53 protein-coding genes (1 of these 53 running past the window's edge) are annotated in these 57,671 nt (G+C 60.7%); 18 read left to right on the top strand and 35 right to left on the bottom strand.

Annotated features, from left to right (window positions below):
• Positions 1 to 1,350, top strand: partial view of a bifunctional proline dehydrogenase/L-glutamate gamma-semialdehyde dehydrogenase PutA gene (gene putA / locus F0A16_RS20210; RefSeq protein WP_149437645.1) — the end only. The gene continues 1,842 nt to the left of window position 1, outside the view; the window shows 1,350 of its 3,192 coding nt (coding positions 1,843-3,192); its start codon lies beyond the left edge, outside the window; its stop codon occupies positions 1,348 to 1,350.
• Between the two features lie 220 nt (positions 1,351 to 1,570).
• Positions 1,571 to 3,061 carry a sodium/proline symporter PutP gene (gene putP, locus F0A16_RS20205; RefSeq protein WP_149437643.1) on the top strand — a complete coding sequence of 497 codons (1,491 nt, stop codon included), beginning with the start codon at positions 1,571 to 1,573 and terminating at the stop codon, positions 3,059 to 3,061.
• A 143-nt stretch (positions 3,062 to 3,204) separates the two neighbouring features.
• Here the strand turns inward: putP and F0A16_RS20200 are convergent, their stop codons facing one another.
• Both F0A16_RS20200 and F0A16_RS20195 read right to left on the bottom strand, forming a co-directional pair.
• Positions 3,205 to 3,597 carry a GtrA family protein gene (locus tag F0A16_RS20200; protein WP_149437641.1) on the bottom strand — a complete coding sequence of 131 codons (393 nt, stop codon included), beginning with the start codon at positions 3,595 to 3,597 and terminating at the stop codon, positions 3,205 to 3,207.
• Positions 3,594 to 4,583: a glycosyltransferase family 2 protein gene (locus F0A16_RS20195; protein WP_149437639.1), complete on the bottom strand. Its 990-nt coding sequence runs from the start codon at positions 4,581 to 4,583 to the stop codon at positions 3,594 to 3,596. The genes F0A16_RS20200 and F0A16_RS20195 overlap by 4 nt, the downstream gene beginning before the upstream one ends.
• A 252-nt stretch (positions 4,584 to 4,835) precedes the next feature.
• Here F0A16_RS20195 and F0A16_RS20190 point away from each other — a divergent pair, with 252 nt between their 5' ends.
• Positions 4,836 to 5,390, top strand: coding sequence for an OmpW/AlkL family protein (locus F0A16_RS20190; protein ID WP_149437637.1), 555 nt, complete (start codon positions 4,836 to 4,838; stop codon positions 5,388 to 5,390).
• Between the two features lie 88 nt (positions 5,391 to 5,478).
• On the opposite strand, the gene F0A16_RS20185 is transcribed toward F0A16_RS20190, so the two are convergent.
• Entirely contained in the window at positions 5,479 to 5,805 is a 327-nt protein-coding gene (locus tag F0A16_RS20185; RefSeq protein WP_149437635.1) for a YqcC family protein, read from the bottom strand.
• A gap of 205 nt (positions 5,806 to 6,010) precedes the next feature.
• On the opposite strand from F0A16_RS20185, the gene F0A16_RS20180 reads away from it, so the two are divergent.
• The 4 genes from F0A16_RS20180 to F0A16_RS20165 all read left to right on the top strand — a co-directional run bounded on the left by F0A16_RS20180 (position 6,011) and on the right by F0A16_RS20165 (position 8,977).
• Positions 6,011 to 7,024, top strand: a complete 1,014-nt coding sequence (locus tag F0A16_RS20180) for a DUF3549 family protein (RefSeq protein WP_149437633.1) — start codon at positions 6,011 to 6,013, stop codon at positions 7,022 to 7,024.
• Between the two features lie 4 nt (positions 7,025 to 7,028).
• Entirely contained in the window at positions 7,029 to 7,466 is a 438-nt protein-coding gene (locus tag F0A16_RS20175) for an ATP-dependent zinc protease family protein (RefSeq protein ID WP_149437631.1), read from the top strand.
• A gap of 50 nt (positions 7,467 to 7,516) precedes the next feature.
• Entirely contained in the window at positions 7,517 to 8,425 is a 909-nt protein-coding gene (gene rimK / locus F0A16_RS20170; protein WP_149437629.1) for a 30S ribosomal protein S6--L-glutamate ligase, read from the top strand.
• Positions 8,426 to 8,536: 111 nt separating this feature from the next.
• Positions 8,537 to 8,977 (top strand): ferritin family protein, encoded by a 441-nt coding sequence (locus tag F0A16_RS20165; protein ID WP_149437627.1) that lies wholly within the window; start codon positions 8,537 to 8,539, stop codon positions 8,975 to 8,977.
• 28 nt (positions 8,978 to 9,005) lie between these two features.
• On the opposite strand, the gene F0A16_RS20160 is transcribed toward F0A16_RS20165, so the two are convergent.
• The 7 genes from F0A16_RS20160 to F0A16_RS20130 form a co-directional block, all read right to left on the bottom strand.
• Positions 9,006 to 9,662: a SanA/YdcF family protein gene (locus tag F0A16_RS20160; protein ID WP_149437626.1), complete on the bottom strand. Its 657-nt coding sequence runs from the start codon at positions 9,660 to 9,662 to the stop codon at positions 9,006 to 9,008.
• Between the two features lie 159 nt (positions 9,663 to 9,821).
• Positions 9,822 to 10,385 (bottom strand): putative Fe-S cluster assembly protein SufT, encoded by a 564-nt coding sequence (gene sufT / locus F0A16_RS20155; RefSeq protein WP_420853090.1) that lies wholly within the window; start codon positions 10,383 to 10,385, stop codon positions 9,822 to 9,824.
• Between the two features lie 52 nt (positions 10,386 to 10,437).
• Positions 10,438 to 11,679 carry a cysteine desulfurase gene (locus F0A16_RS20150; RefSeq protein ID WP_149437622.1) on the bottom strand — a complete coding sequence of 414 codons (1,242 nt, stop codon included), beginning with the start codon at positions 11,677 to 11,679 and terminating at the stop codon, positions 10,438 to 10,440.
• Between the two features lies 1 nt (position 11,680).
• Positions 11,681 to 13,018 carry a Fe-S cluster assembly protein SufD gene (gene sufD / locus F0A16_RS20145; protein WP_149437621.1) on the bottom strand — a complete coding sequence of 446 codons (1,338 nt, stop codon included), beginning with the start codon at positions 13,016 to 13,018 and terminating at the stop codon, positions 11,681 to 11,683.
• Positions 13,015 to 13,767 (bottom strand): Fe-S cluster assembly ATPase SufC, encoded by a 753-nt coding sequence (gene sufC, locus F0A16_RS20140; RefSeq protein ID WP_149437619.1) that lies wholly within the window; start codon positions 13,765 to 13,767, stop codon positions 13,015 to 13,017. Before sufC ends, sufD begins: the two co-directional genes overlap by 4 nt.
• A gap of 74 nt (positions 13,768 to 13,841) precedes the next feature.
• A complete protein-coding gene (gene sufB, locus F0A16_RS20135) occupies positions 13,842 to 15,284 on the bottom strand; it encodes a Fe-S cluster assembly protein SufB (RefSeq protein ID WP_149437617.1) in 1,443 nt (480 codons plus the stop codon).
• 108 nt (positions 15,285 to 15,392) lie between these two features.
• On the bottom strand, positions 15,393 to 15,872 hold the full coding sequence (locus F0A16_RS20130; protein WP_149437615.1) for an SUF system Fe-S cluster assembly regulator: 480 nt from the start codon (positions 15,870 to 15,872) through the stop codon (positions 15,393 to 15,395).
• A gap of 650 nt (positions 15,873 to 16,522) precedes the next feature.
• Between F0A16_RS20130 and F0A16_RS20125 the strand changes: the two genes are divergently transcribed.
• The 6 genes from F0A16_RS20125 to F0A16_RS20100 all read left to right on the top strand — a co-directional run bounded on the left by F0A16_RS20125 (position 16,523) and on the right by F0A16_RS20100 (position 26,690).
• Positions 16,523 to 17,935, top strand: coding sequence for a UDP-glucose dehydrogenase family protein (locus F0A16_RS20125; protein WP_149437613.1), 1,413 nt, complete (start codon positions 16,523 to 16,525; stop codon positions 17,933 to 17,935).
• A 159-nt stretch (positions 17,936 to 18,094) separates the two neighbouring features.
• Positions 18,095 to 20,047 (top strand): glycosyltransferase, encoded by a 1,953-nt coding sequence (locus F0A16_RS20120; RefSeq protein ID WP_149437611.1) that lies wholly within the window; start codon positions 18,095 to 18,097, stop codon positions 20,045 to 20,047.
• A 27-nt stretch (positions 20,048 to 20,074) separates the two neighbouring features.
• Positions 20,075 to 21,526 (top strand): PilZ domain-containing protein, encoded by a 1,452-nt coding sequence (locus F0A16_RS20115; RefSeq protein ID WP_149437609.1) that lies wholly within the window; start codon positions 20,075 to 20,077, stop codon positions 21,524 to 21,526.
• A gap of 82 nt (positions 21,527 to 21,608) precedes the next feature.
• Complete coding sequence (locus F0A16_RS20110) at positions 21,609 to 22,511, top strand: polysaccharide lyase (RefSeq protein ID WP_149437607.1); 903 nt, start codon at positions 21,609 to 21,611, stop codon at positions 22,509 to 22,511.
• Positions 22,512 to 22,539: 28 nt separating this feature from the next.
• Positions 22,540 to 23,832, top strand: a complete 1,293-nt coding sequence (locus F0A16_RS20105; RefSeq protein WP_149437605.1) for an alginate lyase family protein — start codon at positions 22,540 to 22,542, stop codon at positions 23,830 to 23,832.
• A 104-nt stretch (positions 23,833 to 23,936) separates the two neighbouring features.
• Positions 23,937 to 26,690, top strand: a complete 2,754-nt coding sequence (locus tag F0A16_RS20100) for a tetratricopeptide repeat protein (RefSeq protein WP_149437603.1) — start codon at positions 23,937 to 23,939, stop codon at positions 26,688 to 26,690.
• A gap of 114 nt (positions 26,691 to 26,804) precedes the next feature.
• Here the strand turns inward: F0A16_RS20100 and F0A16_RS20095 are convergent, their stop codons facing one another.
• The 11 genes from F0A16_RS20095 to F0A16_RS20045 all read right to left on the bottom strand — a co-directional run bounded on the left by F0A16_RS20095 (position 26,805) and on the right by F0A16_RS20045 (position 40,358).
• Positions 26,805 to 28,097, bottom strand: a complete 1,293-nt coding sequence (locus F0A16_RS20095) for an adenylosuccinate synthase (protein ID WP_149437601.1) — start codon at positions 28,095 to 28,097, stop codon at positions 26,805 to 26,807.
• An 88-nt stretch (positions 28,098 to 28,185) separates the two neighbouring features.
• Positions 28,186 to 29,367: an ATP phosphoribosyltransferase regulatory subunit gene (locus F0A16_RS20090; RefSeq protein WP_149437598.1), complete on the bottom strand. Its 1,182-nt coding sequence runs from the start codon at positions 29,365 to 29,367 to the stop codon at positions 28,186 to 28,188.
• 279 nt (positions 29,368 to 29,646) lie between these two features.
• A complete protein-coding gene (gene hflC, locus F0A16_RS20085; RefSeq protein ID WP_149437596.1) occupies positions 29,647 to 30,612 on the bottom strand; it encodes a protease modulator HflC in 966 nt (321 codons plus the stop codon).
• Complete coding sequence (gene hflK / locus F0A16_RS20080) at positions 30,612 to 31,841, bottom strand: FtsH protease activity modulator HflK (protein ID WP_149437594.1); 1,230 nt, start codon at positions 31,839 to 31,841, stop codon at positions 30,612 to 30,614. The genes hflC and hflK overlap by 1 nt, the downstream gene beginning before the upstream one ends.
• A 193-nt stretch (positions 31,842 to 32,034) precedes the next feature.
• A complete protein-coding gene (gene hflX / locus F0A16_RS20075) occupies positions 32,035 to 33,357 on the bottom strand; it encodes a ribosome rescue GTPase HflX (protein WP_149437592.1) in 1,323 nt (440 codons plus the stop codon).
• A 14-nt stretch (positions 33,358 to 33,371) separates the two neighbouring features.
• Positions 33,372 to 33,623: an RNA chaperone Hfq gene (gene hfq / locus F0A16_RS20070; protein WP_110600638.1), complete on the bottom strand. Its 252-nt coding sequence runs from the start codon at positions 33,621 to 33,623 to the stop codon at positions 33,372 to 33,374.
• Positions 33,624 to 33,750: 127 nt separating this feature from the next.
• The gene (gene miaA, locus F0A16_RS20065; RefSeq protein ID WP_149437590.1) at positions 33,751 to 34,704 is read right to left on the bottom strand and encodes a tRNA (adenosine(37)-N6)-dimethylallyltransferase MiaA; all 954 of its coding nucleotides are present in this window, start codon (positions 34,702 to 34,704) and stop codon (positions 33,751 to 33,753) included.
• Positions 34,705 to 34,735: 31 nt separating this feature from the next.
• On the bottom strand, positions 34,736 to 36,718 hold the full coding sequence (gene mutL / locus F0A16_RS20060; RefSeq protein ID WP_149437588.1) for a DNA mismatch repair endonuclease MutL: 1,983 nt from the start codon (positions 36,716 to 36,718) through the stop codon (positions 34,736 to 34,738).
• 37 nt (positions 36,719 to 36,755) lie between these two features.
• Complete coding sequence (locus tag F0A16_RS20055; protein ID WP_149437658.1) at positions 36,756 to 38,183, bottom strand: N-acetylmuramoyl-L-alanine amidase; 1,428 nt, start codon at positions 38,181 to 38,183, stop codon at positions 36,756 to 36,758.
• A 194-nt stretch (positions 38,184 to 38,377) separates the two neighbouring features.
• Positions 38,378 to 38,857, bottom strand: a complete 480-nt coding sequence (tsaE, locus tag F0A16_RS20050; RefSeq protein WP_149437585.1) for a tRNA (adenosine(37)-N6)-threonylcarbamoyltransferase complex ATPase subunit type 1 TsaE — start codon at positions 38,855 to 38,857, stop codon at positions 38,378 to 38,380.
• Positions 38,841 to 40,358, bottom strand: coding sequence for an NAD(P)H-hydrate dehydratase (locus F0A16_RS20045; protein WP_149437583.1), 1,518 nt, complete (start codon positions 40,356 to 40,358; stop codon positions 38,841 to 38,843). Before F0A16_RS20045 ends, tsaE begins: the two co-directional genes overlap by 17 nt.
• Before the next feature lie 124 nt (positions 40,359 to 40,482).
• Here F0A16_RS20045 and queG point away from each other — a divergent pair, with 124 nt between their 5' ends.
• Complete coding sequence (gene queG / locus F0A16_RS20040) at positions 40,483 to 41,574, top strand: tRNA epoxyqueuosine(34) reductase QueG (protein ID WP_149437581.1); 1,092 nt, start codon at positions 40,483 to 40,485, stop codon at positions 41,572 to 41,574.
• 35 nt (positions 41,575 to 41,609) lie between these two features.
• Here queG and orn read toward each other — a convergent pair whose 3' ends face one another.
• Positions 41,610 to 42,179 (bottom strand): oligoribonuclease, encoded by a 570-nt coding sequence (gene orn, locus F0A16_RS20035; RefSeq protein ID WP_149437579.1) that lies wholly within the window; start codon positions 42,177 to 42,179, stop codon positions 41,610 to 41,612.
• A 170-nt stretch (positions 42,180 to 42,349) separates the two neighbouring features.
• On the opposite strand from orn, the gene rsgA reads away from it, so the two are divergent.
• On the top strand, positions 42,350 to 43,393 hold the full coding sequence (gene rsgA, locus F0A16_RS20030; RefSeq protein WP_149437577.1) for a small ribosomal subunit biogenesis GTPase RsgA: 1,044 nt from the start codon (positions 42,350 to 42,352) through the stop codon (positions 43,391 to 43,393).
• Between the two features lie 463 nt (positions 43,394 to 43,856).
• On the opposite strand, the gene F0A16_RS20025 is transcribed toward rsgA, so the two are convergent.
• Complete coding sequence (locus tag F0A16_RS20025) at positions 43,857 to 45,173, bottom strand: NCS2 family permease (protein WP_149437656.1); 1,317 nt, start codon at positions 45,171 to 45,173, stop codon at positions 43,857 to 43,859.
• 282 nt (positions 45,174 to 45,455) lie between these two features.
• Here F0A16_RS20025 and F0A16_RS20020 point away from each other — a divergent pair, with 282 nt between their 5' ends.
• Both F0A16_RS20020 and asd read left to right on the top strand, forming a co-directional pair.
• Positions 45,456 to 46,286, top strand: a complete 831-nt coding sequence (locus tag F0A16_RS20020) for a sulfurtransferase (RefSeq protein WP_149437574.1) — start codon at positions 45,456 to 45,458, stop codon at positions 46,284 to 46,286.
• A gap of 131 nt (positions 46,287 to 46,417) precedes the next feature.
• On the top strand, positions 46,418 to 47,263 hold the full coding sequence (asd, locus tag F0A16_RS20015) for an archaetidylserine decarboxylase (protein ID WP_420853089.1): 846 nt from the start codon (positions 46,418 to 46,420) through the stop codon (positions 47,261 to 47,263).
• A gap of 18 nt (positions 47,264 to 47,281) precedes the next feature.
• Here asd and F0A16_RS20010 read toward each other — a convergent pair whose 3' ends face one another.
• The gene (locus F0A16_RS20010) at positions 47,282 to 47,881 is read right to left on the bottom strand and encodes a TetR/AcrR family transcriptional regulator (RefSeq protein WP_187776090.1); all 600 of its coding nucleotides are present in this window, start codon (positions 47,879 to 47,881) and stop codon (positions 47,282 to 47,284) included.
• Positions 47,882 to 48,080: 199 nt separating this feature from the next.
• On the opposite strand from F0A16_RS20010, the gene F0A16_RS22060 reads away from it, so the two are divergent.
• Positions 48,081 to 48,338, top strand: coding sequence for a hypothetical protein (locus F0A16_RS22060; protein WP_239023909.1), 258 nt, complete (start codon positions 48,081 to 48,083; stop codon positions 48,336 to 48,338).
• Positions 48,339 to 48,433: 95 nt separating this feature from the next.
• Here F0A16_RS22060 and F0A16_RS20000 read toward each other — a convergent pair whose 3' ends face one another.
• The 11 genes from F0A16_RS20000 to F0A16_RS19950 form a co-directional block, all read right to left on the bottom strand.
• The gene (locus F0A16_RS20000) at positions 48,434 to 48,835 is read right to left on the bottom strand and encodes a TetR-like C-terminal domain-containing protein (protein WP_149437568.1); all 402 of its coding nucleotides are present in this window, start codon (positions 48,833 to 48,835) and stop codon (positions 48,434 to 48,436) included.
• 721 nt (positions 48,836 to 49,556) lie between these two features.
• On the bottom strand, positions 49,557 to 50,516 hold the full coding sequence (locus tag F0A16_RS19995; RefSeq protein WP_149437566.1) for an SDR family NAD(P)-dependent oxidoreductase: 960 nt from the start codon (positions 50,514 to 50,516) through the stop codon (positions 49,557 to 49,559).
• Positions 50,517 to 50,531: 15 nt separating this feature from the next.
• Positions 50,532 to 51,506: an aldo/keto reductase gene (locus F0A16_RS19990; RefSeq protein WP_149437564.1), complete on the bottom strand. Its 975-nt coding sequence runs from the start codon at positions 51,504 to 51,506 to the stop codon at positions 50,532 to 50,534.
• Between the two features lie 11 nt (positions 51,507 to 51,517).
• Positions 51,518 to 52,063 carry a carboxymuconolactone decarboxylase family protein gene (locus F0A16_RS19985; protein WP_149437562.1) on the bottom strand — a complete coding sequence of 182 codons (546 nt, stop codon included), beginning with the start codon at positions 52,061 to 52,063 and terminating at the stop codon, positions 51,518 to 51,520.
• Positions 52,064 to 52,066: 3 nt separating this feature from the next.
• Complete coding sequence (locus tag F0A16_RS19980) at positions 52,067 to 53,611, bottom strand: FAD-dependent oxidoreductase (protein WP_149437561.1); 1,545 nt, start codon at positions 53,609 to 53,611, stop codon at positions 52,067 to 52,069.
• Positions 53,592 to 55,052 carry an MFS transporter gene (locus F0A16_RS19975; protein ID WP_149437560.1) on the bottom strand — a complete coding sequence of 487 codons (1,461 nt, stop codon included), beginning with the start codon at positions 55,050 to 55,052 and terminating at the stop codon, positions 53,592 to 53,594. The genes F0A16_RS19980 and F0A16_RS19975 overlap by 20 nt, the downstream gene beginning before the upstream one ends.
• Positions 55,053 to 55,071: 19 nt before the next feature.
• Entirely contained in the window at positions 55,072 to 55,350 is a 279-nt protein-coding gene (locus F0A16_RS19970) for a putative quinol monooxygenase (RefSeq protein ID WP_149437559.1), read from the bottom strand.
• 8 nt (positions 55,351 to 55,358) lie between these two features.
• A complete protein-coding gene (locus F0A16_RS19965; RefSeq protein ID WP_149437558.1) occupies positions 55,359 to 55,931 on the bottom strand; it encodes a histidine phosphatase family protein in 573 nt (190 codons plus the stop codon).
• Positions 55,928 to 56,173, bottom strand: a complete 246-nt coding sequence (locus F0A16_RS19960) for an acyl carrier protein (RefSeq protein WP_149437557.1) — start codon at positions 56,171 to 56,173, stop codon at positions 55,928 to 55,930. The genes F0A16_RS19965 and F0A16_RS19960 overlap by 4 nt, the downstream gene beginning before the upstream one ends.
• Before the next feature lie 18 nt (positions 56,174 to 56,191).
• On the bottom strand, positions 56,192 to 57,196 hold the full coding sequence (locus F0A16_RS19955; protein WP_149437556.1) for a beta-ketoacyl-ACP synthase III: 1,005 nt from the start codon (positions 57,194 to 57,196) through the stop codon (positions 56,192 to 56,194).
• Positions 57,197 to 57,203: 7 nt separating this feature from the next.
• Positions 57,204 to 57,563 (bottom strand): AvrD family protein, encoded by a 360-nt coding sequence (locus tag F0A16_RS19950; RefSeq protein WP_149437554.1) that lies wholly within the window; start codon positions 57,561 to 57,563, stop codon positions 57,204 to 57,206.
• Between the last annotated feature and the right edge of the window lie 108 nt (positions 57,564 to 57,671).

Raw genomic sequence — 57,671 nt, 5'->3', positions numbered from 1 at the left:
CAAGCCTTCCCCCGCTGGAGCGAGACGCCGGTCGACGAGCGCGCGGCCATTCTCGAGCGTCACGCGGACCTGATGGAGACCCATCTGGCGGAGTTGATGACGCTCTGCTCACGCGAGGGCGGCAAGCTGCTGACCGATGGGGTCGACGAGATTCGCGAGGCGGTGGACTTCTGTCGCTACTATGCCGCCCGCGCCCGCGAGCTGTTCGCCGAGCCGACCGTGCTGCCGGGGCCGACCGGAGAGTCCAACGAACTGATGATGAGCGGTAAGGGCGTGTTCGCCGCGATCAGCCCGTGGAACTTCCCGGTCGCCATTTTCACCGGACAGCTGGTCGCGGCAGCGGTCGCCGGCAACAGCGTGCTGGCCAAACCCGCCGAACAGACCTCGCTGGTCGCCAACCGCGTGATCGAACTGCTGTACGAGGCCGGAATGCCGAGGGATGTGGTGCAGCTTCTGCCCGGCGATGGCCCTACCGTGGGCAGCGTACTGAGCAGCGACCCGCGGATTACCGGTGTGGTCTTCACCGGCTCCACCGATACCGCACAGGTCATCAACCGGGCACTAGCCGCCAGGGCAAACGCCGCGCTGCCCACGTTGATCGCCGAGACAGGCGGCATGAATGCGATGATCGTCGACTCCACCGCCCTGCCCGAGCAGGTCGTCGCGGATGTCGTCCACTCGGCTTTCCAGAGTGCCGGCCAGCGCTGTTCCGCCCTTCGCGTTCTCTATCTGCAGGAAGACATCGCCGACCGCGTCATCGAGATCCTGCGCGGCGCCATGGAGGAACTACGGATTGGCGACCCTCGGGACCTCGGCACCGACGTCGGCCCGGTCATCGACGAAGAGGCCCGCAAGGGCCTGCTCGCGCACGTCGAGAAGATGCAGGCCGAGGGGCGCCTGCTGGCCGAGGCCAGACTCGACCCGGCACAGACCGACAACGGCACCTTCGTCGCCCCCATGGCCTTCGCCATCGACGGCATCGAATCGATGCAAGCCGAGCAGTTCGGCCCCCTGTTGCACATCGCCCGTTATCGTGCCGATCAGCTCGAGGAGGTCATCGATGCCATCAATGCCAAGGGCTACGGCCTGACGTTCGGCGTCCACAGCCGCAACGAGAACTTCACCAACCATGTCGCCAGTCGTATCCGCGTCGGCAACGTCTACGTCAATCGCGACATCATCGGCGCCGTCGTCGGAGTGCAGCCATTCGGCGGGCAGGGTTTCTCCGGCACCGGCCCGAAAGCGGGCGGGCCGCACTATCTGTTGCGCTTCGCCACCGAGAAGACGCGCACCATCAACACGGCCGCGCTGGGCGGGAATGCTTCGCTGCTCGCGATGGGAGACGAGTGATTGCCACTCGTCATCAACAACAACAAGCTGAAGGAAGCTCTGCATGATCGAAAACAACACCAACAGTGGGTTAACGCGCAAACGCTCTCCAGTCGCGATGCGCCCCGCCAGGGCTCCGGCCTGCGTATCCCAGGCCGGTCGGCGGCATCGCATCGGGTCTGGTGACTATCTAACAACCACCTAATAACTCTCTAATAATTAAGAGAAAGGAGACGTCTTTATGGCTATTGGTGTCTGGATAAGCCTTATCGCTTACTTCGTGCTCATGATCGCCATCGGCCTCTATGCCATGCGCACATCCACATCCACATCCGAGGATTACATGCTGGGGGGGAGAACGCTCAGCCCGCAGGTCGCGGCCTTGTCGGCCGGCGCTTCGGACATGAGCGGCTGGTTGCTGCTGGGTCTGCCCGGGGCGATGTTCGTCTCCGGCCTCGGATCGGCATGGATCGGGATCGGCCTGTTCGTGGGGGCATTCTTCAACTGGCTTCTGGTCGCACCACGCCTTCGTGAACAGACGGTTCACTATGGCAATGCGATCACCATTCCGGAGTTCCTGGCCAACCGTTTTCCCACCCGAGCGATGTCGCTGAGGACGGTATCCGCCGTCGTCATCGTCGTCTTCTTCGCGGTTTATACGGCATCGGGCCTGGTGGCAGGCGGCAAATTGTTCGAAAGCGCGTTTTCCGGGGTGATCAACATTGGAGGTCTCAGCGATTACGCCGCGGGCGTTGTCATCACCTTGGGGGTAGTACTCGTCTACACGGTCGTCGGCGGCTTCCTGGCGGTGAGCATGACGGACTTTGTGCAAGGCTGCATCATGATGCTCGCGTTGGTGATCATGCCGGCGGTCGTCATCTTCGGGGAAGGCGGCGGCGGCTTCTCCCAGGCATCACAAACCCTGAACGAGGTCGATCCCACGCTGCTGTCCTGGACGGACGGCCTGACCTTCATCGGCTGGCTCTCGGCGGTAACCTGGGGGCTGGGCTATTTCGGGCAGCCGCACATCATCGTGCGCTTCATGGCCATTCGATCGTTGAAGGATGTTCCCGTGGCCCGCAACATCGGCATGAGCTGGATGCTGATCTCACTGATCGGTGCGATCTCCCTGGGTATATTCGGTCGCGCCTACGCGATCCGCAACGGCCTGGAAGTTCAGGATCCGGAAACGATCTTCATCATCCTGGCCAATCTGCTGTTCCATCCGCTGATCACCGGCTTCCTTTACGCGGCCCTGCTCGCGGCGATCATGAGTACCATCTCCAGTCAGCTTCTGGTGGCGTCTTCCTCGCTGACCGAGGACTTCTATCGCCTGTTCCTGCGCAAGCAGGCGACGGAGAAGGAGACCGTGGGCGTAGGTCGACTCAGCGTCGTGCTGGTGGGATTGGTCGCGGCCGTCATCGCTTCCGACCCCAACTCTCAGGTGCTGGGGCTGGTCAGCAATGCCTGGGCGGGCTTCGGCGCGGCATTCGGCCCGCTGATCATCCTGTCGCTGATGTGGTCGCGCACCAACGGCGCCGGCGCCATCGCGGGGATGGTGGTAGGCGCCCTCACCGTCATCGTGTGGATTTCACTGGGCTGGAACGGCGAGTTCATGGGCGGTCCCGGCGTCTACGAGATCATCCCCGGCTTCATCGCGTCCTTCATCGCGATTCTGGTAGTGAGCAACATGACCAACGATGCCGGAGAGTATCGGCAGATTTCCCGTTAACCAGCGGGCATGACATGCTCAAGGGGCTCCCGCGGGAGCCCTTTTCGTGCCTGTTGCTACACGAGCAATCACAAGCGGCAGGGTAAGCCGAACCGGTGTCGATCCTGTCCCTATCGTCGCCTGCAGCCACTTCGTATCGGATCTCAGCGGTTATGGTCGCGAAAGGCCCACAGGCGTGAGCCGATGTAGGTAATCACTGGAACGGTGAGCGTCGCGATGCCGATGGCCCAGAACCCCGAAATTCGGGTCGAAGCCAACAGCATGGCCAGGACACCGTTGTTGAGAGCCAACCCCGATAGCGCCAGCGCGAAGAAGCGCCTGGCCTTTCCCCGACGCCGAAACGTCAAGCGTCTGTGACCAATCAGTGAGATCTGGAAGGCGACCAGGAAGCCGCACAGATTGACCAGAAATTCCGACAGCGCCGGCCACAGGGCACTGAGGACGGCTGCAACCGACAAGTGCGCTGCCGTCGCGAGACTTCCCACCAGCCCGAACCGTACGGCGGTCTTCGCTTCGCGCGTGAGCCGACGCTTCACGAGGCGTCGGACACGTCGTCGACCAAGCCTTCCTGGCCGGTCACCAAACTGTCCTCAGCGACCAGATAGAGCGGTCGTTGCTTGGTTTCGATGAAAAGACGCCCGACGTACTCCCCCAGAATGCCGACGGACAACAACTGCATGCCGCCGAAGAACAGGATCGCGGTCATCAGCGAGGCGTAACCTGGCAAGTCATTGCCCACCACGATCACGCGTCCGACGAGGAGTAGGATATAAAGAAAGGCGAGCCCTGCGATGACGGCGCCGAAGTACATCCAGATACGCAGTGGCCAGGTAGAAAAGCTGACGAACCCGTCTATGGCGAAATTCCACAACTTCCAGAAATTGAACTTGCTCTCCCCGCTTTCCCGAGCCGGCCGATCGTAGGAGACACCGATGGAGCGGTATCCCGGCCAGCTGAACAGACCTTTCATGAACCGGTTGCGCTCGGGCAACCGCTTGATGGCTTCCACCACGCGACGATCCATCAGCCGGAAATCCCCCGCGTTACTGGGAATGTGCGTTTCGGCCAGACGGTTGAAAAAGCGATAAAAAAGGCCGGCATAGGCCCGCTTAGCCTGGGTATCTTCCTCTCGGGAGCCACGAATGCCGTAAATCATGTCGTAGCCCTCTTCCTGCCACAGACGAATGAATTCCAGAATCACCGCAGGGGGGTCCTGAAGATCGACATCCATTGGCACGACGGCATCTCCGCGGGCGTGATCGAGGCCAGCGGTCATGGCAGCTTCCTTGCCGAAATTTCGCGTCAAGGACAGCACCCGAACCCGAGGGTCGCTGGAGGCGCTCCCGCGGAGCCTCTCGAGCGTTCCATCGGTAGAACCGTCGTCGACGAACAGTATCTCCAGTGCCGGTAGCTTTTCACCGAGTTCCCGGTCCACTGCCTGCAGAAACCGGTCGATCGCGGCTTCCTCGTTCATGACCGGAACCACGATCGACAACATCCAATCCTTTCGGCGTCTATTCATGGGTGCTCCTCTCGTGATCGATTCGTCGACTCGTCTCGTATTGGCAACGTCAGCCATCAGCGACTAGGGTAATCCTAGAGGTAGAAAGACGGCTGCGCACAGGTAGGTGCATAAGCTGCAGGAATGTAAAAAAACGCTGTTTCAAAATTTTACTGGACATAAAAAACACCGTTTCCTATCATGACGACGTTGTCTCATAGAATGTGAAGGCCGGTAACACGGCTTCATGATGAAAGAAAGGGAGTACTTATCATGACCAAGACCAAACTGTTTTCTGCAATGGTGATTGCCGGCGCTTGCGCATTCGGAACTCAAGCCGCTTTTGCCTATGGCGCTGGTGATTTCTACGGTCGTCTGGGTGTTGCCAAGACCGATACCGACGATGGTTATGCTGGCGACAACGACAAAGGTGCCTATCTGGGCCTGGGTTACATGGTTCACGACAAGATCGGCGTCGAGCTGAGCTCCATGACCGAGACCAAGGTCCACGCCGAAGGCGGCACCTTCAAGCAGGTCCCGATCAACCTGATGGCGCAATACTATCCGCTGGGTGGTCTCGATTCCCGCGTTCAGCCGTACGCTGGCGTCGGTGTCAACTACACCACGTTCTCTGACGAGAGCGGCGTCGGCAGCGTCGACGACTCCTGGGGTGCAGCGGGCCAGTTGGGTGTCGATCTGAACGTGACCGACAACTTCGGCTTCAACGCCTTCGCCCAGTACACCGATGTCAGCGCCGACATCAGTGGCGGTCGTGACATCGATCTCGACCCGGTCACCGTCGGTGCCGGTGTCACCGCTCGCTTCTAAGCGAACGGCAGTCGATATCGAAAACCGGGCCTGAGGGCCCGGTTTTTTTGTGCTTCGGATTCGGCGAATGGAGCTCGACCGTGACCGGTCACGCCTGGGTGACGATACGATCGACAGTGGCAAGTTCACGGACCACCGGATCTCTTCTCGAGGCAGGCTCGTCCTTGAGCCAAACCTCCATTGCTGGCGCCACGGCGCAAGTCGCGGGCAATGTGGCACGGGCATCGACCAGAGCCTGAAGACGAGCGATGAAGACATAACGCAGCCATTGCGGCATCGACATGGTATCGACACAAAATGGCTGCTGGCTCTCGAACGCCGACGGTTGCGGTCGCGATGCCTCCCACAGACCGACGTTTATCAGCGTCGCTTCCAATTCACGCAAGGCGTGAGCCAATCTGTCGTGCGAGGTCATTCTTCCTCCTGAAATGGTGGGTGTGGAATCTTTTCCGGTTGCTCACAAAAAACCTGAAGGAGCCTGTGGATAAACTTGGGACACCTACCCCGATGTGGCGTAATGCATGTCTCAGAGCAGGTTGATCAATTTTTGGCCAGGATCTATCCAGCACCATCGCGGCAAGTTACAGTGCGCGCCTCGATGGAGACGACGACCACCTATCATGCAAACGCTCAGCGATTTCTTCACGGGCAGCGGCGCGGAGGTCGCGTTATCGACCCTGGGCCGTCGCGTCACCCCTATGAAGCAGACCACTTTCGCCGCATTCGAACGGGAGCAGGCGCCCTGGCCACTACCCTGGAACGGCCGTGCCCAGCTGGCTTGTGCGTTAAGCTGGCCAGCGCTCGAAGCGGATCCAGCGATCTGGTTCCTCTCCCTACCACTGGATGAGCAGGGTCAACTGGTGCCCGCGCCACGCGATGAGTTTCTCGACCGTCTGCTGCAGACTCTGGGCACACGCGCGGCGTCTGCGAGCGATGATCTGGCGCCGGACAATCTGATGCAGAACAACCCGCTGGCCTTCGAACCGGAGCTACACCAGAGGGCGCTGCTGCATGCTCGCTTGTCTCGTCATTTCGGGCAACCACCCTCCGCTTCCTCCGACATGACACGTCGCTATCTCGTCGGCGACGAGTCGCTCGACTGGCAGATGCTGGGCCTTCAGGGGCTAGCCGACCAGATCGTCGCCAAGGATCCAGCAGTAACCAGTGCGCTGGTAAAGAGATTCGACGCCATGCCGCGGGAGGTGATTCTAGCGCTGTGCTACCTGTTGGAACATGGCGACACCCCGAAAGAACTGCTGCCCAAGCTATGGAGCATGCTCAAGAGCGCTCACGAGAACCGGGACATCGAAGTCTTCTGCGCCTTGTTGAGGGCCCTGCTGGGTAGCGACGACGCCAGAGTCAGCGGCTGGCTGGAGCGAATCCTCGATGACGACGCCCTGATGGCCGCCGACTGCCTCGCCGCGATTGCCGCCCGCGGCTGGCACCATCTCGAGCACGAAGCCCGCCTGGAACGGTTTCTGGAGCGTCTGGCCGAGAGTCCGGATGCCGACTTTCGTCCCGTCGTGCGTGATTTGGCATTGATCCCTCGCCTGCGGCTGCCCATATTGATGATGTTACGTCAGGCGCCGATGGACTCCTCCCTAGGCCGGCTCGTCAGACAATGGAACGCATGATTTCATGAAAGCAATGCCCTATCAGGCCCAAGCGATCATTGGCCGACGTGAAATGGTCACGCTTCCAGACTTGCACATGACACTCTGCTGCAAGGCGGATACCGGCGCCCGTACCTCGGCGTTACATGCCGAACAGATCGAGCCCTACGAAGAGAATGGACATCCTTGGATCCGGTTCATTACCCGGTCGAGCGGGCAACCCATCGCGCACCACGAATGCCAGTTGCCGCTGCACGACCGGCGGAGAGTCAGAAGTTCCAACGGCCAGCAAGAGTGGCGCTACGTCATCCGCACCCGCCTCATCCTCGGTAGCCTGGACTTCCCTATCGAACTGACCCTGACCGATCGCAGCAACATGCGTCATCCCATGCTGCTCGGAAGACGCGCCATGCGCCGGCTCCTGGTTGCTCCGGGCGCTGCGTTCCTTCACGGTGAACCCTGACGTCTCTCTCGCCACCGCCATCACAACCCACCTCTCGGAGCCTCTCGCGCATGCATATCGGCATTTTGTCACGCAATCGCAACCTCTACTCGACGCGCCGCCTGATCGAGGCCGCCGAGCAGCGTGGCCACAGTGTCAGAGTCGTCGACACGCTGCGCTGCTACATGAATATCGCGTCGCATCGCCCTTCGATCCACTATAAGGGCGCTGAGCTCGAACCCTTCGACGCGATCGTGCCACGCATCGGCGCGTCGGTAACCTTCTACGGCTGCGCCGTACTGCGCCAGTTCGAGATGATGAGTACCTACGTACTCAACGACTCGGTCTCCATCACACGCTCCCGCGACAAGCTACGCTCGCTGCAATTGCTGTCGCGCAAGGGGCTGGGGCTCCCGGTGACCGGATTTGCCCACTCACCCGACGACATCCCTGACCTGATCACCATGGCTAAGGGCGCACCGCTGGTGATCAAGCTGCTGGAAGGGACTCAAGGGATCGGCGTAGTTCTGGCGGAAACCAATCAAGCGGCGGAATCGGTCATCCAGGCCTTCATGGGCATGAAGGCGAACATCATGGTGCAGGAGTACATCAAGGAGGCCAAGGGCGCCGATATCCGCTGCTTCGTCATCGGCGAAAAAGTCGTGGCGTCGATGAAACGCCAGGCTCCCGATGGCGAGTTTCGCTCCAACCTGCATCGTGGCGGTACTGCCAGCGTCATCCGGATCACCCCGGAAGAGCGTTCCACCGCCATTCGGGCGGCCAAGGCCATGGGGCTGGCCGTGGCGGGTGTCGACCTGCTGCGCTCCAACCACGGCCCGGTGATCATGGAGGTGAACTCCTCTCCCGGATTGCAGGGTATCGAGACGGCGACCAGCAAGGACATCGCGGGACTGATCGTCGAGCATCTGGAGAAAAATGCCAGCACGCCGCGCAAGGCGCCACCAAAGCCCAAGGGCTGAATGAGAAGAAATTAAACAAATAGCCGGAAATGCTAAATTTTTCTGCCCCCAGGGGTAGCAAAACAGTGTTTCCGGCCGCACAATTTGTGTCACCTCAGGAGGTGGCCGCACATGTTTCTCGACAATCGCCAAGTGGCGATGGACAGCGTGCTCGAAGCGCTGGCCGACAGTCTCGACTATTTTCAGGACAATCTCGATCGCCTGCGTCCGGCGCTGCGTAATGCCCTGAAACCCCATTACGAGGAACGTGGGGCTGCCATGCGCGAGCTACAGCAACTGGTGCGCGAGCATCTCGACATCCTGCCACGGGATGCCGACGTCGAGCGCGATGATTACCTCTGGCTCTGGAGTCGCATCAAGAGCTTCGTCGGTAATGACAGCGCCGTGCTGCTGGGGGAACTGCTCGAGCAGGAGCGCGTTCTGATGCAGGCGCTGGGCACGGCCTTCACCCACCCCCTGCCGGAAGCCCTCGAGCCGACACTGGAACGCTGCTGGAAAAATTGCCGCGCGCTGATCCGGGAAATCAACAAGCTTCAGCAGCGCCAGCGCTAGGCGCGGGTGAACGGCGGCCCCGCCGCATTCATGACGACAGCCGGATCGGCTCGAAGGGCCCGAGGAAGTACGGTTCGCGCCCCCACAGATAAAGATCCCCGAACGTCGCGGCACGCGCCAGCCACTCTCTCAGGCGCAGCCGCCACTCCCCTTTGATGCCATCGTCGGGCACGGCGCAGCCAGTGGACTCGATGCCCAACGCGTCGGCGATGAAAAGCGCGCGTGGTAGATGCCAATCCTGTGAAATCAGCATCAACCGGTCGGCGCCAAAAACCTCCTTGGCCCGAACGACGCTGTCGAAAGTGCTGAAGCCGGCATAGTCGAGCGTCATGTTGGCATCGTCGACGTTACGATGCCGCAGGGAACGCCACATGCTGATCGGTTCGTTATAGTAGCGCGTGCGATTGTCGCCGGAGAGAAGCAAGTGCTGAACGCGTTGCAGCCGCAGCAGCTCCGCCGAGGTTTCCACTCTGGCCTGATAGTAGGGATTGGAACCGCCCTGGCGTAGCCACTGCGCGGTACCGAAGACCAGGCCAACGGGCTGCACCGCGCACAGCGGCACCTCATGTTCGATACGCGCGTGGGTTTTCTGCAGTATCCAGAGATTGATCACCACGATACTGACGGCCAGCAACGACAGGCTGGCCAGCAGCGCCTTGAGCACGCCCTTCAGCAGCCAGAACATGGGGAGGAGCATGGTCGGTGAACGAGAAGCGGCCGCTGAAGGCCTCTATCGGAAATCCGGTGGCGCGTTGAGATGTCGATCAGCATATCGCGTTCGTTGCTCTGCCAGAAACCGGCTGTGCAAGCCGGGAACGTTCGTCAGGCTCCGTCTGTAAAGTCCCTAGAACATTCCCAGTTCAAGACGCGCCTCTTCGCTCATCATCTCACGGCTCCAGGGGGGATCGAAAACGATTTTCACGTGGACCTTGGAGAACTGCGGCGCACCCAGAATCTTGCGGCGGGCGTCTTCGGCGATGACATCGCCCATCCCGCAACCCGGCGCGGTCAGCGTCATGCGGATGGTCACCATGCACTCGCCGGTGAGCAGGCGTTCGATGCGACAGCCGTAGACCAGCCCCAGATCGACGATGTTGACCGGTATCTCCGGATCGAAGCAGGTCCGCAGTTGCGCCCAGACGAAAGCTTCCATCTCCTCTTCGCTGGCGCCCGGGTCCAGCGTGGGACGCTCGAGCGCCTCGAGACCCAGCGCATCGAGGTCATGCCCTTCGATCAGATAGAGACGCCCTTCGTGGCTGACGCTGACCGAGCTGCCCTTGGCCTGCATCACCACGACCGTGCTGTCCTCGACCAGCGCGACCGTCTTGCCGAACGGAATCGAGATGGCATCGACATCACGCTGCAGCGGCATCTCCTGGCCCTTGTAGACCTGGCTTAGGGGATCCATCGTCACTCCTGACAGAATTGCCGGCCCGAACACGCCGGGAGCCAGAGCCGGCTCACCGCAGCATACCCAGCACGCGCTGCAACGCCTCGACGAAGGCATCGACCTCTTCCGGCGTGTTGTAGACCGCCAGAGAGGCCCGACAGGTCGCCTCGACACCGAAATGATTCAACACCGGCTGGGCACAATGGTGCCCGGTGCGAATCGCCACGCCCAATTGGTCGATCAACAGCCCGATGTCCTGCGCATGCGCGCCATCGACCACGAACGAGATCACCCCCGCTTTTTGCGGCGCGGTACCGATGATTGTCAAGCCGTCGATCCGTTCGAGCTTCTGGGTGGCGTGATCCAGCAGCCACTGTTCCCAGGCCGCCAGACGTTCGATACCAAGCGCGCTGACCCAGTCGAGGGCCGCGCCCATGGCGATCACGTCGGCCACCGACGGCGTACCGGCCTCGAAGCGATGCGGGACGGCGGCGAACTCGGTACCGCGCTCGAAGGAGACGCGCGAAATCATCTCCCCGCCACCCTGCCAGGGAGGCATGGACTCGAGAATCGACGCCTTGCCATAGAGCGCGCCGGCCCCCATGGGCCCGTACACCTTGTGTCCCGAGAAAGCGTAGAAGTCGGCATCCAGGGCCTGCACGTCGACGGCCTGATGTGGCACCGCCTGGGCGCCATCGACCAGAATCAAGGCACCGTGGGCATGGGCGTCACGCGCCATCTCGGCGATGGGGTTGATCGTGCCCAGCGCGTTGGAGACATGGTTGACGCAGACCAGCCTGGTCCGCTCGCCCAGCAGCTCGCGATAGGCCTCCTGATCGAGCACGCCTCGTGCATCGACCGGGATGACCCTGATCACGATACCCAACTCGCGCTCGAGCAGTTGCCAGGGCACGATATTGGAGTGGTGCTCCATCAGCGACACCACGACCTCGTCGCCGGCACGCAGATTGGCCCGCCCCCAGCTGTTGGCCACCAGATTGATCGCTTCGGTGGTCCCTCGGGTGAAGACGATCTCGCGCGGCTCGAAGGCGTTGAGGTGCCGCTGCACCGTCGCGCGCACGCCTTCGAAGGCGGCGGTCGCCTCGTCGGCCAGGGTGTGCAGGCCGCGGTGGATATTGGCATTGTAGCGACGGTAATAGTCGCCAAGACTGTCGATGACCGCCACCGGCGTCTGGCTGGTCGCGGCGTTGTCGAGATAGATCAGGGGCTTGCCGTGGACCTCCCGCTCGAGAATCGGAAAGTCCCGGCGTACCGCCGCCAGATCCAGCGTCAGATCGGTGATCGACGTCATGTCACGCCTCCTGAATCGCCTCGGCAGTTTCGACCAGATCCGCCAGATTGAAGCGCTCCGGCAAGCGGCCGGCAACGGCCCGCTCGACGCGCTCGGCGATGACGTTGAGCCGCACCTTGTCCATCACCTCGCCCACGAAGGCAAGGGTCAGCAGCGCCCGCGCCATCGGTTCATCGATACCGCGACTGCGCAGGGCATAGACGGCATCCTCGTCGAGCTGACCGGTCGTGGCGCCGTGGGAACACTTGACGTCGTCGGCGTAGATGACCAGTTCCGGCTTGGTGTCGATCTCGGCGCGGTCGGACAGCAGCAGGTTGGCGTTGTTCTGATACGCCTCGATCTGCTGCGCGTCCTGCTTGACGAAAACCTTGCCGTTGAACACGCCATGGGCCCGGTCATCGAGAACGCCCTTGTAGTTCTCGTTGGAGAATGTCCGCGGCGAGTTGTGATTGACCAGGGTGTGATTGTCGACGTGCTGGCGTCCCTGGACGAAGAACAGCCCATTGTAGGCGGCTTCGGCACCCTCGCCATTGAGATCGGTCACCAGGTCGGTGCGTACCAGCGCCCCGCCGAGGTTGAGGTTGTACGAGTTGAAGCGGCTGTCGCGACTCTGGTCGACGTGAATGCTGGCCACGTGCAGATCCGTCAGTGCGGCTTCCTGGAGCTTGTAGTGATTGATGATGGCTCCGCGATCGAGCAGCACCTCGGTCACCACGTTGGTGAAGTTGGCGGCTTCGGGTTCACCCGAGTAGTGCTCGATGACCGTCGCTTCACTGCGGGCGCCCGCCTCGATCAGCACCCGGGGGTGGCTCATCACCGCCTGCCCGCCGGCACGGGACAGCAGCAGCACGTAGATCGGCTTGTCGACCACCACGCCGGGGGCGAGGCGCACGATGGCACCTTCGTCGGCAAAGGCGGTGTTCAATGCGGTAAACGGGGAAAAATCGACGCCGGCCAGACGCCCGAGAGCGCCCCCCACCGCTTCATGATTGGCGGAGACGGCCTGCGATAGCGCTTCCACCTGGACGCCATCGGGCAGACCCTCGAGCTCGGAGAGTTCCGCGCTGAACAGGCCGTCGACCAGCACCAGCCGGTAGGCATCGATATCCAGACGCTGCGCCTCGAAGTGGGCGCCATCGAATGTGGCGTCGGTCGCCAGCGCGAAGTCGCCTTCGGCGATACGGCGCACGTCCGTATACTTCCACGCTTCATCACGCCGCGTGGGGAAGCCCATCGCCTCGAATCGCGCAGCGCCAGCCTGACGACGTGCCGCGACCCAGCTCGGGTCGTCCGCACGACGCTGGGTCAGACGCTCGAGAAAGCGTTCCGGTGCACTCATGCAGCAGACTCCTCCAGCACCCAATCGTAACCACGGGCTTCGAGCTCCAGCGCCAGCTCCTTGTCGCCGCTCTTGACGATGCGGCCATCGACCAGGACATGGACGCGATCCGGCTCGATATGATTGAGCAGGCGCTGATAGTGGGTCACCAGCAGGATGGCGCGATCGGCGCTACGCAGCGAATTGACCCCGCTGGCCACGACCTTCATGGCGTCGATGTCGAGACCGGAATCGATTTCATCGAGCATCGCCAGTTTCGGTTGCAGCACCAGCATCTGGAGGATTTCGTTGCGCTTCTTCTCGCCGCCGGAGAAACCTTCGTTGACCGCACGCTGCAGGAAGCTCGGGTCCAGCTTCATCTCGGCGCTCTTCTCGCGCACCAGCTTCATGAACTCCGGCGCCGGAATCTCGCCCTCGCCCCGTGCGGCACGCTGCGCATTGAGCGCGGCCTTGAGCAGATAGATGTTCTTGACCCCGGGAATCTCGATCGGGTACTGAAAGCCCAGCAGCAACCCGGCACGAGCACGTTCCTCGATCTCCATCTCGAGGACGTCCTGGCCCTCGAAGAGAATGGTGCCCTGGGTCACTTCATAGCCGTCCTTGCCGGCGATCACGGCCGACAGCGTCGACTTGCCCGCACCGTTGGGCCCCATGATGGCGTGAATCTCGCCGGCGTTGATGGTCAGGTTGAGGCCCTTGAGGATCGCTTTGTCCTCGACCGTGACATGAAGATCTTTGACTTCGAGCATGTGAAACCCTTGATACGAGAGAGGCCGTCGACGCAGCCTCCCGAAATTGGATGACTTGGGCGATGGGTCGCGAATCAGCCCACCGACCCTTCCAGCGTGACATTGAGCAGTGCTTCGGCCTCGACGGCGAACTCCATCGGCAACTCCTGGAAGACGTCCTTGCAGAAGCCGTTGACGATCATGCTGACGGCATCCTCCTCGTCGATACCCCGGGCGCGACAGTAGAACAGCTGATCGTCGGCAATCTTGGAGGTGGTCGCCTCATGCTCCACGGTCGCGGTGCTGTTGCCGATCTCCTGGTAGGGGAAGGTGTGCGCACCGCACCGGTCGCCGATCAGCAGCGAATCACACTGGGTGTAGTTGCGCGCGCCCTTGGCCCGCGGCCCGATCTTGACCAGCCCGCGATAGGCCTGATCGCTGCGGCCGGCGGCGATCCCCTTGGCGACGATCGTCGAGCGGGTGTTCTCGCCGATGTGGATCATCTTGGTGCCGGTATCCGCCTGCTGGCGGCCGTTGGTCACCGCCACCGAGTAGAACTCGCCGATGCTCTCCTTGCCGCGCAGCATGCAGGAGGGATACTTCCAGGTGATCGCAGAGCCGGTCTCGACCTGGGTCCAACTGATCCGGGAGCGATCGCCGCGACAGTCGCCACGCTTAGTGACAAAGTTGTAGATACCACCCTTGCCGTCCTCGTCCCCCGGATACCAGTTCTGAACGGTGGAGTACTTGATGTAGGCATCTTCCAGCGCCACCAGCTCGACCACCGCCGCGTGCAACTGGTTCTCGTCGCGCATCGGCGCGGTACAGCCCTCGAGGTAGGAGACCTGGGCCTGCTTGTCGCAGATGATCAACGTACGTTCGAACTGCCCCGTATTGGCGGCATTGATCCGGAAATAGGTGGAGAGCTCCATCGGGCACTTCACGCCTTCCGGCACGTAGACGAAGGAGCCGTCGGTGAACACCGCGGAGTTCAATGCCGCGAAGTAGTTGTCCGCCTGCGGCACCACGGTGCCCAGGTATTGACGGACCAGTTCCGGATACTCGCGGATCGCCTCGGAAATGGAGCAGAAGATCACGCCCGCTTCGTGGAGCTTTTCCTTGAACGTCGTGGTCACGGACACGGAGTCGAACACCGCATCGACCGCGACCCCCGCCAGCGCCGCCCGTTCATGCAGCGGGATCCCCAGCTTTTCGTAGGTCTCCAGCAGCTTGGGATCGACCTCGTCCAGGCTCTGCGGGCGATCTTCCGGCTTCTTGGGCGCGCTGAAGTAGGAGATCGCCTGATAGTCGATCGGCGGGTACTCCAGGTGTGCCCAGGAGGGAGGCGTCATCTTGAGCCACTGATAGTAAGCCTCGAGGCGCCACTCCAGCATCCACTGCGGCTCGCCCTTTTTCTGGGATATGAAAGCGATCGTGCTCTCGTCCAGGCCGGGCGGCACGGTATCGCTTTCAATGTCGGTCACGAATCCCTGCTTGTATTCGCGACGGACCAACTGCTCCATCTCTTCGCTAGCCATGGTCTTCTCTCCTCTCCACCGAGAGCCTTATGACGAAGGCACAATCCCGGACGGGACCAGGAAGCAACGAACCGTCACCACCGCTGGTCCTGCCATTGCCGCGCCTTCTTAATGTTCGCGCAACGCCTCGCCTGCCGAGGGAAGCGTCACGCTTTGAATGGGTAGCTGCACCGGCAGCTTGAGCGGACTGGACTGCGCGAGGTGCGCCAAGGTGACACCGTCGAGCAGGGTGCGTATGGCCTGCGACACCCGCTGCCAGTTGCCGGCGACGCCACAGGTGTCGAGCAACTCGCAGTCGCCGTCGGCATGGCTGCATTCGGTCATGCCGATCGGCCCCTCGATCGCGGCGATGATGTCGCTGGCCGTGATGTCAGACGGTGAGCGGGACAACACGTAGCCGCCGTGGGAACCTCGGCGGGACTCGAGCAATCCGCCCTTGGACAGCATCTTGAGGGTCTTCCCCACCGTGGGATGGGGCAGTTTCACACGCGCCGCCAGTTCCGACGCGGTGTGCGCCTGATCGGGGTCACGCGCGATCTGCGCCATGATCACTGCCGCATAGTCCGTCAATTTCGATAGCTTCAGCACGCCTCGATGCCCTCTCGACCCTGACAGTCTCCATATAGGACCATTTTAGTCCTCTTTATATACGCTGTGAACCCTTACCGACGCATGGCTCGCCATTCTCCGAGCGGTTCGCCCTCTTCTTTCCGGACAACCGTCATTCAGATCCGCTCGAGGACGTCGCCGAATCTCGCAATGACATAAAAATACAAAACGAAACGCCAAGAAACCTTGTTTTCCTAAAGACACATTATGAAGCCTTTTCGATACTCAGGGCGTTTTTCGGCGAGCGTCCGCCGTTGGCATTCGGCAACAAGTGGTGTCTGCGTAAAGACACGCCCTGTGCAATGGAGCGACACGAAAATCGCACGTCCTTTTACATGAGATTTTCCTGAATTGCCTCTTCGCCACTTCGAACCTACCGTTGTCCCACCCTTTCGGAAACGCTGTTTGTCATCGGCTGTAACACCCATCGCCGATGGGACAGTACGGATGTCACGGAACACAAGGCCAAACGGTCCCCCTCATCTTCCGGACACCTGGCAAGGGAGCGCGGGGGGGGGGGTCACGGAGAGATATCAAGAATCGGCAACTCCACCTCGGTGGCGCAGTGAATGCCGACGTCCAGATCACGAAACCTGGTCACGATACGAATATCAGCAAGGAGAGCGATCATGCGGATCACCATTTTTGGAACGGGCTATGTCGGCCTGGTCACCGGGACGTGCCTCGCCGATGCCGGGCATGAAGTCATGTGCATGGACGTGGATCAGGACAAGATCAACGGCCTGAAGAACGGCGTCGTACCGATCTACGAACCGGGCCTGGAGGCGTTGATCAAGCAGAACGTGGCGGACCAACGGCTGCTGTTCACCACCGACCCGGTCGAGGCGGTCAATTTCGGGACGCTGCAGTTCATCGCCGTCGGCACGCCGCCGGACGAGGACGGTAGCGCCGATCTCAGATACGTGCTCAACGTGGCCGACACCATTGCCACCCACATGCAGGCGTACAAGCTGGTGATCGACAAGTCCACGGTACCGGTCGGTACGGCGGACCGCGTGTCGGGGACCATTGCCCGGCGGCTGCGGCAACGCGACGTGGATATTCCCTTCGACGTCTGCTCGAACCCGGAGTTTCTCAAGGAGGGCTCGGCCGTGGAGGATTTCTCCCAGGGTGCACGCATCGTGGTCGGCTGCGACTCCCCCCGCGTGGAGCCGCTGATGCGCGAGTGCTACGCGCCCTACAACCGGCGTCAGGAAAAGCTGATGTTCATGGACATCCGCAGCGCCGAGCTGACCAAGTACGCTGCCAACGCCATGCTGGCGACAAAGATCAGCTTCATGAACGAGATCTCGAATCTGGCGGAACGGCTCGGTGCGGACATCGAGAACGTGCGCCGGGGCATCGGCAGCGATCCGCGCATCGGCTACAGCTTCATTTATCCAGGCTGTGGCTATGGCGGCTCGTGTTTCCCGAAGGACGTGCAGGCATTGGCGCGCACCGCCAGCGATGTCGGCTACGAGGCCGAACTGCTCGACGCGGTCGAATCGGTCAACAACCGTCAGAAGACCCACCTGTTCACCAAGCTTTCCCAGGCGCTCGATGGGGAACTGCAGGGCAAGACCATCGCCATATGGGGGCTGGCCTTCAAGCCCAATACCGACGACATGCGCGAAGCCCCGAGCCGCAAACTGATGGAGGCGGTCTGGGCCGCCGGCGGCAAGGTTCGCGCCCACGATCCCGAGGCCATGGATGAGTGCCGACGTATTTACGGCGAACGCGACGACCTGGCACTGACCAAGCGCCGGGACGACACCCTGGAGGGCGCCGACGCCCTGGTGATCTGCACCGAATGGAAGGCCTTCCGCACGGTCGACTTCCGCCGCCTGCGGGAGCGGCTCACCACCCCGGTGATCATCGACGGACGCAACCTGTTCGATCCCGAGAGCGTGCGCGCCGCCGGCCTGCTCTATTTCGCGGTGGGTCGTGCCGACTCGCTGCTCATCGCCCAGCCTGTCGCCGTCGCTACCGCAGCGGCATCACCGGCCGAGCGAACGAGCCCGAGCGTCGCCTACACACTCTGATAACCGCCCCGTCGGCGGCTGACGTCGCCGCCCCCTCGACTCTCATGACGTTCCCGATCGGTGCCACGGCATCGATCAGGGGGACTTCGTGTCTGCGCGCCTGACGCAAGGACTCGGGTCGAGGAACGCAACCCAGGAACGACTCCAGGGGACAACCCGATGAGCCACATCCACTACACCCGAGCCAGACCCAGCAAGGCATCGGTGGCGACCGAAGCCACGGTCATGCTGCTGCTCGCCACGCTGGTCCTGCTGCTGGTAACGCATCTGCCGGACGAGGTCTTCCATCCCGGGTCGAAGAGCTTCCTCTTCGCCGTGGGCTTGATCGGCGCCTGGCGCTACTCGTGGTGGTTCGTCCAGGCGATCCGGTCGGTCTGGTACAACCGCCGCATGTTTCCACGGCTACGGGCGGAGGCCGATGCCGTCGGTGCCAACGAAACCCCGGACGCCCTCTATATCCTGTGCACATCGTTTCGGATCGATACCGAAGTGACTTTCGCCGTCTATGACGCGCTGATCCGGGATGCGGCCGACTACGGTGTGCCGACCACGCTGTTCGCCGCCATCGCCGACCGCAGCGACGTCGACATCATCGACCAGGTCATGGACGAGCATGGCTGGCCCGCCAATGTCAGCGTTCGCTACATGTTCCAGAAAGGCGACGGCAAACGCTCGGCCATGGCCGAAGTCTTGCGGGCCATCTCTCGCTGCATGCCGACGCCCCGCTCGTTGCTGGTCAGCATGGACGGCGACATCCGCATCGAACCGGGGACGCTGGAACGCTCGCTGTCGTTCTTCCTGGCCCGGGAAGACCTGGGGGCGATCACCACCAACAACAGCGCCGTCGTCATCGGCAACGACATGACCAAGGAGTGGTACGACCTGCGCTACGCCCAGCGTCATCTGGTGATGAGCTCGACCGCGGTCTCCGAACGACTGCTAGTGCTGACCGGTCGCTACAGCGCGTTTCGTGCCGACCTCGCCACCGAGCCGGAGTTCATCGAACTGGTCGAGAACGATCACGTCGAGCACTGGCGCTTCGGCAACTTCAAGTTTCTCTCCGGAGACGACAAGTCGACCTGGTTCTGGCTGCTCAAGCATCGCTGGAAGATGCTCTACCTGCCCGACGTCCATGTCACCGGTTTCGAGGAGCTGCCGGATCGCCGGCGCTTCTTCAAATCGACGCAGGACCTGATGCGTCGCTGGTTCGGCAACATGCTGCGCACCAACGGCCGGGCCATCGCCCTGGGGCCGAGTCGGATGGGGTGGTTCACCTGGTGGAGCCTGGTCGATCAGCGGCTATCGATGTGGACCACGCTGATCGGCCCGACCATCGCCATCCTGCTGACGCTGTTCGTGCGCCCCTCATTCATCTTCGCCTACCTGCTCTGGATTGTGATGACCCGCGGACTGACCAGTCTGGTGCTGGCCTGGCAGCGGGGCCGCTGGAGCGCGCTATGGGTGCCGATGCTCTACTACAACCAGCTCAGCGGGGCGGTTCTCAAGACCTACGTCAGCTTCCGCTTCAATCGACAGCGTTGGTCGCGCCAGGGCATTTCGGCGGGCGAGCCCGACGATCCACGCGCCGCGCGCCATCAGCGCCTCGGCGGCCATCTCATCCACACCCTCTACTTCGGCGCGCTGGTATTCGCACTGGCCGTCTTCGGCGGCGTCATGGCACCGGCAGATCGTCTCTCGGTCGCGGCGATGGTTGGGGCCAGGCCGGCATCGACCGACGCCGACGACAACCGCTGGCTGGCACTGGCGCTCGCCGATGTGCCGCAGGATGGCAGCGTGCAGCTGCCGCCGGGGCACTTTCGAATCGATGGCGGTTTCAACGCCGCCGTCGCTTCACTGGACAGAATCCGAGGCACCGACATCCACGGTCATGACGATCCCGACCACCCGAGCGTCCTGCAGATCGACCCAGGCCTGTCCGCTCAGATCACTTCAGGCGATACCACGCTCGCCAGCGCCGGACGGTTGCAGTGCAACGAACCGCGCCCCTGCCGACTCCGGATCGGCGGACAAGATATCCGTTTGACGGAGCTGTCGCTGTCGCTGGACGAACGCCGCGGAGAAGACAAGGTACTGGCCCAGAACCGCCAGTAAACCAGGGATTTACAAGGAGACTCATGCATGACAGATCACCACCAGGATCCGGATCAGTTGCGCCACGAGCGCCGCGACGAACGCCGCCACGTGCGGGTCGCCATGCCCTTTCACGTACGTCTGGGCGATGGTCATGTGGTCAAGGGTCATGACCTCTCGCTGGGAGGCTTTTCCGCCGAGACCTCGATGCATTTCGAGCGCGACCGCGAGATTCCCGTCGCGCTGATGCTGGCCGCCAGCGGCATCGAATTCGCGCTTCCCGCCATGGCGCGTCCGCGGCGCGAGATGGGCGAGGGTCGTCGACAGTGCATCGCCTTCGAGTTCACGCAGATGGAACCCCGCCAGCGCGACATCCTGCGTCGGGTGATTCGCGCCCAGATGAGCGGACGCCACGTCAGCCTCGACGGCCTGGTCGATCAGCAGGATTCCCAGACGCCCCGCAAACGACAGGGCAACGTGGCGACGCCGGCCACCAAGCCGAAGCGCCGCGTTCCCATGTTCCGCTATCTGGCACTGCTGGTCGCGGCGGGCGTCCTGATGGTCACCGTCGCCGCCACGGTCTATCGCAACGTCTTTCTGATCGAGCCCAGTTTCGCTGCGGTGACCGCGCCGCGCACGGACATTCTGGCGCCCGGTGCCGGCCAGTTGAAGGATCTCGATCTCAAGGCCGGCGACAGGGTCGAGCGTGATCAGCCGTTGATCGACGTCGACAACGCCGAACTGCAGAACGATCTGCTGCTCTCCCAGGCCTCGTTCGACTACAACGAGCGACTGATCGAAAACCTGCAGCAGAGTCTCGATAACGCCGGCAACAGCAAGGTCAGCGTCGCCACCTCGTCCAATCCGTCGGGCGGCGAGCTGGGCTACGAAACCCTGCCACCGGCAATCGCCAGGACCCGTGTCGAACAGTTCGAGACCGCACGCGACTACGAAAGCTCGCGCATCGACGCCTACAAGGCGCGGGTCTCGGCCAACACCATCTACAGCCCGTGTGACTGTGAGGTCGCCTGGGCGCTGAGCGCCGCCGGTGGCACCTACGTCAACGAGGGCGACCGCGTCATGACCCTGGTCAGCACCCACGACAACGACGTCATGGTCGAGGCGCTGGTGCACATGGACGACATCGGCGATATCGAGAATCACCAGCAGGCCTACATCGCCCTGCCCAACGCGTCGGAGCCCATTCCCGCTCGCGTGCGCAGCGTGGCGCTCGACGTCGAGCGCCAACCTCGCGCCGGTTTTCCGGACTGGGTCCGGCAGCAGCAGAACGTGGCCAGCGTGCTGCTGGTGCCGGAGGCGCCGCTACCGGCCAGTGCGGTCGGTACGCCGGTCGACGTGCGCTTCACCGAGGCGCCGATGCTCGATACCGCCGCCGAATGGAGCTATCAGGCCGGCCGGGCGATGTTCCAGGGAGTGCAGTCGCTCTGGGGACGCGCCGCCGACGGCATGACCCAGGGCCTGAAGAGCGCGATGAACTGATCGCATGGCAAATCGGTCATGCCACCGCCACCGATCCGACGCGATACCTATCGCAAGGCACCCATCGCCCAAGGAGACGAACATGATTCTGTCCAGACTCGAAGACCTCCAACGCCGTCTGACGACCCCGTTGAGCGCAGCCATTCTGACCGCCGGCGCGCTGACGCTGACCTCGCTGCCCGCCCTGGCGGCCAGCGACGATGCGCTCGCCAAACCGCAGGTCGGTGCCTGTTCATCGCGTTACGCACCGGTACGGACCCTGGCCCTGGATGCAGGGGCCAAGGCCGACCCGAAAACGTGGGTCGCGGACGGCCTGGGTGGCCAGCGTCGCTGGGGCGAGCAGAACCTGCAGGTCCTGGATCGCGCCGACAGCGGGCTGGACTCATCCGCCCTGCGCGTCCACTACCCCGCCGGCACCTCCTCGCCCAGCGATGCCGAAGAGGGCGGCGCCGGTTTCGTGATGCCAGTCCCCGCGCTGCGCCAGGCCGACCGGGCCTGCCTGCGCTATCGGGTTCGCTTCCCAACCGGCTTCGCTTTCGTCAAGGGCGGCAAGCTGCCGGGGCTTTACGGGGGCGACGGCCCCACCGGCGGCGACGAGGTCACCGGCAAGAACGGCTTCTCGATGCGCTTCATGTGGCGCAAGCAGGGTCAGGGCGAACTCTACGAATACATCGTCAACAAGGACGCCGACTACGGCGAATCGGTGGGCCGCGGCCTGTGGCACTTCACGCCAGGCCAGTGGGTCACCGTGGAACAGGAGATCGTGCTGAACGACCCCGATCGCCAGAACGGTGTTGCACGTGTCTGGATCGATGGCCAACCGACACTCGAGCAGCAAGGCATCGTCTATCGCACCACGGATGACGTGCACATCGACGGGCTGATGTTCTCGACCTTCTTCGGCGGCCATGGCAGCGATTGGCGCACGCCAAGGAACCAGACCGTCGATTTTGCCGACTTCACGCTGATGACCCCCAAGGCGTGATCGATCCTTCTACAGGGAGTCGACTTCCATGAACCGGATCTCAATCGCAGGCCGCTTCGGTCTGCGCCACGGCTTCGTCCTGCTGCTGGGTCTGACGGCTATCGGTCTGCCGCCGTCGACGCAAGCGGCCGAAGCGACGCCAGACAAACCCGCCCAGGCAGGCCAGGCGAGTCGGACGATGAGCTACGCCGAGCGTCAGAAGCTGGATCTGTCGAAATACACGGTCACCGATCCGGATGCCTCCTATTTCGACGTTCAGGCCCGAATGGCGCTGCTGAAGCACACCGATAACGATCTGCTGCAGTACAACCGGGATCAATTGATGCACGGTCCCAGCTGTCGTCAGGAACTCTCCAAGCCGACGCTGGACAGCGTGATCCGGATTCCCGGCTACTACCCGCAGCCCAAGGCGTGGGAGTTGGCCTCCGAGCCGCTGTTCGATTTCGAGGACACCGTCTCCAACCTGGCCGGGGCCTACGTGGCCTCCGGCGACGACTACTACGCCGACTGCCTGGTCCGGTTTCTGGACAAGTGGGCGACTCACGACGCCTTGAGCCAGTTCCACTATGACCGTCTCGAGCCCCAGGGCTGGTACTCGACGGAGTCGATGATGTTTGCCGCGGCGATGGCCTATTCGATCGTGCGTCCGGTCGTCGCGGACAAGCACCAGGAGGCGATCGAGCGTATCAATCACTGGCTCAACGCGCTGGCCCACAAGCACTCCGCCATCAAAGGCGGGGAGCCGAGCTGCTGCAACAACCACTTCTACCGCCGGGCGCTCTACGCCAGCATGATCGGCGTGCTGACGGACGACGATGAGCTGTTCCAGTTCGGCATCAGCGCGATCTACTCGGCACTCAACGACCTGACGCCCCGTGGCGCCCTGCCCCACGAGATGGCTCGCGGCCGCCGCGCCAGCCACTACCAGAATTACGCCCTGCTCTATCTGGTCAACATCATGCAGGTGGCCTACCGCCAGGGTTACGACCTGTTCGACTTCGAGTACCGCGGCCACACCCTCGACGACGCGGTCCAGTTTGCCCTGGACACGTTCGACGATCCGGCGGCGCTAGGGGATCTGGCGACCCACGCCCAGTACTACGGATTCCTCGACGACGAGCAGTATCTCGCCTGGATGGAGATCTATCTCAGTCATCGCGATGACGACCGAGTCGCCCACTACGTCAGCCAGAAGCGGCCCGTCGACAACCGCAGTGCCGGCGGCTACGTCACCTTCTATTTCATGGACCCGCAGGCCCAGCCCCGCGCACTGCCGGAACCCGAAAGAACGGAACTCGCCGCCTTCGAGCCCGACACCTGACGCCGCCGTCAATCCCCGACATCCGTATTCGAGCTCCGGACTCGACCCATGACCATTCCTGGCCCGCTTCAGGGACGAAGGCCGGACCAGAAGGAGACAAGCACATGACGATACCGACGCCCGACGCCATGCATTTCCTTTCCAAGACGCGGCGCTTCTCCGGCAGCCGCTTCATGCTGGGACTGGCATCGGTGGTGCTGCTGACCGCTTGCGCGAGCCAGCAACCCGCCCAGACCCAACCGATCGCAGCCCAGGACCGCGAGCTGTTCGCGCACCGCTACATCGAATCGATGCCCTCCACCGACTGGAATCGGGTGGAGTACATCCGCAGCCTCGAAACCCAGGGACAGAGCCTCGAGGCCATCGAACTGCTCGAGCCAATGGCGCGGACGCATCCCGAGGCCAGCTACGAACTGGCCAGAATCTATGACGACGGCGAGGGCGTTCCTCCCGATCCCTCCCTCGCCGCCCAATACTATCGCCGGGCGGTTCCCTACGCGTTCAGCGGCCTCGACAATGCCTCGTTGAAGCTGGGTCGACTCTATCGCACCGGCGACGGCGTCAAGCGCGACCCGGCACTGGCGTGGAACCTGTTTCAGCAGGCCGTGGATCACGACGGCAACCCCGGCGCGCGCATCGAACTCGCCGAGATGCAGCTCTCCGGCGAGGGGGTGCCGAAGGACATCGACGCCGCCCGCGCGCAGCTAGAGAAGGCAGCGGCGCAGAACGAGCCCCGCGCCCTCCAGACGCTGGCCGAGAACTACTCGCCCGGCGGCGCTTTCGGCAATGATCCGGGCCAGGCCCGCGCCTACGCCGAACGCTACGCCCAGGCGATGACGCCCCGTGCCGAGAGCGACGATGTCGGCGCGATGCTGGCGCTGTCGCGTCTCTATGCCGAGGACGGCCTGCTTCCCCAACCGACACGCCAGCGGCAGTGGCTGAGCCGGGCCGCCGACAGCGGCGATCCCCAGGCGCTGGCGGCCGCCGGTCACCTGCTGGTGACGCAGCGGGATCCCGCCAGCGGGCTCGAGATGCTCCGACGTGCCGCGGAGTCCGGCAATGAGGATGCCGCCTACTGGCTGGGGCAAGCCTACCTCGGCGAGGGTCGGGTCGAACCCGACCCGGAGCTGGCCGAAAAGTGGCTTGCGGACGCCGTCGGCCGCGGCCAGCCCGATGCCGCCCGCACCCTGGGCCAGGCCTACCTGACGGGCGATGTGCTGGCGGAGAACCCCCAACACGGCATTCGATTGCTGACACGGGCGGCGCAGCAGGACGACGCCTATGCGCTGGCGCTGCTGGGCAGCGCCTATCTCGACGGCGACAAGGTCCAGGCCCAACCGGGACAGGGCGTCGACTATCTCGAACGCGCCCACGAACTGGGCCACCCCTACGCCACGGCGCGCCTAGGCCAAGCCTATCTCCAAGGCGAGGGCATACCGGCCGATCCGGTGCGCGGCGTCTCGCTACTGACCGAGGCGGCCGACCAGAACCAGGGCGGTGCCGCACGCACCCTGGGGATCGCCTACCTGGACGGGAAAGGACTTCAGCACAATCCTGCCAAGGCTCGGCAGTGGCTGGGCCGAGCCATCGAGCAGGACCCCGACGACACCACCGCCAAGACCCGGCTCGGCCGGGGCATGCTCGAGGGCAAGCTATCCGGCAATGCCCGGCAAGGCGTCAAGCTGCTCAAGCAAGCCGCCAACCAGGGCGATGCCTACGCGATGGTCGTACTCGGCAGGGCCTATCGCGACGGGGTCGGCGTTCCGCCCGACCTCGATCACGCGGAACGCTGGCTCCAGCGCGCCGCTCGCGCCGGCCACCCTTCCGCCCAGCAGGCACTGGCGCGCACCTATCGTGCCAGCGGTGAGCAGGGCAATATCGACGACCTGATCCGTGCGGCGCGGATGGGGCAAGTGCCGGCCATGGCGGACCTGGGCCGGGCCTATCTCGGTGGACGGGGCGTGCGAGTCGATTACGCCAGCGCCAGGAAATGGCTGTCACGCGCCGCCGAGGAAGGCCATCCCGGTGCCACCGCCTCGCTCGGTCGTCTGTATGCCGACGGACTGGGCGTCGGGGTCGACAAGGCGCGCGCCGCCGGCTACTTCGAACGCGCGGTCGCCGCCGGCCACGTGGGGGCCGAGGCGGATCTCGGCGAGCTGCTGCTGCGCGGCGACGGCGTAGCGGCCGATCCGCAGCGCGGCGTCAGGCTGTTGGCTCGGGCCGCCAATGCCGGCCACGGCTCCGCCGGCGTGACGCTGGGCGAAGCCTACCTCAACGGCACCGGTGTCGCCGCCGACCCCGCCAAAGGCGTGCGCTACCTGGAGCGAGCGGCACAGCGCGGCGACGACAATGCCCAGCGTCTGCTGGGACAGGCCTATCTCGAGGGCAAAGGCGTCGATCAGGACCCGACGCGGGCCGTCGAGTGGCTTTCTCGCGCGGTCGACAACGGCAACGCCTCCGCTCAGGCTTCACTCGGTACGGCCTATCTGGAGGGGCAAGGTGGCATCGCCCAGGACGTGAATCGCGGCGAACGCCTGCTGACCGCCGCCGCCGAAAGCAGCCATGCCGGCGCCGAAGCGGCCCTTGGCCGAGCCTATCTCAGTGGCGACGTGCTGCCGCGCGATCCACACAAGGGCGCCAAACTGCTGGTCGAGGCCGCACGGCAGGGGCATCGGTCCGCCCGCGTGTCGCTGGCTCAGGCCTACCTCCAGGCGCGAGGCGTGGAGTTCGTCAACCAGCAACAGGCGATGATCTGGCTCGACGGGGTGATGGAGAGCGACAGCGAAACCGCCATCAGGACGCTGCAGGATCTGCTCGAGGATCCGGCTATCGCCGACGCTGCAGGCAAGCCCTCCTAGGGCGCGCGATGTGCCGGTCCGGCATCGACACCACCCCGACCCACCCCACCCAACGACGAGACCCGCTGCCAGGCAGCGGGTCTCGTCGTTGGGTGCAGCACGCAGCGCGGGCAATCAGTCGAATGGATTGCGCAGCACGATCGTCTCGTTGCGGTCGGGGCCGGTGGAGATGATATCGATCGGGGTCCCCACCTCCTTCTCGAGAAAAGCGATATACGCCCGCGCATTCACCGGCAGATCATCGACGCTGCGCGCGCCGATGGTCGACTCGTTCCAGCCCGGCAGATCGTGATAGAGCGGCTCGATCACCTCGTACCCCTCGGAGTCGACGGGATTGTCGATGGTCTCGCCATCCTTGCTGCGATAGCCGACACAGACCCGAATGTTCTCGAGACCGTCGAGGACGTCGAGCTTGGTCAGGCAGATACCCGATACCGAGTTGATCTGCACCGCATGGCGCAGCGCCACGGCGTCGAACCAGCCGCAGCGGCGTGCCCGCCCGGTGGTGGCGCCGAACTCGTGGCCCTTCTCCGCCAGATGCCGGCCGAACTCGTCGAACAGCTCGGTGGGAAACGGGCCGGACCCCACCCGGGTCGTATAGGCCTTGGTGATGCCCAGCACGTAGTCGAGATAGAGCGGCCCCACGCCAGAGCCGGTCGCGGTACCGCCGGCGGTCGTGTTGGAGCTGGTGACGTACGGGTAGGTACCGTGATCGATGTCCAGCAGCGAGCCCTGGGCGCCTTCGAACAGAATGTTCTCGCCGGACTTGCGGATGTCATGCACCAACGAAACCGTATCGCAGACCATCGGCCGCAGCTCTTCGGCAAAGGCCATTGCCTGATCCAGCACTTCCTGGAAGTCGACCGCCGGCTCACCGTGATACCGGGTGAGCACGAAGTTATGGTAGTCGAGCACCTCGCCCAGCTTGGAGGCAAAACGCTCACGATGCAGCATGTCGCCGAGACGAAGGCCACGTCGCGCGACCTTGTCCTCGTACGCCGGGCCGATGCCGCGACCGGTGGTGCCGATCTTGGCGATCCCGCGGGCCTTTTCGCGCGCCTGGTCGAGGCGGACGTGGTACGGCAGGATCAACGGGCAGGCAGGCGAGAGCCGCAGACGCTCGCGCACCGGCACGTCCTTGGCCTCCAGTTCCTTGATCTCCTCGATCAGCGCTTCCGGCGACAGCACCACACCGTTGCCGATCACGCAGATCTTGTCGTCGCGCAACACACCGGAGGGGATCAGGTGCAGAACCGTTTTCTGACCATCGATCACCAGCGTGTGGCCGGCGTTGTGCCCGCCCTGAAACCGCACCACGGCACTGGCAGACTCGGTCAGCAGGTCGACGACCTTGCCCTTGCCCTCATCGCCCCACTGAGTACCCAATACGACTACGTTCTTGCCCATTGCTCTCGTCTCTTGATCAACCCGTCGCGATCCCGTCGTTCGTCGCGATCCATTCGCTGTCACCATGTCGGCGTCTCGCCGTCATCGGTCAATCCAGCGGCTCGGTACGCCACTCTCCGTCCTGGAGCACCAAATGGCGATTGCATCGGTGTGCACCCGGACCGGTCCGCTGGTCGGGCAGTGCCTGGATCACGCGCTCTCCCCGTGCCCTCAGACGATTGATGGTGTCATTCAACGCCGCATCCTCGCGGTTCGGCGCCCAGATGCCATTGGTTGGCGGCTCGCGCTCGGCCAGGGTCGCCAACTGTTTGAGATCCATGGAAAAACCGGTAGCGGGACGGGCTCGACCGAACGCCTTCCCGGTATCGTCGTAACGTCCACCCTTGCTCAGAGCCTGACCGTATCCCGGCACATAGGCGGCAAACACCATCCCGGTGTGATACTGATAGCCACGAAGCTCGGCCAGATCGAAGTAGAAAGATACCTCAGGGTGCTCGGCCACCACACCGCGATGCAACCGCACCAACTGGTCGAGCGCTTCACGCACGGCTTCCGGCGCATCGGCCAGTGCCAGTCTGGCGTGCTCGAGAATCTCCGCGCCGCCATGCAGTCTCGGCAGCTCGCTGAGCATGCGCGCCAGCTTGGGATCGGCGACATTCGCGGCCACCAGTTCGTCGATGACGACGTACGCCTTGCGCTCGATGGCATCGAAAAGCGCCCGCTCGATGTCTTCGCTCCAGCCAATGCCGCGCACCAGCTCGCGATAGATCGCGATGTGGCTCAGCGCCAGGTGCGTCTCCCGCGCGCCCGCCGCCGCGAGGCTGGAGAGCGCCAGCCTCAGCACTTCCACATCGGCGTCGAGGCCGGCATGCCCGAATAGCTCGACGCCGACCTGCATCGGACTACGGCCACCCTGGTGCTTGTCCGCCTGAGCGCGCAACACGGTCGTGCAGTAACAGAGTCGAACCGGCCCCTGGCGCTTCAACGAGTGGGCATCCATGCGTGCCACCTGCGGCGTGACATCGGCACTGGCCCCCATCATCCTGCCGGTCAACTGATCGGTCAGCTTGAACGTCTGCAGATCCAGATCGGTGCCGGTGCCCGTCAACAGCGAGTCGAGAAACTCGACCGGCGGTGGCATGACGAGGTCGTAGCCCCAGCGGTCGTACAGGTCGAGCAGCGTCCGACGCAACTCCTCCATCCGGGTTGCCTGCGGCGGCAATATTTCATCCATGCCGTCGGGAAGCAACCAGCGGTCAGCGATCGTCATGAGCTTGTCCTGCCAAGCGGTGGTTCGGTGGTGATCGGGTGCCAAGGCGAGCTTGCGCACTCCCTTGCCCACCCCGTGATAGTCGCGGCCGAAGCACCATGAGGCGTGGCCACGCGGCGCATCCCAGACTCGCCTGACTCGTCGTAGCCGAGCGTGATGGCACGGATACAGCCCGCACAAAAAAGCCGGGCGAAACCCGGCTAGGCGATATTACCACGAAACGCCCGCGGAAAAATCCCGCGGACGTCCGTTTTCCGCACTATTCGCGGCTGTCGCGACTCACGGCGCCGAGGTCCCGTCAGGGGTCGGATTTTTCAGATAACGGAAGAAGTCGCTGTTGTCGGGACTCAACACCAGCAAGTCCTTCCCTTCGCCGCTGAAGCTGTCGCGATAGGCCTGCATCGAGCGGTAGAAGGAGAAGAAATCCGGTGCCTGCTGGTAGGCGCTGGCATAGATCTTCGCCGCCTGGGCATCGCCTTCACCCCGGGTGGTCTCCGCTTCCTGGCGCCCGTTGGCCAGAATTTCCTGACGCTGACGATCGGCATCGGCACGAATCGCCTCCGCCTGCTGAGAGCCCTCCGCACGATAGGTCCGTGCTGCCTGCTCGCGCTCCGAGTTCATCCGCTCGTAGACGGCCTGGGTCACCTCGGGAGGAAGCTCGATGCGCTTGACGCGAATGTCGAGAATATGGACACCAAGCTCGTCGCGCATCGCCTGATCGAGCTGTTGCACCGGCTCGACCATGAGCTCTTCCCGAGCGCCCTCGACGGTGTCAGGCCCCTTGTTCTTGCCCGGCAGCCCTTTGTCCTTACTTTCGGCAGCGATTCGCTCCTGAATGATGGAGGACATTTCGGTCTGACCGAACTTGTTACGCAAGGCTTCATCGGTTCGAGGCGCAATCAGGTTCTCGGCGACCTGGATATTGCCTCGCGTCGCTTCATAGAACTGCTGCGGATCGGCTATTTTCCACTTCACGAAGGAGTCGACAATGACCGCCTTGGAGTCCGCGGTCAGGTATCGGGTCGCGCTGGAGTCGACCGTCTGCACGCGCACATCGAAGATGCGTACCGTGTTGAATACCGGTAGTTTGAAATGCAGACCTGGTCCGATATCGTTTTCGATCACTTCACCAAAACGCAGCTTGATGCCACGTTCGGTCTCGTTGACGACGTAGAAGCTGGCGCTGGCGAACCATGCCAGCAACGCCAGGACGATGACGCCAATCAGGGCGCGGTTATTAAACATTAGCGACCCTCCCGCAGGCTGGTACTACGCGTCGGCTGCTGCGAGCCACTGTTCATGTGATCGACTACCTGACGTGATATCTGTTCGAGCTGTTGCATGCTCATCGACGAGGAATCGCTTTTGCCACTGGTGTTGCCACCCGCCTGCATCTGGTTGAGCGGCAGTACCGTCACGGCATTGCTGTCACCCAGATCGACGAGCGCCTTCGGCGTGTTGCTCAGCACCTGGCTGATGGTTTCCAGATAGAGACGTTGCCGCGTCACGTCCGGGGCCTGGCGATATTCGCCCAGCAACGAGTTGAAGCGATTGGTCTGGCCCGTGGCGTCCGACACGACTGCCGCCTTATAGCCATTGGCCTCCTCGACCAGACGCTGTTTCTGTCCCTTGGCCTCGAGCACGACGGCCTGGCTGTAGGCATTGGCCTGGTTGATCGAGCGCTGGCGCTCCTCGCGGGCACGGATGACGTCGTCGAAGGCGTTCTGGACCTGATCCGGCGGCGCGGTCGACTCGACGTTGACCGTCTGCAGGCGCAGGCCGGTTCCGTAGGCGTCCATGTAGGCCGTCAGACGATCAAAGATACGCTGCCCCAGCCGATCACGGCCAGTGGTCAGAATCTCCTGCAGATGCATGTTGCCCACTTCCTGGCGCAGGGCGGAGTCCATCGCGTTCTGCAGCGTCATTTCCGGCTCGTTGACGTTGACCAGGAAGGCATGCGCATCACTCACCACATACTGGGTCGACACGCTGACGCGAACGATATTTTCATCGCTGGTGAGCATCGAGTCCGTCTGCGTGGCGGAACGAATGCTGGTCACGTTGACGTTGTCCACCCGGTCGATGATCGGCGGATTCCAGTGCAGGCCAGGATTCAGGGTGTCGGTGTACTTGCCGAGGCGGAACACCACGCCGCGCTCGGACTGGTCGATCAGGTGGAAACCCGAACCGGCCCAGATCACGACCGCGACGATCAATACCAGGATCGGCAGCACGAACGGGTTGCGCTTGCCACCACCGCCGGATCCCTCCCCGCCGCCGGAACCGGAACGCTTGCCGCGCCCCCCCAGAAGCCGATTGATCTTGTCCTGAAATTTCTTCAGTGCTTCGTCGAGGTCTGGCGGCCCCTGATTGCCACCACCGTTGTTGCCACCATTACCACTCGGGCGTCGGCCCCCTCCGCCGCCCCAGGGGTCCTGCTGGTTATTGCCACCACCAGGCTCATTCCAAGCCATACCTAGTCTCCAATGATGCAGTCAAAGCGTTGCGTCAGGCCAAAGCATTACGCATGGCATCGGGAGCGTGAGCCGCCGTGGCGTTGCACTCGCGTGCAAAGGGCTTGTTCGAATTGACATCGAACCCTCGTTACCCTGCATCATTCGGGTCCGACTCTCGGACCACGAAGCTCCCTGCGTCGTTTTTCTCACCTCAAACCCGTTCCCAATCGGCAACCGGTGTTTTCTCCGAGGTGGGCAAGTAATCGTCGGCGTGTTCACCCAAGCGAGCCATCATCTGCATAAACTCCCGCCGGGGCAAGCGAATCTCCAGATTCGAACGACCGTGCTCGTCGAACGCTTCGTCTTGCACGGCCTGCAATTCGTGCAGAGCCGCTCGTAGTCGACCCTGCTCGGGTGTCAGCGTCAAGCGGATATCCAGGATATCCTCGGCCAGCCACTCGCCGAGTGCCTCGCGCAGCAGCTCGAGCCCCTCGCCATCGCGTGCGGAGAGCCAGACGACTTGAGGGAATCCATGCTCGTCGCGCTCGATGCGCGGCGATGTCCCCAACAGGTCGATCTTGTTCATCACCAGCAGTCGGGGCACTTCGTCGGCGTCGATCTCCGCCAGCACGCTGTCGACCTGGGCGACATTGAGTTCGCGGTCGGGGTCGGCGGCGTCGATCACATGCACGATCAGGCTGGCCTCGGTGGCCTCCTGCAGCGTGGCCTGGAACGCCTCGACCAGCTTGTGGGGCAGGTGTCGAATGAACCCCACCGTATCCGCCAGCACCACATCGCCGACGTCCGGCACGTCGAGCCGCCGCAGGGTCGGGTCGAGAGTCGCGAACAGCTGATCGGCGGCATACACCTCGGACGCCGTGATCGCATTGAACAGGGTCGATTTGCCAGCGTTGGTGTAACCCACCAACGATACGCTGGGGACCTCCGCCCGCGCCCTGGCCCGACGGTTCTGGTCGCGCTGCTTGCGCACCTTTTCCAGCCGCCGGTGGATCGACTTGATCCGTCCACGCAGCAGGCGGCGGTCGGTCTCCAGCTGGGTTTCACCCGGGCCACGCAGACCGATACCGCCTTTCTGGCGCTCGAGGTGCGTCCAGCCTCTCACCAGTCGCGTGGACATGTATTCGAGCTGGGCCAGTTCGACCTGGAGCTTGCCTTCATGGGTTCGCGCGCGTTGCGCGAAGATATCGAGGATCAGACCCGTTCTGTCGAGCACGCGACACTTGAGCGCACGCTCGAGGTTACGCTCCTGGGAGGGAGACAGGGCATGATTGAAAATGACCAGTTCGGCATGATGGGCCTCGAGCGCGGCCTTGACCTCGTCGAGTTTGCCACTGCCGATGAAGGAACGAGGATCGGGGCGGCGTCGACTGCCCTGAATCAGGGTAGCCGACTCCGCCCCGGCGGAGCGCACCAGTTCCAGGAGTTCACCCGGATCTTCGCGCTCCTGCTCGTCCTGAAAGTCCACATGGACCAGAATCGCCGTTTCGCCGGCGTCGGGACGTTCGAAAAACAATCACAACCTCTCGATTAGCTATCGAGTCCGGGCGCTGCGTTGGGATCCTGCGGCGGCAACCGGACGTTACGGGACGGCACGACCGTCGAAATGGCATGCTTGTAGACCATCTGACTGACGGTGTTGCGCAGCAGGATGACGAACTGATCGAACGACTCGATCTGTCCCTGCAGCTTGATGCCGTTCACCAGAAAAATGGAAACCGGGATGCGCTCCTTGCGCAGAATGTTCAGGTACGGATCCTGAAGGGACTGTCCTTTGGACATGTTGCTCTCCCTAATACTGTTATGAGTAGTGCTGTTTTAGTTGGGCGGCGATTCGTTCTGACTCGGCATCACACCGGCGGCATCGCTTGCCGCGAGTATAGGTCTCGACGAAGCCCGCCATTTTACGCTAACTGCCGTGCTCACGCACGATTTTCGCAATCCGCTCGTCCACGTTCGATCCGCAGCTGTCGACCCAGTGCAGATCGGGCCAGCGCCGCAACCAGGTCAGCTGACGCTTGGCCAGTTGACGCGTGGCAGCGACGCCACGCTCACGCAGCGCGTCGAGATCGTAGGCACCTTCGAGATGCTCCCAAGCCTGCCTGTAGCCGACGCTGCGCATCGATGGCAGATCCGCGTGAAGATCGCCTCGCTGTTTCAATGTAGCCACTTCCGAGACAAATCCACCAGCCAGCATGGCATCGAAACGCCAAGCGATGCGTTCGTGCAGCACGCTACGCTCGGCAGGCGCGAGAGCTATGGACAACAGCCGCCAGGGAAAGTTTTCACGCTGCTGGCGCCGCCAGTGCTCGGAGAGCGTCACCCCACTCAGCCGGAACACTTCCAGCGCCCGGATCAGGCGTTGCCGGTTGCGCGGGTGAATCGCCTCGGCGGCCTGCGGGTCCACCTGGGCGAGCTCCGCGTGCAGGGCCTCGTACCCTTCGCGCTCGCCGCGCTGGCGCAGCTGCTCGCGCAGTGCCGGATCGGCTTCCGGCATGGTCGCGACCCCGTCGATGAGACGCTTGGCGTACATCATCGTCCCACCCACCAGCAGCGGCATTTTGCCGCAGGCGCTGATTTTCTCCATCTCGGCCAGCGCGTCGCGGCGGAAATCGGCGGCGGTATAGATCTCTGACGGGTCGCGAATGTCGATCAGACGATGCGGCGCCCGGGCCAGCTCGGCCGACGACGGCTTGGCCGTGCCGATGTCCATGCCCCGGTAGACCATGGCGGAATCGACGCTGATCAGTTCGGCCCCCAGCCGTTCGTGCAGTGCGATGGCGCTGTCCGTCTTGCCCGCGGCGGTGGGACCGAGCAACAGAATCGCCAGCGGTCGGTCATCCTCACGCGAACGCGCTGGCACAGAAAAATCGGAACTGGCGGCGTCCACGCGGTCACTGCCCCCGGAGAAACAGCTTATCGAGCTGTGCCATCGACATCTCGGTCCAGGTGGGACGGCCGTGATTGCACTGCCCGCTGCGCTCGGTTCGCTCCATGTCCCGCAGCAGCGCGTTCATCTCCGGCAACGTCAGCAGGCGGTTGGCGCGCACGCTGCCGTGGCAGGCCATGGTGCTGAGCAACTCGTTGATGCGGGTCTCGAGACGATCGGAACGGCCAAACTTCTCGAGATCACCGAGCATATCCCGCACCAGCGGTTCGATGTCGGCGTCGGCCAGCAGCGCCGGAACCTGACGGATCAGCAGTGTCTCCGGGCCGGCGGCGTCGAGCACGACCCCCAGCCGGGCAAATGCCTCGCGCTCCTGATCCGCCACTTCGGCCTCACCCGCACTGACCGCCATGGAGACCGGCACCAGCAGCGGCTGGGCATCGAGTGCGCCCGAATGAATCTGCTGCTTCATGCGCTCGTAGACGATGCGTTCGTGGGCGGCATGCATGTCGACGATCACCATGCCGCGCTCGGTCTGCGACAGGATGTACACGCCATGCAGCTGCGCCACCGCATATCCCAGCGGTGGTGCCTGGGTGTCGTCCATAGCCGGCAAGGTGGTCACAGCTACCGGGGGGCGCTCCCCCTGGGCGACGCTGGCCGCCTCGCCTCCAGGCGCGCCAGCGCCTCCTTCCCGCGGCATCAGAAGCGTCGACTCATGATCCGGGTGCAGCGCGTGATAACCGGCCATGAATTCGCGAATGCGCTGTGTACCGGGCCGGCTCTGCCCGGCTTGCCCGCCCAGCGAATGCTGCCCGGCCAGCGTCATCCGCTGTTGCTGCCAGCTCGGAGAATCATCTCCCTCCAGAGGGTATGCCTGACTGCCCTGCCGTGGCGAGACCGATGCGGTCGCTCCCCCGCCGGCCGACTCGTCCGCGCCCTCCTGGCCGCCTTCCGCCATGGCGTCGTTGGGCTTCACCGATGCCAGCGCGCGGTGCAGGCTCGAGAACAGAAAATCGTGGACCAGACGACCGTCGCGGAAGCGCACCTCATGCTTGGTCGGGTGGACATTGACGTCCACCACCCGCGGATCGAGTTCCAGGTAGAGCACGAATACCGGATGCCGGCCGTGAAACATCACGTCGCGATAGGCCTGGCGAATGGCATGGGCGACCAGGCGGTCGCGGACAATGCGTCCGTTGACGAAGAAGTACTGCTGGTCGGCCTGGGCGCGCGAGTGGGTCGGCTGCCCCACCCAGCCCCATAACCGCAGCCCCGTGGCTTCCAGATCGACATGCAGCGCCTCGTCCAGGAAGCGCCGGCTCAACAAGGTACCGATTCGGCGCTCGCGCCCGGCCTGATCCGATGCCACGCCAGGCAACTGATGCACGACCTTTTGGTTGTGCCGCAACACCCAGGCAATATCGAAACGGGACAGGGCCAGGCGGCGGAACGCCTCCTCGACGTGACCGAACTCGGTCTTCTCGGTGCGCAGGAACTTGCGTCGCGCGGGCGTATTGAAGAACAGGTCGCGCACCAGTACCGAGGTGCCCCGCGGATGCGGTGCGGGCGTGACCCGGGGCTCCATCTGGCGCCCCTCGGCCACCACGCGCCAGCCGCCGGAGGGGTCGTCGGCGGCGTTGGAAATCAGCTCCAGCCGCGAGACTGAGCTGATCGACGCCAGCGCCTCGCCGCGGAACCCCAGACTGGAGACATCCTCGAGATCGTCGAGCGAGGCGATCTTGCTCGTCGCATGCCGGGACAGCGCCAGCGGCAGGTCCCCCTCGCCGATGCCGATGCCATCGTCGCGCACCCGAATCAGCCGGGAACCGCCCGCCTCGAGTTCGACCTCGATACGCTGGCTGCCGGCATCGATGGCGTTCTCGACGATCTCCTTGACCACCGACGCCGGACGTTCGACGACCTCCCCCGCGGCGATCTGGTTGGCCAGTCTGGGATCGAGTATGCGGATGCGTGATGACTCGCTCACCGACAGTCTCCTGCTGCTGTTGCATGGATTGTCATCGTCATCCTCCTGGAATGGTCAACACCTGCCCAACCCGCAGAATGTCGCTATCCAGCCCATTGGCCTGCTTCAGCGCCTTCATGCTGATGTTGTGGCTCGCCGCCACCTGAGACAACGAATCCCCTCTCTGAACGCGGTATTCGTTGCTGGCGCCGCCACGCCCCTGATCGCGCTGCCACGCCAGGAGGCTCGAGGGCGGCGGATGTTGGCGGAAGTGGGCCACGATCCCCTCGTAGATCGCCTGGGCCAGCTTGGCCTGATGCGCGGACGACTTGAGCTGGGCCTCTTCACGCGGGTTCGAGATGAACCCGGTTTCCACCAGCAGCGACGGAATGTCAGGTGACTTCAGCACCACGAAGCCGGCCTGCTCGACGCTCGACTTGTGCAGCTTGTTGATCCGCCCGAGCTGGTCGATCACCTGCCCGCCGGTCGCCAGCGAGTCGTTCATCGTCGCAGTCATGGTCAGATCGAGCAGCACGCCGCGCAACACCTCGTCCTTGTCGTCCAGACTCAGGCTGCCGTCGACACCGCCGATCAGGTCGGACTGGTTCTCGCTCGCCGCCAGCCACCGTGCGGTCTCCGAAGTCGCCCCCCCTTGGGACAGCGCGTAGACCGAGCTTCCGGACGGCTGGCTGCTGCGCACCGCATCGGCATGCACCGACACGAAGAAATCGGCTTTCTGCTGGCGTGCGATCAGGGTGCGCTGGCGCAGGCCGATGTAGTAGTCGCCGTCTCGGGTCAGAAACGCCTTGAACCCCGGCGTCTGGTCGAAGCGCTGCTTGACCTTGCGCGCGATATCCAGCACCACATCCTTCTCGCGCGTGCCGTTAGGGCCGATCGCGCCGGGATCCTCACCACCATGACCGGGGTCGACGGCGACGATGATGTCACGCTTGGGATGTGGCTGGGCCTCGACGGCGGACGCTACCGTCTCGGCCTGCTCCGGATTGCCCTCGGCAACGGCCTCCTTCTGCGCCCGCTGCGCGGCGATCTCCTGGTCCCGGATCATCGCCTCGATAGGATCGATGGGATCCTTGACCGCGCTGGCGCCAGGATAGTCGAGATCGACCACCAAACGATCGCTGTACTGCTCGTTGGGCGGCAGCGTGAAACTCTTGGGTGCCACGCTCCGATTGACGTCGAGCACGACACGCAACCCACCGCTTTCGCGCACGCCGGTGCGCACCTTGGAGATGGCGCTGTCGTCAAGATCGAGCTTGTCGACATCGAAATCCAGGTCGGTACTGTCGAGATCGATCACGACGCGGTCGGGACTATCCAGCGTGAAGACATTGGCATTGACCGGCCCCGACATGTCGAACACCAGCCTGACGTGGTCCGGCGCGGACCACAGGCGCATGTTGTGGACCTCCACCGCCTGCGCTTGCGCGGCCGCGCCCAGGCAGCAGAGGGACACCAGCGCTGTCATCGTTCCGCGCCCATGCCTCGCAAGACAGCCTATCCGGCGCCCCATGAGACGGCTCATGGCCGACTCGGCCAACCTGACCAGCGAGGAGATCAGCGGCAGCAACAGTAGTAGCGCATACCCAAGCCTACCGGCGATTCGTGGCGGGACATCGCGACGAGCGGTCGTGACCGAGGGCGACATCTCTCGAACGTCTTTCAGCATTCATCTTCCTTGTGACTCAAGCACGCCGGCATTCTTGCCAGGACGGCTCGTCCCTGTTGACTGTAAGCAGTTCCCGACACCCGCCGGCCATCGGATACCAGTTGCAGACGAACCTCCAGATCCGGGACCGGCAACCAACCCGCGCCACGGCTCGGCCACTCGATCAGGCACAGCGCATCGCTGCCCAGCATGTCGCGAGCGCCCATGAATTCCAGCTCCTCGGGATCGCCGAGGCGGTAGAGGTCGAAATGAAAGATCCGGGCCGACGCGGTCTCGTAGGGCTCGACGAGCGTGTAGGTCGGACTCTTGACCGCCCCGACATGGCCATAAGCCCTGAGTATGCCCCGTGCCAGCGTGGTCTTGCCGGCGCCAAGGTCACCGATCAGATGAACCTGGCCGCGACCGGCCAGGGCCTGGCCCAGCATTTCACCAAAGGCCACCTGGGCGGCTTCGTCGTTAAGCGTGATCGGCATGACTCGAGACAGGTTGGGGGTTGGCCAAAGTTCGCGCATAGGATGCCAGATCAGTCGCCAGCAGACCACGCTCGCCGGCATCCAGCGCTGCCGCATCCGCCGCCAGGGCATGGAGCAGCACCCCGATCCTCGCAGCCTCTCCGAGCGAGGCGAGCTGGCCGGACAGCCCGGCGATGATACCGGTCAGCGCATCGCCCATCCCGCCGCTGGCCATGCCGGGATTGCCGAACGGGCAGAGCGTGAGCCGATCGCCGTCGTAGACCAGCGTACCGGCTCCCTTGAGCACGACAGTGCCGCCCCAGCGTCGTTGCAGGGCGATCACGGCATCGCGCCGATCCCGCTCCACTTCGGCGGTGGAAATTCCCAGCAGCCTCCCGGCCTCCCCGGGATGCGGCGTCAGCACCCAGTCGTCGCGGTGGATACCGCTCTCCTCGCGAGCCAGCAGGTTGAGCGCATCGGCGTCGACCACGCAGGGCTTGCCGGCGTCGAGCACGCTGCGCAGCGCCGCCTGTCCCCAGGCACCGTTACCGATGCCCGGGCCGATGGCCACCGTGTCGGCGGACTCGATCATCGCCTCCAGATCCGGCGCACCACGCACGCCTCGCGCCATGATCTCGGGGAACCGGGTCAGGCTGGCGGAGACGTGCGCGGCGTCGGTGGCCAGACTGACCTTGCCGGCACCGACGCGCGCCACCATCTCGCTGGTCATCAGCGCCGCTCCGCCCATGCCCGGGGCGCCGGCCACGACCAGCACATGGCCGTAAATCCCCTTGTGGCTGCCGGGCCTCCGCGGTGGCAGGGCCCGGGCCAGATCTTGACGCGTCTGCAGCCAGGCGACCGGCGCGATGCCGCCATGCGACCGTGGATCGACGCCCAACGGGGCATATATCACATCGCCGACCACGTCGAGGGCCGCACCGGTATGCAGACCCAGCTTGTCGCCAACGAACGTGACCGTCAGCGTCGCCGCCACCGCTTCCGTCTCGATATGACCGGTATCGACATCGACGCCCGACGGCGCATCCAGCGCCATGACCGGGCAGCCACTGGCGTTGACCTCCGAAATCGCCGCGGCATAGGGGGGACGCGGCGCGCCGTGGGCCCCGGTCCCCAGCATCGCGTCGACCATCAACTCCCCATCCAGCGTCAGTTCGTCATTCCACGCAACCGGCACGACCCCCGCTTCCGCCGCCAGCTCGGCTGCTCGCCGCGCATCGCCCTCGAGCTCGGCCACCGGCTTCAGCGCCACCAGGTCGACCGCCACGCCATCGGCGGCAGCCAGCGCGGCGACGATATAGCCATCGCCCCCATTGTTGCCTCCACCGCACAGCACGCAGACGCGACGTATGCCCGGCCACCGGGCACACAACACCTCGTAGGCCGACTCTCCGGCGCGGCGCATCAAGGCAAAGCCGTCACCCTCGGCATCGATGGCGCGGCGATCCAGTTCACGGACCTGATCGGCGAGATAGAGCGGGCGCTGAAAAGAAGAGGCGGTCATCGTGACTCCTGTCATCTTTCGATAGAGAATTTGCCGATTGGGTGGTGCCATATCTGCCGCTCGGCTCATTAGTGGTGTAGGGTAGCGCACCCGACACTCCCACCCCTGCTTGCGTCCCTGCGGTATGTCACAACCATCCAGCGTCGATTTCAACGACCTCGCCTCACGCGTCAAACAGTGGGGACGAGAGCTCGGCTTCCAGGCGATAGGTATCACGGATACCGATCTGCAGACCCATGAGCGCTATCTGCAGCGCTGGCTGGAGGCCGGGCACCACGGCGAGATGCACTACATGGCCAGGCACGGGAGCAAGCGCACGCGACCGCAGCAACTCGTGCCCGGCACGCTGCGTGTGATCAGCGCCCGCATGGATTACCTGCCGCCCGAGGTCGAGACCACCAGAACACTGGGACAGCCGCACAAGGCGTATGTTTCACGCTACGCCCTGGGTCGCGACTATCACAAGCTGATCCGCAAGCGCCTGGACCAGCTGGCGCGCAAGATCGAGGAAGAAGTCGGCCAGATCGGCTATCGCGCCTTCGTCGACTCCGCCCCGGTGATGGAGCGCGCCCTGGCCCAGAAGGCCGGACTGGGCTGGTTCGGCAAGAACGCCATGCTGCTCGATCCGCAGGCCGGCTCGCTGTTCTTCCTCGGCGAGCTCTATACCGACCTGCCGCTACCGGTGGACCCGCCCTTCGAGCGCGAACACTGCGGTTCCTGCAGCAGTTGCCAGACCGCCTGCCCGACCGATGCCATCATCGACGACAAGGTGATCGATGCCAGGCGCTGCATCTCCTACCTGACCATCGAGCTTCACGGCAGCATTCCCCTCGAGTTTCGTCGGGCCATGGGCAATCGGGTCTACGGCTGCGACGACTGCCAGCTGTTCTGCCCTTTCACCCGCTTCACTCGCGCCAGCGCAGAGCCGGATTTCGCGCCGCGCCATGACCTGGACCGCGCCGAGCTGATCGACCTGTTCGCCTGGAGCGAGAGCGAATTTCTCAAGCGCACCGAAGGCAGCCCGATCCGACGCATCGGCTACGAGCGCTGGCTGCGCAACCTGGCGATCGGCCTGGGCAATGCGCCCTGGAGCGAGCGCGTCGAGCATGCCCTGCGAGCTCGCCTGGCGTACCCCTCCGACCTGGTTCGCGAGCATGTGCGCTGGGCGCTCGAGGAACAGCGGATCAAGCGTGAAGCGCGCATCGTCAGCGCCTGAGGCGTGGCCGCGGACGACCGGCGCCCCATCGACGATCACGCGGGCAGTTTCAGGAAGGTTTCGCGGTAGTGCCTGAGCTCCGCCAGCGACTCGCGAATGTCGTCCAGTGCTTGATGGGTGTTCTGCTTGATGAAGCCGTTGGCCACCGCCGGATTCCAGCGCTTGGCCAGTTCCTTCAACGTCGAGACGTCCAGATTGCGATAGTGGAAGAAGTTGTTGAGCGCCGGCATCTCGCGCTCCATGAAGCGCCGGTCCTGGTGGACGCTGTTGCCGCAGACCGGAGAGCTGCCGGGCAGGACATAGGTGGCCAGGAACTCGAGCGTGCGGCGCTCCGCTTCCGCCGTATCGATGACACTCTCCCGGACCCGCCGAACCAGTCCGGATTCTCCATGCGTCTTCTGGTTCCATTCATCCATCCCATCGAGCAGGGCATCCGGTTGATGCACCGCCAGTACCGGGCCTTCGGCGATCAGATTGAGTTCGTCGTCGGTGATCAGGGTCGCCACTTCGATGATTCGCTCCCGATCGGGGTCGAGGCCGGTCATTTCCAGGTCTATCCAGACCAGAAGATCGCTGCGGGCGCCAGCGGCGGATGGTTCAGACATGAACAACTCCAGGGTCGGTGTCCTCCGGCCACACGGACGCGGGCGGACACGGCAGGTCGGTAACGGCTACAATGCCGCCATTCTACCCCCGTGACACGAGGAAGGGGCAAACACCAGAGGTGGCTTCACTCCCCTCTTGAGCCTCAGACAACCGCGAGCCGACACCCATCATGAGCCGCCGTAAACTGACCCGCCAGCAGCGCTGGCGGGTCGAGAAGATCCAGGCCGAGCGTGCCGAACGCGCCTCGAAGAAGGACGAGCGCGACAGCGAGCGCCTCGACGCCGGCGAGTACGGCGCCGAGCGCCCGGGCCGGGTCGCCGCCCATTTCGGCCGCTCGCTGGAGGTCGAATCCGTCGAGGGCGACCAGGTTCGACTGCACCGCTGCCATCTCCGCGCCAATCTCGAAGGCCTGGTGACCGGCGATCAGGTGATCTGGCGCCAGGCCAACGACGGCAGCGGCGTGGTGGTCGCCCGCGGCGAGCGTCACAGCGTGCTCGAGCGCCCCGATGTCCACGGTCAACTGCGGCCGGTGGCCGCCAATATCGACCAGATCCTGATCGTGGTGGCAGTCGAGCCGGAACCGCACCCCAATCTGATCGACCGCTACCTGGTCGCCGCCGAGAGCACCGGGATTCCCCCCGTGCTGGTGCTCAACAAGAGCGATCTGCTGCCAGCCGAGGGCGGGCCGTTGCGCGCGATGCTGGCACGCTATCGCGAGCTGGGGTATCCGCTAATCGAAGCCTCGGCGCGCGGCGAGCAGGGGCTGGAAGGGTTATGGGCGCAACTGGCGGGTCGAACCTCCGTCTTCGTTGGCCAGAGCGGGGTCGGCAAATCCTCGTTGATCGACAGGCTACTTCCCGACGAGACCCTGCGGATCGGGGCGCTGTCGACGGATACCCGCAAGGGCAAACACACCACCACCACGGCCCGCCTCTATCCGCTGCCGCTGGAAACGACGGTCGATGGAGAGCGTCGCGGTGACCTGATCGACTCACCCGGCATCCGCGAGTTCGGGCTATGGCATCTCGACGAGCACGAGCTCGCCGAGGGTTTCATCGAGTTCCGCCCCTCTCTCGGCCGCTGCCGCTTCCGCGACTGCCGTCATCGCCGGGAACCCGGCTGTGCGCTTATCGACGCCGTCGAGCGCGGCGAGATCCATCCTCAGCGCTTCGCCAGCTTTCAGCGCATCAGAGACGACATCGCCGCGTCCTGAGAGTCACCAAGGTTTATCGAAGCCGCCGCCCCAGGCGCCTTTCGAGACGACGCTGAACGGCTCCCGTTGCGCCGGGTCTTGTGGCATGGATGCCACAAGAGGCGCGCCTGGACAGGGATGTCCTTGTGCGCCGACCCAGGCGCAAGCGGAAAGTCGTTCAGGGTTTCGTCGTCTTGTGGCGCAAAAAGAGGGGGAGCGACGAGGGGGCGAGCGTTAAGCCCCCTCGTCACGGTGAGCCATAGGCTGGATTGGACTCGGCAGTCGTAGTTCCACTGCAATCTCTCGTCATCCATGACGCGAGACCCGGCTCGACGCTCTGCGTTCAGCGCCGTTCTGGAAGGCGTCCAGGGTGCGAGACTTCGAGCAAATCAACCTGACCAACAACAAACCAACTTGGCTCGGGAGTGCCCATGCCGCGTTAACGAAGGCTGATTAAGCAAAAGGAGTCTGGATCAGCCCTGGATCAGCCCTCGAACAACATCAGAATGGACAGCAAGAACAGTACCCACATGGCCGGGCGCACTTCCTTTGCCTTGCCCACGCCGACCTTGACCACCACGAACGTCAGGAAGCCGAACACCACGCCGTGGGTGATCGAGTAGGTCAGCGGGATCAGCATCATCGCCACGAAGGCCGGGATCGCGTCGTCGTACTGCTGCCAGTCGATGGTGCGGATCGGCGAGAGCATGAAGACGCCCACCATGATCAGGGCTGGCGCGGTGGCGATGGCCGGCACCAGTGCCAGCAGCGGCGACAGGAACAGGAACGGCAGGAACAGCAGACCGGCGACCACGGCGACCAGACCCGACCGACCGCCCTGACTGATACCGGCCGCGGACTCGACATAGGCGTTGGCCGGGCTGGTGCCCAGCGGTGCGGAGATCAACGCCGAGAAGGCGTCCACCATCATCGAACGGCGAATGTTGCGCGGCTCGCCATCCTCGTCGAGCAGGTTGCCGGCCTGACAGACGCCGATGAAGGTCGACATCGCGTCGAAGAAGGTGGTGAACAGGATCACGAAGATGAACGGCCAGTAGGCCACCGACAACGCGCCGACGAAGTCGACCTGCCACAGCGCCCCGAAATCCGGCCAGGCAAAGAGGCCCTGGAAGTTGACCAGCGTCGGCGCCCCGGTCGGCGACATGGCACTGGCATCGCCCCACAGCCGGCCGATGGGAATGGCGAGTATCGTGGTGATGACGATCCCCAGGATCAGCGCGCCCTGGATGCGACGAGCGACCAGTACGGCGGTGATGCCCAACCCGATCAGGAACGTCACCAGCGTCGGCGTCATCTCGCCCAGACCGACCACCGTCGCCGGATTGGAGACCAGCATCCCGGCATTGACCAGGCCAATGACGGTGATGAACAAGCCAATGCCACAGGCGATGGCATGACGCAGCGTCGCCGGGATGGCGTCGACCACGTAGCGGCGCACGTTGAACAGCGCCAGAATCCCGAACAGCACACCGGACCAGAACACGCAGCCCAGCGCGGTCTGCCACTCGATACCCGCCCCCAGCACCATGGTGTAGGTGAACAGCGCGTTGATCCCCATACCCGGCGCCACCAGGATCGGGTTGCGCGCGTAGAGCCCCATCATCACGCTGCCGAAGAAACTGATCAGCACCGTCGCCGTCAGGGCGCCAGCGAACGGCACGCCGGCACTGGAGAGGATCGAGGGATTGACCACGATGATGTACATCGCCGCCAGGAAGGTCGCGACGCCCGCCAGCACTTCGGTCTTCACCGTCGTTTCCAGCGAGCGCAGAGAGAACATTTTTTCGAGCACGCAGCAATCTCCTGGCAATCATGATTGTTATTGGTGACGCGAACCGCTCGCGTCCGTGAATTTTGTATACGAGGATCGTTCCAATGAAAAGGGCCGAAAGGTCATCAGGCCGAAAAATCCCGTCCGAATTCGACCTTGCGAACGGGTGGAGGCCACTCTCGAGCGGCGCGCAGTATAGCGGATCCGCTCCGTGACGCTATCCTGGCGACAGGCACGTGTGCCATCATCATGTCTATTGCCGCATCACGATCACGACAGGAGTCACCGCTCATGAGTTCGGAAATTCCTCAGTTGCCGTTGATTCTGGATCCGGCCACGCTGACGCGACATCTCGATGATCCCCATATACTGATCATCGATGTACCACTCAAGGCCGATAGCTACGACTCGGGCCATGTGCCCGGCGCAATCTTTCTCGACTCTCGCCGCCTGCTGGCAGGCTCAGGGGATATACCCAACGATGTCCCATCAGAAGCAGCCCTGAGCGTGCTGTTTTCCGAACTCGGGCTGACGTCGGAGACTCACGTCGTCGCCTACGACGATGAGGGCGGCGGCTGGGCTGGCCGTCTGTTGTGGACGCTGGAACTGATCGGACATCGCCGTTATTCGTATCTCAATGGCGGTATCCACGCCTGGCGCGCCGACGGTCAACCGGTCTCCACGACGCCGGCCTCCTCGACGCCGAGCGAGTACGAAGCCGCCTACCTCAACCCGGCCGTGCAGATCCGCCGTGAAGAGCTGATCGAGCGTCTCGGCGATCCGCGACTGGCGATCTGGGATGCGCGCTCCAACGAGGAGTACCGCGGTCTCAAAGGCGACAACCGCAAGCTCGGGCATATCCCTGGCGCGGTCAATGTCGATTGGCTCGACGTGATGGACAAGAGCCGCGACCTGCGTCTGCGCGATTACGCCGAGTTGGTCTCCGAACTGGAGGCACGCGGCCTGACCCAGGACAAGGAGATCGTCACCCACTGCCAGACCCACCACCGCAGCGGGCTGACCTGGCTTGCCGCCAAGGCGCTCGGCTACGACAACGTCCGCGCCTACCCCGGCTCCTGGAAGGAGTGGGGCAACCGCGACGATACGCCGATCGAGAAATGACCGCTCGCCGCGAGAACCGCCATTGCGAACGCCGGACGTTCGCACACCTTTGCTCGAAGCTCGTGGTCTATTGCACGTCAACGGTAGTGCCGCTACCTTGTATCGCCCTCTAACTCGGGATCGATACCATCGTGGATCGCCAGGAACTCTTCGCCAGAATTCAGTACCCGTTACCTCACCACGCGATCTCGCGACTGATCGGCCGGATCGCCGATAGTCGGGTCCCCTGGGTCAAGGACCTGTTCATCCGGCGCTTCATCCAGACCTACGGCGTCGACATGACCCAGGCCCTGCAGCCGGATCCTGGCGCCTATGCCTGCTTCAACGATTTCTTCACCCGCGCGCTCAAACCCGAGGCCCGCCCCATCGGCGAAGGCCTGGTGTCTCCCGCCGATGGCGTGCTGTCACGCTACGGTCGTATCGAACACGGCACCCTGATCCAGGCCAAGGGCCAGACCTACTCGCTCAGCGCCCTGCTGGGCGGCGACGTCTCGCGAGCGGCGCCGTTTCGCCAGGGCAGCTTCGCCACGGTCTATCTATCGCCCAAGGATTATCACCGGGTACATATGCCGATGACCGGCACACTGCGTGAGATGACCTATGTCCCGGGACGGCTGTTCTCGGTCAACAGCGCCACCGCCAACCATGTACCGGGGCTGTTCGCGCGCAACGAGCGGTTGGTCTGTCTCTTCGATACCGAGCACGGGCCGCTGGCCATGGTGCTGGTCGGCGCGATGATCGTGGCCGCCATCGAAACCACCTGGGCCGGTCAGGTCACGCCGCTGAGCGGCCGCATCCAGACAACCCGCTTCGACGAGCCGATCGTGATCGAGAAAGGACGGGAGATGAGCCGCTTCAAGCTCGGTTCCACGGTGGTGATGTGCCTGGGGAGAGAGACCGCCTTTGGCGACTTCGATCCCGAGGGCAGCCCGATCAGCATGGGGCAGACGATGGGCGCGCTGCCAGGGACAGCGTGAACCGGCTGACACCGGCTATCAGTCGAGCCGGTCCCGTACATAGGGTCCCAGCGCCCGATCGATGACGGCTTCGACGAAATCCTGGTCGATGTCGCAAAAGGAGACCGATAGCCGGTAGTAGACCGCGCCATAGATCAGATCCATGCTCAGGTCCGGATCGATCTCCGGGCTGAGCTCGCCTCGCTCGACGGCACCGACGATGGCTTGCCGGCCCATCTGGCGACGCGGTCCGATCCAGCGCTCGACGAAGGCACGGCTCAGTACGGGGTCGGATTGGGCGGCGCCCAGCAGATACTGCAGCAAGCGGCCATGAGGGCCATTGAGCACCTCGGCCAGCGCCAGCACGCTGCGCCGGAAACTGGCAACGACGGGCAGTTCGTCATCGTAGGCGATGCTCGGCCCTACCGCTTCCAGAAAGGCATCCATGACGATGGCAACCGCATTTGGCCAACGTCGGTAGATGGTCGACTTGGCCACACCCGAGACGCTGACTATCCGCTCGACGGTGGCATGGTGAATTCCTCCCTCCAGCGCCAGTTCCAAGGCTGTTCGCATCACCTCGGCAGAAGCCGTGGCGCTGCGTGGCCGACCTGGGCGTGCAGGAGAAACGACGGGCATGGAAGACATCCTTGTCAAAAACAGCTCCTGAAAGATACGGTAGTATAGGATGATTACCGTATCGTATCATTTTTTAGTAAAAAACTGTTACCCCTGCCGCGACCCAGATCCCGCCGACCCCGTTGTCGCGGGCATCCCATCTTCGTTCGACACGCATTACTGCTCGAGGCCTCATCATGGAGAGTTACGATGGAGAGTTATGACGTCACCATCGCCGGAGCCGGCCCCGCCGGACTGGCCGCCCAAAGACTCTCTGGTCAGGGACGTCGAGTTTCGTATCGACCAGCCCAGCGAGCAGGCCGTCTTCCAGACATTTTTCAATCTCGACCTCAAGCTGACGCTGCAGACGACCCGTTTCGATGAGCCGACTGTGATCGAAAAGGGCCACTTCAAACTCGGCGCCACGGTGGTAATGTGCCTAGGGCGCGTGACTGCACTCGGCGAATGCCCAGTATAAAAAAACGCGGCGGCACCTGAGTGCCGCCGCGAACCAAACACGACGATAACCCACCTACCCCATAACAACGACCCACCTACCCCATAACAACGGCTTCAAACGCTCCTTCCGACCAGATAGCCTCCCAGGTCCCGATCCACGATGGCTTCGATAAAGCCGTCATCCATCGCGCTGAATGAGACCGTCAACCGGTAATAAACCACGCCATAAATGAGGTCCATACTCAATTCCGGATCGAGTTCCGGATCGAGTTCTCCTTTCTTGACGGCCTCGACAATGGCCTCCCGCCCCATTTGTCGCCTGGGCTCGATCCAGCGCTTGGCGAACGCCTCGCCCAGTTCAGGGTCAGACTGCGCCGCACCCAGCAAGTGCTGCAGCAACCGGCCGTAAGGCCCATTGAAGATTTCGACCAGCACCGTGACGCTATGACGGAAATTCGTCACGACAGGAAGGTTCGAGTCATACGCGATGACCGGCCCAATCTTCCAGAAACGCATTCCATGACGATGGTACCTACATTCGGTTAACGCCGGTAAATGGTCGGTTTGGCCGAAAAGGCGGAGATTCGCTCAATGGTGGTATGATGGATCCCATCCTTGATCTCCAGCTCCATCGCTTTGGGCGAAGCCGTGGCACTAGGTGACCGTCTGAGCCTCATTAAGAGGAAGCTGTAGACATCAATGACATCCTTGTCGAAAACGACACTTGAGATTAAGATGCCATTGGATACGAATCGGTCCGTATCAAATCCTTCTTTATTTGTAGCCAACGATACCTTAAACAGATTGAGTGGCGCCCATTTCCCCTGGGACAAACATCGATTCGTCATATCCGCACAAACGCCCTAGGCTATCGATCCATGGCGGCTTGTGACGTCGCTATCGTTGGAGTCGGCCCCGCCGTTTGACCGCCGCCAACCGACTTTCACGTCAGGGCCGACGGACCATGCTCATTGACCAAGGCCGCGAGATAGCCCAGTGCCATCGGGAATCGGGAGCCTAATTAACCCAAGGCCATGGCGACGCCGAAAAGCAGGAAGTCATTCCAAAAATGGCATAGGTAAAATGAGCTTGAGTTTTAGCGCACAAAAAAGCTGGTCATTTTAATTATCGCCTACCAATCAAGACAACTAACGCGAGAGAGGTAACGAAAAAAAATCAACAAGCTTTATCGAAAAAATGCAGACTACCAAGGCCAGCCTACGTCATTCAAAAGATGTTATTTATCAGAAAAGACATTAATCCCTGTCAGACTAGCCGTGAATTTCCACAATTTAATCGCCTCCTCTGGGTCAACCGCATATTCGCAGACACCTACGAAGGGGGCAGGATACTCAGATGCGAGTGCAGTTACATCGCAATCCTCGCAATAGAGCCCACCGAGACCATTCAGCTTAGGGCTGGTAGCCGCCCAGACTTCGGTTGCTGCTCCCTGAGCAGTAGATTTGAAGGTCGGATCGATCGGGTTTCCATCTTTATCCATCCACCCTTCGTCAACCATTTCCTCATTAGTCAGGTGGCGTTGCAACGGAGTGAAAATTTTCCCTGGATGCAATGAAAACGCACGAACACCGCACTCTTTACCGTAATTATCCAGTTGAAGCGCAAACAATACATTTGCGGTTTTAGACTGACCGTATGCAAGCCATTTATCGTATCCGACGGTGAACTGGATATCATCCCACCGGATAGGCGAGTTATGGTGTCCTGCTGACGAAACGCAGACAACCCTTCCACCAGAACGGATATTATTCCAAATTGAGTTTACCAGCACATAATGGCCTATGTGGTTAGTTGCAAACTGGGATTCCCAGTACGGCCCCACTCTGCGCTCAGGACATGCCATGACACCGGCATTGCACAGCACGTAATCGAACTGATAACGGTTGGCAGAAACAAGCGCGGCCACGCTCCTGACGGAAGCAATGTCAGAAAGGTCCAGAGGGAGAATAGTGATGTTGTCCAGCTCACTGAGGTTGCAGGCAGCTGATTTCACATCTCTAGCTCCCACAACAACATGTACTCCCGCAGCGGAGAGAGCCTTTGTTGCTTCAAACCCAAGACCAGAGTGCCCACCCGTAATAAAGGCAGTTTTTCCCTCCAGATTTAAGCCCTTGAGCACATCAGATGCTGTTGAGGACGCATCAAACCCTGAATTAACCGGTTTTTGAACCGTCATATTGCCTTCCTAATTTTACTGTAGCTCAGCTTGAGAATGAGGAGTATAGAACTCTTCTAGAGCAACTATCTCGTGTTCATCCAGCACAATTTCAACACTCTTGATATTCTCGGCGAGCTGCCCGACTGAGGTTGCCCCGATGATAGGAGATGTCACACCGGGACGGGACAGCAGCCATGCGAGCGCTATGTGCGCAGGCTTGCATTCTTTGTTTTTAGCTATTTCGTTAAGTGCGGTAATGATTTTTGCATCGCTGGCCTTAGCCGACTCATACAGCCATGACTGTACCTTGTCTGACTGTGTTCGGATTGTTTCCACGTTTCTGGCAAGCCTTCCCCGGGCAAGTGGACTCCAAGGCGTGACGCCAACCCCCTCAGAGAAGCAGTAAGGAAGCATTTCACGCTCGTCTTCTCTATTAATGAGGTTGTAATGATTCTGCATACTAATGAACGGTGTCCAGCCATTATTACGCGCAACGTTTTGCGCCTTAATAAACTGCCAGGCCTTCATTGAGGAAGCACCTATATAGCGAACCTTACCATAGCGGACCAAATCATTGAGCGCTGACATTGTCTCTTCGATTGGCGTATTCGGATCCCATCGATGAACAATATACAAGTCAATATAGTCTGTTTGCAACCGCTTTAAACTCTGATCAACTTGGAAAAATATTTCCTTCCGTGATAACCCACCTGACTGTGGTGAGTCAGTCATCTTTTCATAGATCTTAGTTGCAATCACGACATCATCACGCCTTGCATGTCGTTTCAGGCATTCTCCCAAAATCTCTTCACTCGAACCCAATGAATAGATATTTGCTGTGTCAAAAAAATTAACCCCCAAATCTAGCGCTTTAGCAATGATTTTTTTACTACTCTCAAAGTCCAAAGTCCAGAGGTGTGCCCCTAAGGATGCTTCTCCAAATGACATGCATCCGAGCGCTATTCGCGAAACAACAAGGCCGGAATTACCAAGGTGAGAATAAATCAAGGGTCATCTCCTCAGTTGTTTAGCTCAGTAAGGCGTGACCATGAGGTTTCCTGTTCATCCAGGGGAACACCCAGACTTGAAAGATACATAGCGGTCATCCAGCAGTGCCCGGCCAAATGTGTTGCATCCGCGATCTCGCCCTGAGAATAGAATTCGTTAAGCTTGCGAAACGCAGCAGGCGAGGCTTTGCCATCGTTAATACACTCGGTTATGTAGTGAACCATAGCCTGACGGCAGGGTTCCATCGCGTCGTAATTGCCGCTTTCGATATCACTAATTTCCTGTTCCGATAACCCAGCTTTAATTGCTAATGGATAATGGATCAGGCGTTCAAACTCACTATCCACGAGTTTTGCCACGCGCATCACAATAATTTCACGCTCATAATCATTGAGATAGCCCTGAGTAATTGCACCGCCCAACGCCAAATGAGGGCCTGCTGAACACTTTGTCAAAAGCAGGCTGCGAGTCAGGTTCGATGGAAACTTTTCATAAACACTGAACTCCTCCGGAGTAAAATCACTAACATCTTTAAGCTGAACAAGTGAATTATTCATAATTTATCCTCGTGGACGACTTTGATCAATTATACCATTCAGAACACCAAACACTTCGTTACAACCACCTCCATTTATATCAATTAAATCACTAATAAAACCATCCGGACGAACAACAATGCACACAGATACACTGGGCAGAAGCCCCTTTAACAGCCCGAGAACCTTTCCGCTCAGATTAATAAGACATGCACCTTTTACAGCTTCAGAAGCTTTCTCGAAATAGGCTAGCCATTCCGAATAGATATAATGATCACCCGGCCAGAAAAGAATCGTATATTTTGTCAGGCTGAGATGCGGAGACAGCAAATTTCTGTGCCATTCAAGCGGAATACGTCTTCCTGGCTCCAGTAAATTTTTACCTTCAGGAAGCTCGCCGTGGGGAATATCTATTTGAGCAATACGCGGCGAAAGAAATTTATCCACTAGCCCGGTTCGGGATGCCATTCTGAATGCTACGTCTCTGGCAAATATTGCCTGTCGATTTTCATATAGGCTGACGTTAGCCAGAAATGTTGAAAGTTTAGATGTGCGATTAACACCATTGACTCTCTCTTCTGAATAAGAATCGAGAAGCGATGGTTTGTACTTCCCGAGAATGACACCGGCCAGTTTCCACCCGAGGTTCACCACATCCTGAAACCCACAGTTCATTCCCTGTGCACCAGAAGGGCTCATTGCATGAGCCGCATCGCCCACAAGAAAGACATTTTCATTTCTGTAAGACGACGCTGAACGAACATGGGCGTTAAAAATTCCGCAGAAATTCATATGCCCCAATGATTTCTTACCCGGAGCACGGTCTCTTAAAATCGTTTCGAAAAACTCACGGTTAATTTCACCCTTGTAGTCAGCAGGCACACTTGCCCCGACGCGGAAGAGGCCATCTCCTATCGGGGCCAGCACCATATTACCTTTGCGGTGCAGGTAATACCCTACCTCACGACTGGTGGATTCGCTGACTAGCTCTGCATCGGTAATTGCAAGCCTGGTCTCCATCTGGAAGCCATCAAAAGTGAAACCAAAACATTCCCTAACTTTACTCGAGTAGCCGTCCGCACCAATAACCCACGCAAAGGATTCGTGAGTAACCTTCCCATCCGGATTACGTAGCGTTACATTAACCTGATCATGGCTGTTATGGCCGTTAATGAACTCGAAACCATATTCAATCTGGATACCTTCTTCATTAAGTCGGTTCTCCAGAACTTCTTCAGTTTTCCACTGAGGGATCGTAATACCATAGCGATAGTTGGTGTATTTTAGACGATCAAAGCAGATGTTACCAATCATTTTCTTGTTCGAGTAATAATTCATTTGATCAAAGTAATGACCGGAATTAATAACGCCCTCAGAGACACCAGTGCGAGAGAGTAGCTCCAGTACCCGGGGCCAGATGATCGTCGCTTTTGAATGCGGCGAGTAACGCTCATGCTTGGAAATAATTCTTGCCTTGATACCAAAAAGAGATAACTCCAATGCGGCTAGCATGCCCACAGGGCCACCACCAACGATTAATACACTATTCTCACTCTTGTGAAATTTCATGAACTTGATCTCGATTTTTATTGAGACGACAAAAATTCAGAATCACTACTGAAAAAATAAAACATAAAACCGATACCACTATTAGCAGCAGTGACGTAGATGTAATAAAACTTTCATGTGCATTACCAATGAATCGATAACCCATATTGAGTGTGTGCTCCACCTTGCCGCCCAAGGTGGTATTTAATAATGTGGCAACCGAAGAAGTCAGAGGAATGAAAATAGATTCCCCGCCAATTCTGAAGGTATTAAATGTGCCCGCGGCCAATCCTGCCTGATGAGCAGGAACGGAGTTAACGGCCACCCCGTCAATATAAGACAGCGATATACCGAAAGAAGCCCCAAACAAAAACATTGCTATTTGATGTAATAAAACACTTTCACTTCCTGTGATTTTTGACAAAAAAAGCGGCGAAGAGATCAGAAAAAAAAGCGTAACCTTTAACAAAAATGCATCACTGAGCTTGCTCCTGAATTTCGCGATAATTGACGGAAAAACAAGAGATGGCAATGTCGCAGCCGTCATGATTGAGCCCATCTGCAAGGCTGAAAATTCCGTCACTTTACTCAGATATAGCGGGAAATAAAATAGCACACTAATATACCCAAATCCAAGAAGTAAAGACGTGATGCTCATCGCTGAGAAGTCACGATTTCTGAAAATACGAATGTCAATCAACGGATACTCTGATTTTCTTTCAACCCGATAAAGCAGAGACCCGATCAGAACTGATACCAGCAGCAGGCTCAGTGTCCGGGGATTGTTGAATGTCCAGACCGGCAGGAATGACACCACCATAACGGAAGAAAGCAAAAACACCGTTAATAGAAACCCGCCGACCCAGTCAAAAGGATGGCTGGCACGATGAGCTTTTGCGGAAATTAAAACCAGTGAAATTAACATGACAAATAAAAACGAGGCCATCCCAGCACTGAAGATTAGCCACCCGTGGTCAATATAGCTCAACCCCGAGGCAATAAGCGGACCGCTGATCATCCCAATGCCGAGAAACACGCCAAAGATTGAGAATGCACGAGCTTTCTTTGTTTTATCAACGTGCGATGCCAGAAGAGACGTTGCCGACGTGGTTACTGCTGCGGCAGCTATGCCGCTAACGGCACGGGACGCTAGTAGAAGCATATAATTGTTAGCCAGCCCGCCCAGCAGGAAACCCATCGCTAAAAGTGCAAGGCCAAATAAAAACACATTCTTTTTACCAACATAATCAGATATAGATCCGGTCACTGGCAGAAAGGCGGCGTACATGACCATAAATATATTAATGAACCATTGAGCCTCCTGATATTTCAGAGAATAATCGTTCATTATTGAAAGATTCAGAATGCTCGAAGATGTAATCGTCAATGGAATAATAAACATCGACAGACATACTGTCAGCAAAACATGTATTTCCATTCTGTTAAACCGGGCTTCCGCCATACCGACCTCTTAAGTCTGGTTACTGAGTACTTTCTAGTCTGTAAACCTCTATTCCTTCAAGGTGTGCTTTCGTCTGGTTGATAAATTCCTCTGTATATATTTCTCTCATATGAGCATCAATAGCTGCCTGATCGGCCCAGCGCTCAATCAGAACATATTTATTTTCGAAAATGTACACATCGAAGATTTCACAACCATTTTCATTTATGGTAAGTTCTTTCAAAATAGCAAGCTTACGACCAAATTCTTTAAAAAAACCCGCCTCAGGTATAATGAAAACAACAATATTTAAACTCATGTATATCCTCACAAAAATGATGTATTTAACTGCTCAACGCATGATTTCTTATATGCACCGGTATCAAGCGCGTGAAAAGCGCAGTTGTCCAGAAATGACTGCTCGGATTCAACCCTCAGTATGTATCTCATATAAAGCGAGATGACACCACCGTGGGAAACAATTAGCACATTACCTGACGCGCCCTTCGTCACAAACTCCAGCGCTCGTGAAAATCGTCCTATGCATGCATCCACGGGTTCACCTTCAGGTGGAATAAATTCCTTTTCACCTAACCGAGCGACTAAAGCGGCCCATTCCGGACTATTTTTGTACTGCCCGTCCATTATTCCAAGATTTCTCTCTCTAAAATCCTTATTTACTCTCACCATGGTGCCAGTCGCAGATGCCAGAATGTCAGCAGTCTGAATCGCACGCAGATAGGGAGAGCTGAAAATAACACCTATCTTCAGATTTCTTAGAAACTTGGCTGTCTGCTTAACATTTTCAACGCCGATTGGGCATAACGGAATATTAGTCTGGCCTAAAAGCCTTCCTTCTACGTTAAATGACGTTTCACCATGCCTCATCAGATAGATCATGTAACATTCGCATTATTACGAAGGATAGATTTAACTGAATACTCAATAGCCATTTCAGATGAAACAATCCCGTCTGGTATTTTAAGACCAAACTCTTTTTCGAGAGTAACTGAAATTTCCAGTAGCACCAGCGAATCTAATCCAAGATCGTCGTATACCACACTGTCTGTTACTTTTTCTGCGGGAACATAGTATTTATCCACGAGAAGCTCTTTAATGCGGCTAAAAATTAGATTTTCCATTAGGACACCTCTAGTTTTTCAGATTACATTTGCATTAATTTTCTCATCGGGCCAGCGGAGTACAGCTGCTCCCCAGGTAATCCCCCCTCCAAACGCAGTCACCACGATCTTATTTCCAGGTTTTATTGTACCTACTTTAACATGCCTGACCAGAGTGATAGGAATTGAAGCTGCCGAAGTATTTCCGTATTCTTCAAGACTCATCAGAGCCTGGTCTTTATTCAGTTCAAATAGCTGAGAAATAGTGTCAATGATTCTTTTATTAGCCTGATGGGGAACAATATAATCCACGTTTTCTTTAGACAACCCACTTAAGTTCAGCGCTTCACTTACAGATTCTTTCATATGCGCAATGGCTTTCAGGAAAACTTCTTTACCTTCCATTCTGAAAAATACATCTGCATTGACACCATCTGGGCGGAGTGCGGATTCGGTGCCGCCATCAGGAATCGTAATCAGATTTTCATATTCGCCATCACTGCCTGTGTAAGTTGAAAGAATATTGTCGTCATCGCTGTTGGTTAAAATCATTGCCCCGGCAGCATCACCAAATAATGGATATGTCGTTCTGTCCTGCTTATTCAATATGGTAGTAAACACATCTGCACCAATTAGCATTAACTTTTTGGATTTTCCTGATCGGATCAGAGCATCGGCCAATTCCAGAGCGTAGATAAAACCTGTGCATACTGCATTAATATCAAGTGCTCTAATTTTCCCAAGTCTCAGCATCGCTGCAACTTTAGGTGCAGTGGCGGGGCATCTTCTGTCAGGCGTGGACGTAGCAACAATCAGTGTGTCGACATCACTGTCATCGGAATGGGTGACGCTCCTTAACGCCGCAACACCGGCTTTGTATGAAAGATAACTAGTTGTTTCACTCGAAGAAGAATGATGCCTTCTCTTTATTCCCGTTCTCGTTGTGATCCATTCATCACTCGTATCGAGTACCCTCGATAATTCTTCATTTGTCACTAGTTTCAGCGGCACAGATGCACCCAGTCCGATTATTTTTACGCCCATAATGACCTCAACGATTTAATTGATGAGCAACAGAACACCTAACCTGAATATGATCCAAGCTCGCAACGATATCTGCGCTTCGCCATTCAGCATCGTCTTTGTTCACTAGGCTTGTATTTTCCAGGGTAACATCCAGGTTATTTCCCAGAGGCACATCTGTCTTTTGCAAAGTTTTAAAACTAACATTCCTCATCCAAAGATTATTGGACTCTTCACGGGTTACGTCATCAAGCTCATATAGAAGTATTTGCCCCAACTGGAGAGCTGAAACAAAAACATCGATATAATCAATGTGCTCACATTTTTCGCCATTGACGGTTTTAATCACCATTGCTTCACTTTCAAATTTGGCGGTCTCGATAACCAAGTGCAACACCCGAACTGTTAGCTAAGGTGTTGTCATGACTCATTGCTATCACCATCTCTGCGCCGAAGAGAGAGCTGCCATCATGTTGATGCAGGCAACTCATTCCAT

Source organism: Salinicola corii (assembly GCF_008298015.1).
GTDB classification, from domain to species: Bacteria; Pseudomonadota; Gammaproteobacteria; order Pseudomonadales; family Halomonadaceae; genus Salinicola; species Salinicola corii.
Note: the sequence above shows the minus strand (reverse complement) of the source record. Positions and strands in the feature narration are given on the sequence as shown.

Excerpts from the sequence above, each read along its gene's own strand:
- tsaE (WP_149437585.1), bottom strand. The coding sequence starts at position 38,857 with ATGCCGATCACGCTTAACGACGAAGCCGCCCAGGTGGCCTTTGGTGAA.
- F0A16_RS19965 (WP_149437558.1), bottom strand. The coding sequence starts at position 55,931 with ATGATCTATCTGATGAGGCATGGTGAAACGTCATTTAACGTAGAAGGA.
- F0A16_RS20180 (WP_149437633.1), top strand. The coding sequence starts at position 6,011 with ATGCAAACGCTCAGCGATTTCTTCACGGGCAGCGGCGCGGAGGTCGCG.
- F0A16_RS19960 (WP_149437557.1), bottom strand. The coding sequence starts at position 56,173 with ATGGAAAATCTAATTTTTAGCCGCATTAAAGAGCTTCTCGTGGATAAA.
- F0A16_RS20125 (WP_149437613.1), top strand. The coding sequence starts at position 16,523 with ATGCGGATCACCATTTTTGGAACGGGCTATGTCGGCCTGGTCACCGGG.
- F0A16_RS20045 (WP_149437583.1), bottom strand. The coding sequence starts at position 40,358 with ATGACCGCCTCTTCTTTTCAGCGCCCGCTCTATCTCGCCGATCAGGTC.
- F0A16_RS20110 (WP_149437607.1), top strand. The coding sequence starts at position 21,609 with ATGATTCTGTCCAGACTCGAAGACCTCCAACGCCGTCTGACGACCCCG.
- F0A16_RS20195 (WP_149437639.1), bottom strand. The coding sequence starts at position 4,583 with ATGAATAGACGCCGAAAGGATTGGATGTTGTCGATCGTGGTTCCGGTC.
- F0A16_RS20165 (WP_149437627.1), top strand. The coding sequence starts at position 8,537 with ATGTTTCTCGACAATCGCCAAGTGGCGATGGACAGCGTGCTCGAAGCG.
- F0A16_RS19975 (WP_149437560.1), bottom strand. The coding sequence starts at position 55,052 with ATGGCGGAAGCCCGGTTTAACAGAATGGAAATACATGTTTTGCTGACA.
- F0A16_RS20105 (WP_149437605.1), top strand. The coding sequence starts at position 22,540 with ATGAACCGGATCTCAATCGCAGGCCGCTTCGGTCTGCGCCACGGCTTC.
- F0A16_RS20010 (WP_187776090.1), bottom strand. The coding sequence starts at position 47,881 with ATGCCCGTCGTTTCTCCTGCACGCCCAGGTCGGCCACGCAGCGCCACG.
- F0A16_RS19980 (WP_149437561.1), bottom strand. The coding sequence starts at position 53,611 with ATGAAATTTCACAAGAGTGAGAATAGTGTATTAATCGTTGGTGGTGGC.
- F0A16_RS20150 (WP_149437622.1), bottom strand. The coding sequence starts at position 11,679 with ATGACGTCGATCACCGATCTGACGCTGGATCTGGCGGCGGTACGCCGG.
- queG (WP_149437581.1), top strand. The coding sequence starts at position 40,483 with ATGTCACAACCATCCAGCGTCGATTTCAACGACCTCGCCTCACGCGTC.
- sufD (WP_149437621.1), bottom strand. The coding sequence starts at position 13,018 with ATGAGTGCACCGGAACGCTTTCTCGAGCGTCTGACCCAGCGTCGTGCG.
- sufC (WP_149437619.1), bottom strand. The coding sequence starts at position 13,767 with ATGCTCGAAGTCAAAGATCTTCATGTCACGGTCGAGGACAAAGCGATC.
- rsgA (WP_149437577.1), top strand. The coding sequence starts at position 42,350 with ATGAGCCGCCGTAAACTGACCCGCCAGCAGCGCTGGCGGGTCGAGAAG.
- hflK (WP_149437594.1), bottom strand. The coding sequence starts at position 31,841 with ATGGCTTGGAATGAGCCTGGTGGTGGCAATAACCAGCAGGACCCCTGG.
- F0A16_RS20185 (WP_149437635.1), bottom strand. The coding sequence starts at position 5,805 with ATGACCTCGCACGACAGATTGGCTCACGCCTTGCGTGAATTGGAAGCG.
- F0A16_RS20175 (WP_149437631.1), top strand. The coding sequence starts at position 7,029 with ATGAAAGCAATGCCCTATCAGGCCCAAGCGATCATTGGCCGACGTGAA.
- hflC (WP_149437596.1), bottom strand. The coding sequence starts at position 30,612 with ATGTTTAATAACCGCGCCCTGATTGGCGTCATCGTCCTGGCGTTGCTG.
- F0A16_RS20095 (WP_149437601.1), bottom strand. The coding sequence starts at position 28,097 with ATGGGCAAGAACGTAGTCGTATTGGGTACTCAGTGGGGCGATGAGGGC.
- F0A16_RS19995 (WP_149437566.1), bottom strand. The coding sequence starts at position 50,516 with ATGACGGTTCAAAAACCGGTTAATTCAGGGTTTGATGCGTCCTCAACA.
- F0A16_RS20000 (WP_149437568.1), bottom strand. The coding sequence starts at position 48,835 with ATGCGTTTCTGGAAGATTGGGCCGGTCATCGCGTATGACTCGAACCTT.
- orn (WP_149437579.1), bottom strand. The coding sequence starts at position 42,179 with ATGTCTGAACCATCCGCCGCTGGCGCCCGCAGCGATCTTCTGGTCTGG.
- F0A16_RS20090 (WP_149437598.1), bottom strand. The coding sequence starts at position 29,367 with ATGACGATCGCTGACCGCTGGTTGCTTCCCGACGGCATGGATGAAATA.
- sufT (WP_420853090.1), bottom strand. The coding sequence starts at position 10,385 with ATGGATCCCCTAAGCCAGGTCTACAAGGGCCAGGAGATGCCGCTGCAG.
- F0A16_RS20115 (WP_149437609.1), top strand. The coding sequence starts at position 20,075 with ATGACAGATCACCACCAGGATCCGGATCAGTTGCGCCACGAGCGCCGC.
- F0A16_RS22060 (WP_239023909.1), top strand. The coding sequence starts at position 48,081 with ATGACGTCACCATCGCCGGAGCCGGCCCCGCCGGACTGGCCGCCCAAA.
- F0A16_RS20055 (WP_149437658.1), bottom strand. The coding sequence starts at position 38,183 with ATGACAGCGCTGGTGTCCCTCTGCTGCCTGGGCGCGGCCGCGCAAGCG.
- sufB (WP_149437617.1), bottom strand. The coding sequence starts at position 15,284 with ATGGCTAGCGAAGAGATGGAGCAGTTGGTCCGTCGCGAATACAAGCAG.
- hfq (WP_110600638.1), bottom strand. The coding sequence starts at position 33,623 with ATGTCCAAAGGACAGTCCCTTCAGGATCCGTACCTGAACATTCTGCGC.
- F0A16_RS20160 (WP_149437626.1), bottom strand. The coding sequence starts at position 9,662 with ATGTTCTGGCTGCTGAAGGGCGTGCTCAAGGCGCTGCTGGCCAGCCTG.
- F0A16_RS19970 (WP_149437559.1), bottom strand. The coding sequence starts at position 55,350 with ATGAGTTTAAATATTGTTGTTTTCATTATACCTGAGGCGGGTTTTTTT.
- F0A16_RS20020 (WP_149437574.1), top strand. The coding sequence starts at position 45,456 with ATGAGTTCGGAAATTCCTCAGTTGCCGTTGATTCTGGATCCGGCCACG.
- F0A16_RS19985 (WP_149437562.1), bottom strand. The coding sequence starts at position 52,063 with ATGAATAATTCACTTGTTCAGCTTAAAGATGTTAGTGATTTTACTCCG.
- putP (WP_149437643.1), top strand. The coding sequence starts at position 1,571 with ATGGCTATTGGTGTCTGGATAAGCCTTATCGCTTACTTCGTGCTCATG.
- rimK (WP_149437629.1), top strand. The coding sequence starts at position 7,517 with ATGCATATCGGCATTTTGTCACGCAATCGCAACCTCTACTCGACGCGC.
- F0A16_RS20190 (WP_149437637.1), top strand. The coding sequence starts at position 4,836 with ATGACCAAGACCAAACTGTTTTCTGCAATGGTGATTGCCGGCGCTTGC.
- F0A16_RS20120 (WP_149437611.1), top strand. The coding sequence starts at position 18,095 with ATGAGCCACATCCACTACACCCGAGCCAGACCCAGCAAGGCATCGGTG.
- F0A16_RS20025 (WP_149437656.1), bottom strand. The coding sequence starts at position 45,173 with ATGTTCTCTCTGCGCTCGCTGGAAACGACGGTGAAGACCGAAGTGCTG.
- F0A16_RS20100 (WP_149437603.1), top strand. The coding sequence starts at position 23,937 with ATGACGATACCGACGCCCGACGCCATGCATTTCCTTTCCAAGACGCGG.
- F0A16_RS19955 (WP_149437556.1), bottom strand. The coding sequence starts at position 57,196 with ATGGGCGTAAAAATAATCGGACTGGGTGCATCTGTGCCGCTGAAACTA.